The following is a 57,671-nucleotide window of genomic DNA, read 5'->3' on the forward strand; positions in this document are numbered from 1 at the left end:
CGCCGCCTGCTTTCAATTTTTCGATTTCATCAGGCGTGATTCCGCCCTCGGGACCAAAGATGGCCAAAAGCCTGCTCCCAGCTGGCAAACTTTGTAACACTTGGACTAGCTGGGCTTTTTCTCCTTGCTTGGCTGACTCTTCATAAGCTACTACAATGGCATCATACGCATCCAATTTATCCCAAAACTGCCCTTCATTTGCTAAAAGCTCTACATTTGGTGTTAATTGTCGTTGCGATTGTTCAGCAGCTTCTTGCGCAATTTTGACTAACCGCTGTTTTTTCTTGGCTAATTTTTTTTCGTCCCATTTTACTACTGAACTTTGCGCTGGAAACCCAATAAATCCATAGGCGCCAAGTTCAGTTCCTTTTTGGACAATCCATTCCAATTTATCCCCTTTAGGATAACCGCTAGCAATCGTGACTAGAAGTGGTAATTCTTTATTTTGCCTCTCTTTTTCCACTTCCGTTAAAATAACCGCATCTTCTTCAATTGCGACAATTTTGGCGATAATCGCAATTTGATCGGCATACACAAGATAAACTTCATCTTCTGGCTTCATACGCATAACACGAATCATATGGTGAAAAGCTTCACCGGTTAAACGAATTTCATCTTTTTTATAGGGAGTTGAAATAAAGTAGCGTTGCATGTTAGACTTCCTCTTTTTTCAAAATAATCGCAAACCAATCTTTTTGTTGCAATACTTGCGCCACGTGGAATCCATGGGCATCCAGGACTGCTAATACTTCATCTTTTTTATCTTCAATAATCCCTGAAACAATCAATGTTCCCGTATCTTTTAACAAACGATAAGCATCAGGTATCATCTTAATAATAATGTCAGCCAAAATATTGGCTACAATGATGTCGGCATCAACAGTGACACCATTCAATAAATCATTAGCGCTCACATGAACATCTTTAGCCACAGGATTTAAGTCCATATTTTCTTGAGCAGAGCGAACAGCTACTTCATCCAAATCAAAAGCATAAACATCTTTTGCGCCTAAAAATTTGCTGGCAATACTTAATACCCCAGAACCTGTTCCAACATCTAATAACGTCTCACCGCCCCGCAAGGTCATTTCCAATGCTTGTAATGTTAAATTGGTCGTCGGATGGGTACCTGTACCAAAAGCCATTCCCGGATCTAACGTAATAATTTTTTCTTCTGGCATTGTGGTTTGATAGCTTTCCCATTGCGGTACAATTGTTAAATAGCGCGTAACACGGACTGGATGATAATATTTTTTCCAAGCTGTCGCCCAATCTTGTTCTGAAACTTCACTTGTGGTCACAATGTTTTTGCCAATTGCTAAACCGAATTCAGGTAATTTATTAATGCGGTCTTTAATGAAAGGTAAAATTTCTGGTAAAAAGGTCGTTTCCGGAAAATAGGCTTGCACCGTTGCGGCCCCTTTTTCTAAGTTAATAAAATCTGCTTTATCTAAAATCTCACCAAAAGCATCTGATTGAAAATACTCTGCATCCAAACTATCTTCGATGGCAACCCCGCTGGCACCGGCTTCCATTAAAATATTCGCTACAGCTTCCACTGCTTCACTGGCAGTTTCTACTTTAATCTCATTCCATTTCATTGTTGTTACTCCTCAATTAAAATTTTCAGTAGTTTTACGCTACAAGAATCTTTGAATAAACCTTGCGACTGATTTTCATATCTTAGTAAGCCGGATAAGGAATATAATTATCTCCGTCTTTTGTTTTGTAACTATTCATCAAAGCAAATAAAACATCATTATCAAAAGTAAGTTCAAAAACCGCTGCTGACTCATCTGTTAAAAAGTCTAATAAATCACTTTGCCCTTTGTCTAAAACATCTTTTAAATAATCCACTAATCCGTCTAACATAGCTTTTGACATACCTTTTTTGCCTTCATAAGGTAACACTGCTAGATAATCATCCTCAGCAAATTTTGATTTTTGAGGATTAAATAATAAGATGCCGTCTTCAAATTCAATAATTTCTTCTTCTGACTCTACCCCCGCTGCATCGTCAATGGCAAGTTTTTCTTTATTTTCTGCAAAAAGGCGTAAAATAATTTCAATCGTATGATTTTTTGTATCCCAATCGAGTGCCACATCGTAATCTGGTATCTTTTTAGTCAATGCTTCATCTAAATAAGTTAACATATTGGTTTTCATTTCTATCGCCAACCCCAATCTTCTGTAATTTGATTTTTCTTTTGTTGTGAAATATAAGGATTTCCCGCTACTGCATACCGCAACGGCATTTGCGTCCACTGCCCTTTATTGGGGATTCCAATTCGCGGTAGATGTAAAATTTCTTTGGCTGCACGCTTTTTTTCTGGAACAAGACGTAAGGAACTTGAAAAGATAGATTGCCCATATAAATCTTTTGTAATCCCCAAAGCCGCCACTAATTTCCCCGGACCATTACTAAGTTGTGGGCCATTTTTTCCCCCGCGATTTTCTTTCATCAGTTCCACTCCTGCTGCCGGTTCAATCGCTCGAATCATAACCCCTTGCGGCAAACCGCTTTTTTGAGTAATAATATTTAAAATCAAATGGGTATGCATCGTATAAAGATAAATCGTTCCCGCTTTTTCATACATCGCGCGTACACGAGGCGTTTTTCTCATGCCATAGCTGTGTGCCGCCTCATCTTCTGGTCCTAAATATGCCTCGCAATCGACGATATAACCTGCTGTAATGCCCTTTGGTGTTATATTTTCGACATACATGCCAATTAAATATTCCGCAACTTCAGGTGTTGTTTTCGTATTCAAAATTTCTTGTACTTCTTTTATCGTATCCATGACTTTCACCTTCCCTCATTGTACACAAAAGACCTGTCTCTGACTATGAAATCCGTTGGTTTTTAAGGATTTATCACAATTGTAAAAGATTTTATTTCAAAAAAGCTATGTTATACTTTAATCAGCTTATATCATTAATTAGTGGTGAAAAAAAGTGGGAGAAAAACTGGTTTCAGACTTACAAACAGAAGCCGTACAAATCACTTTCCCACTTTTTAAATTTTAACATAATTAGACACAGCCCTTTCACAGGTTGTTTTCTACTACTCAAATAAAAGAAGAAAAATTTTCTTTTTGTGTGTGGGATGGATTACCTACAAAATAAAAAAGGAGGCTTTATTCCTATGCAAAAGCCACTTGCTTACCGCATGCGCCCCCGCAACTTAGACGAAGTGGTGGGCCAGCAACAACTGGTTGGACCCGGCAAAATTATCCGCCGCATGGTGGAGGCTAAAATGCTGTCTTCGATGATTTTATATGGTCCTCCTGGTACCGGCAAAACGAGCATTGCTTCGGCCATTGCAGGTTCAACTAAATATGCTTTTCGTACGCTGAATGCCGCTACTGATACTAAAAAAGATTTACAAGTTGTGGCCGAAGAAGCCAAAATGAGTGGGACCGTGATTTTATTGCTAGATGAAGTTCATCGCCTAGATAAAACCAAACAAGACTTTCTTTTGCCTCATTTAGAAAGTGGACGCATTATTATGATTGGTGCCACGACAGAAAACCCTTATATTACCATTAATCCTGCGATTCGTAGTCGCTGCCAAATTTTTGAAGTAAAACCACTTTCAGAAACCGACATTTTACAAGCAGTCGATCTTGCTTTAACAGATAAAGAACGTGGCCTAGGAAATTATCCTGTCAAAATTGATGAAAACGCTCGTCTCCATTTGTCACGCGCCACCAATGGTGATTTACGTAGTGCGTTAAATGGCTTGGAATTAGCTGTGCGCTCCACTCCTGAAACAGATGGTACTATTCATTTAACCCTTAGTATTATTGAAGAATGTATCCAAAGAAAAGCACTCACTCATGATAAAAACGGCGATGCCCATTATGATGTGATTTCCGCCTTTCAAAAATCTATACGGGGCAGTGATGTCGATGCAGCCCTGCACTATTTAGGACGACTGGTTGAAGCGGGAGATTTGGCGATTATTTGTCGCCGTTTAATGGTAATTGGCTATGAAGATATTGGTTTAGCCAACCCCGCAGCAGCAGCACGAACAGTTAATGCAGTTTTAGCCGCCGAACGCTTAGGCCTACCAGAAGCACGTATCCCTTTAGCAGATTGTGTAGTAGACTTATGTCTTTCACCAAAATCCAATTCTGCATATGCAGCCCTTGATGCAGCAATTCGTGACATTCATACAGGCGCGACAGGAGATGTGCCCGACCACTTAAAAGACAGTCACTATCAAGGCGCAAAAGATCTTGCCCGCGGTATCGGTTATCAATATCCACATAATTTTGAAGACGCTTGGGTAAACCAACAATATTTGCCAGATAAAATCAAAGATGCGCACTATTATCAACCCAAAGCATCAGGCAAATATGAACAGGCTTTGGGTCAGCAGTATTATCGTATCAAAGAGTGGCAACAACAAAATCGGAAAACGAAAAAATTATCCGACTAAATTTTCAATTTATAAAAAAGATGCCATTTTTTCCACAGATTAAGTAGATAACTTCACCTTGGAAACTTCGTGACAAAGTCAAAACCAAATAAGATCCATTAGGATAGCGGTTTCAAAAACTAGAGCAATCTGGTTGCTACTTTTGTCCCCCTATGCTACTATGTAAGTGGGAATTCTGTGATGTACGAGTTATCCTTTTTGTGTGTTGACCGAACATTTTTATTGATATATTGGGATCCGTCCTGTGTGAGAGTTGGTAACATGCCTTTTCCTTTGGTAGTTCGATACTCTAACCGTGGAACCCACCTGCTAGAAATTGCGGGATCAATACTATGGGACGAATAACGGCATCAACGGATATTACCCATTCTTTATGAATGTAGCCGCCTGTCTTTTGACAGACGGCTTTTATTTTTAACTTAGAGGAGTTTGCTTTTATGATTCGTATTTTAATCATTTTATTTGCTTTATTATTATTATTCTTAAGTTATGTTTTATTAAAAAAACCGCAACTTTTAACCCCTTTATTGGAACAAAAAGAAGATTTAAGCTTTTTAAATACTTACGGCCAACTATACCTTGCTTTTGGTATTTTGGGCTTTATTGCTGCAGCAGTAAACTTGAAAATCATCATTTTATTCTACATTTTTCTTGCTCTGGTCCTTGCCGCTCTTTTTAGTCTAAAATTGGCTAAATCACTCAAAAAATAATCTGCTTTTTGATAGCTTCTTTTTTGCAATTACCCTAAAGTAGTTTACAATAAACTTGTAGATAACAAATGCTTTAAGTTAGGGCGTTGTAAAAGTAAAGGAGTGAGTGAAATGTTACAACAATATAAAACAATTATGGTGGCTGTGGATGGTTCCAGTGAAGCAGAATTAGCTTTTAAAAAAGCGGTCAATGTTGCCAAACGAAATGAAGCCAAACTGGTAATTGCTCATGTCATTGATACACGCGCTTTCCAAACTGTTTCTTCTTTTGATGGGATGTTAGCGGAACAGGCAACAGAAATGGCCAAACAAACTTTAGCGGACTACACTGCTTTTGCCAAAGAACAAGAATGTCACGATATCAAAACTGTCATTGAATATGGTGCACCCAAACCAATTATTGCTAAACAACTACCGCAAGAACACGATGTCGACTTAATTATGTTAGGTGCTACCGGCTTAAATGCAGTGGAACGTTTATTCATTGGCTCTGTTTCTGAATATGTCATTCGCAACGCACCATGTGACGTTTTAGTCGTCCGAACAGACCTTGATAATAAAGTCGTAGAACCAGAAAAAGAGTAAAAAAATCGTTTATATTAAAAAAAACCTGAAACAAGTGATTTTCTAACCACATGTTTCAGGTTTTTTTAACGTGCCAAAATACAACGATTGATTTGTTCATTAATACAAGTCTGTAAACTAATTCGCTCCCCAGTTTCATCCAACATTCGTGGCAATACGTCATCTTTTAAATCATTGGCATTATACCCTTCATCTGTTACATCTACGACTTCGTAAACATGGTACGTCTTTTGATTTCCATTATCATCATAAACAGTAATGGGTGCTCCGACATAAAGTTCCATTACACTATGAAAATCACCAGGATTATGGCCAATAAAATGAGTCGGGGCTCCATCATTCACAAGACCTGTTCCATTCCATGTTGCAGCACCTGTTTCAGGTGCAGAACTAGCACCTTGCATTTGTCGATAAGGGACCGTTAAGCCATTAAATTGGAGAGCACTTTTCAATTTACTTGTATTTGGAATCTCTCTTTTTTCAGCTGTGTTAGAAATTTGATCCGCCTTTTGAAACTGCTCTCCTGTCTTAGCAGTTTGTGGTGCGCTCGCTCTGTTTACACTGTCATGCTGGATTTGAGATGGAGTAGTAGTTTTATTTGGGGCTTTCGGTATGACTTCAACTTCAAATTCTTTTTTTGTGACATTGTTGGCCTTATCTTTAACTTTTATTGTTACTTTTTGTTTGCCAACTTTTTTTGTATCGACTCGACTAATTTGGCTTTTCGTCACAGGAATCGTTTTATCTACGTTATCTAAAATATGCACATAACCCATCCAATTAATTTTTGTGCCATACGCAATTTGCAATGGCTTTTTTTGTTCAATCACTGGTGGTGTTTGGTCAACTAAATTCACTGTAATCTTTCGGCTTAATACTTTATCAAAATGAACATAAATTTTCAAAGGCACTTGGTATTGTCCTGGCTTTTTATGTTGCATAAATGCCAACTTAGGCACCTCAACTTTAGTTACTTGCGGCATTTGGTTTACATGTGCAGCTTCAAATAGCACTTCTTTGGTTAAAGCGGAATTTGAGGCGGCCGGTAGCGTAATCGTATCAACAAGGACTTCATCTAATCGTCGTTCCGCACTAGCATACATCTTAAAAAAGCTAATTCCAACAGATAAAAGACAAATCAACGTCATGCTAGCAAATAGTAGTTCTCGTTTTTTCATATCCATCTCCTCTGTTCTTTTAAGTTAATATTTTCAAAAATGATGAAAACAATTAATTTCCTCGCTTAGTAAGCACACAACTCTATTAAGTCTCTTTATACAACAATATTATATAATCTTATCAGCAAATAAAGTACAGTATTTTAACTCGATTTACCATTAAATAACCTTCATTTTCTGAATATAATTACGTAATTTTATTAAAAGCAGCAACATTATTTTAATATAACGTTAAATATTTATATATAATGAATTTATCTGATAGAGAAGAAAATCAGAAAATAGTGCTTATTATTATTCGCACAAATTATTTAATTGTGTTAAAATTAAATTAAATATGATTAACTATTCATATGTTTTTTGCTAAATTTAGCCATTTCCGTAAAAATTAACAATCAATATCACTTGGGGGTAGTCAAATGCATGAACATGAATCGGCACCGACAAATATCAAACGGGCGTTCAAATTAGGTATTTTAATTAATCTAATCTTTGTTGTTATTGAAACAGTTTTTGGCTTTTCCGCTAATGCGTTATCCTTAATAGCTGATGCCGGCCACAACTTAAGTGATGTTTTAGGCCTGGTCGTTTCGTGGGTAGCTGTCTTATTAAGCAGTCGCCCCCGCACTTCTGCTAGAACATATGGATATAAGCGCAGTTCAATTTTAGCTGCATTATTTAATGCCATTTTTTTATTGGTAGCCATTGGCGGTATTCTAGTAGAGGCAATCCAACGCTTACAACACACCCAACCTGTAGCAGAAAATAAAGTCATCGTGGTAGCTTTAATTGGTATTTTAATTAACGGTTTTACTGCTTATCTTTTTATGAAGGACCAGCACCACGATTTAAATGTGAAGGGGGCCTTTTTGCATATGGCTGCGGATACGCTGGTTTCTGTTGGGGTTGTCCTAGCTGCAATTGTCGTAAAATTCACCCATTGGTTCTGGTTGGATCCTGTTATCAGCTTAATCATTGCTGTCATTATTTTTATGGGCACGTGGGGATTATTACGTGATGCTGTTAATTTATCCCTAGATGCTGTACCAAAAGCCGTTGACTACGATGAAGTAAAGCAATTCATTGAAGCCACTCCTGGCGTTTTGGCCATTCATGACTTGCATATTTGGGGATTAAGTACAACCGAAAATGCTCTTACTGTTCACATTTGTCGTCAAACATTAGCAGATAACAATCAGTTTTTAGAACACCTCGATCATGAATTAACAAAAAATTTCGCCCTTTCTCATATCACTATTCAAGTCGAACTTGGTGAAATAAAAAATGAATCTGTAAAACACAGTATTTAGAAAAAAAAGCTGAACAAAAGTCCTTCAGCTCTCCATATTTCAGCTTTTTGCCGCAGAGAGTTAATTCACGTAGCTAGATCAAAGAAAAACATAATGAGCTTGCGCAACTCTCAAGCAATAAGCTGGAATTTTATAAATTGCTCTTCAAATTTCTTGAAATTTCAGCTTATTGCCGTAGAGAGTTAGCTCATGAAGCTAGATCAAAGAAAAGCGTAGCGGACTTCTCCCAATTAATAATCCTATAAGTCTCTTTACTTAAAAAAATGCCTGCTCTCAAAAATTTGAGAACAGGCATTTTTTTAATTTTCTTTTGATACTGGTTGTAACACACCATCTGTCATTTGCAATACCCGATCACTCCATTGTGTCATGCGGGGATCATGGGTCACCATGATAGTGGCTTTTTTATTTTGATGGGCTTCATTTACTAAAAGTTTGACAACTTCAAAAGCATGATCCGTATCCAATGAAGCGGTTGGCTCATCTGCCAAAATGACACTTGGATCATTATATAAAGCTCGTCCGATTGCTACCCGCTGCCGTTCACCACCGGATAAATCACGGGGATATTTATCTTTTAAGTTTAAAATATCCAAAGAACGCAAAATGGTTTCGACGCGTTCTTTATCCAAGTTTGCTTTTTTTACTTTATCTACTAAGAAAAACTGTTCCTCAATTTTTAGAAAAGGAATCAAATTTGATGCTTGTAAAATAAAGCCGATTTCTTTAAAGCGCAGTTGGCTCCGTTTTTTTTCATTTAAATTGGTAAAATCATTGGCATTAATTAAAATACTGCCACTAGAAGGAGTTTGTAGACCACCAGCAATGGTTAAAAAGGTACTTTTACCAGAACCAGAAGGACCAATAACAGAGACAAATTCTCCCGGCTTAACTGCAAAATCAATTCCTTTCAACGCAGTAATTTGAGTATGGCCACTACCAAAAACTTTTTTTACATTATTCATTTCTAAAGCATTTTCCATTTTTTTAACCTCCAATTGCTGTGATTGGATCAACTTTGGTTACTGTTCGAATTGAGAACAGACCGCCAATAACAGCTACAACTATTAAGACCACACCATATAAGAGCCAGTCATTTGTCACAATTTGAAATGGCATGGCACTCGGTAGTATCAGACTGGTTAAAAAGGCCAGTACAGCAGCACCAATAACGCCCATCACACCGACCATGAAAGATTGTGCAATAATCGATTTTGCAATAAAACCAGTTGAAATACCTTCTGCTTTCATAATGCCAAAAGTTGCTGTTTTTTGTAATGTCATGACGTACATAAAAATCCCAATAACTGCTGTTACTACAATAAATAAGAAATAAATCATCCCATTTAATGTCAAGTTTTGAGCTGAGTAACCTGGAATGGCCTCAATAAAATCACCTAATGATAGAGCATCCAAATCTTCTTTTTGAGCGGTTGTTAAATCCGGACTGCCTTTTTTGACTAAAATACCATTAATAGGCATTTGGGCTTCAGCTTGTGGTAATTGTCCGTTGTACTTCACATTGACAAATGTTTCTGTGTCTGCATATATAACTGGTGTAACCGTATAATAAGTAGCTTTAAAGATACCAACGACTGTTAATTTTTCTTCGTATTTCCCAATCGTAATTTTATCCCCTACTTGATAACCTTCATCTGCTAAATTTTGAGAAATAATAATATCATTTTTCTTTAAATCATTACTGCCTTTGGTAACTTTTGGCAACATAAACGCATCTGAACTTGTACCAAACAATGTAATATCTGTTGTCTTTTTATCTAATTTGGCAGCACCATTATAAATACTAATCGGTGCTTTTTTACTTGTAGTGTTTACATCATTAAAATCTTGCAAAGTTAATTGCGAAGCGTTTAACGATTTATTGGCATCTTTGGCTAAAACCACGGTATCTGCTTGCCAATCTGCGGCGGCTTGCATAAATTCTTGTGCCAGTCCTGAAGCTAGTCCTGATAACAAGAAGACTACGTAAGAAACCAACAGCATAATCCCAATGATTAAGCCATAGCGTAACTTCGCATAGCGCATTTCTTTAATTGCTAAAAACATATTCATCATCCTTACTTATTTACAATTTTATCGCTTGAGTACGTTGTTCACTTTAGCCCTACGGTGACACTTTGTCACTTTTTCTGCTTGTAAATTGCATTTAACTTAATAATTTCTTAAAATTTATCAGTAAAGAACTCTCTGCTAAACTTGTCAGTGGGAAACGAAATATCTTCTCATTCACTCGGGTAACCTTTTTCATTGTTAAACATCACAGTCTGTAAGTTTTCTTCACTTTATCTAAGATATAAATTTTGCAAAATAAAAACAAACATTCAGCTTAAGCGAACATCAAATAATTCTGCTTAAACTAAATGTTTTAACGAATGTTTCCAATTTATTATTTTTGAATACCGTTTTTTAACCATTTAATACGCATACGGTAAACTTTTAGCAACTGCTTTTCGTCCCAGTCATTGACGATAAAAGCCGTTAAAATCTCCATGACAAAATCCATAATTAAAAACAAAAGTTCTTGTGTTTCTTCCAGCGTATCCAACTCAATATCATTTTTCAAAAGAAGCTCCTGCCATTGTAACACCATAGCATTTTGCCCATCAATGTGATGATTCCGTTTGGCAAAAACCGCCGGATTTGCTGTCAGCAATTGAATTTGCTGCCATTCTTTGGCAGTTTTACTAAGTACTGCAATTTTTTCTAAATAGTTTGCAATCCCTTCAAATAAATCATCTGACGTGGTATAAACAGAAGTCAAAATATCGCGATGAACCGCAATAGATGCCTTTTGCACAATGTAATTATGTGCATCAGCTAAATCGATAAAGTATTTATAAAAAGTCCCCCGCGACATTCCCATTTTTTCTACAATTTCAGATACTTTCACCTGTGAAATGTGCCGGCTATAAAAAGTTGCCAATAAAATTGTTTCAACTTTTTCTTGTTTGACAGCAGTGAGATTTAAAAAAGTTGATTTCGGCATTTTAAGACCTCCACTAATTTCCAAGCTGTCGGCTTTTTTGGGTAGCAGCACTTACTGCTGCCATTGCGGCTGCTCGAAGACCCTCAGTTTCCAAAACTTTTACACCTGCGATGGTCGTGCCGCCAGGGGAAGTTACCCGATCTTTTAAAACCCCAGGATGTTCGTTTGTTTCAATCACCATTTTAGCAGCACCTAACACTGTTTGTGCTGCAAATTCATAAGCCATCTCTCGTGACATGCCTTCAAAAACGGCGCCATCTGTCAATGCTTCAATAAACAAATAAACAAACGCAGGACCTGAACCACTTAATCCAGTTACACAATCCATCATCTTCTCAGGAACAACCTCGGCTTTACCAAAACTACGGAAAATAGCCAAAACCTGCGCAATTTCTTCTGAAGTAACAACTGCATTAGCCGCAACCGCTGACATTGCTTCTCCAACTAATGCCGGAGTATTAGGCATAACTCGCAAAATTTTCTGAGTTTCTCCCAAACAATCAACCAGCGCATCAATGGTGATTCCGGCAGCTATGGAAACCACGAGTTGTTCTTTTTTTATGACTTTTGCGACTTGTGGTAATACTTCCAGTAAAATATTAGGTTTAACAGCAAAAATGATAATATCACTTTTTTGAATGAGTTCATCACTATCTGTAAGTGTTTTAACACCAAAATTTCCACTGATTTTTTCCAGAGACGGCTTATAAGCATCATAAACAAATATCGCATCTGGTGGATAAATTTCAGCTTGTAATAACCCAGCAAGCATTGCCTGCCCCATATTTCCCGCGCCATAAAATCCTATCGTTGCCATTGACTTCATCCTCTCTTTCTTTTAAGTTTGCTATATTTTTCCTAAAAAAGCTACCATCAGATGAAATTTTACACGAGCAAAATAGAGCTAAACAAAAAGACATCTGAATATGAGCTAACGATTACCTCAAAAATTTATATCTGGTTTTGAGTCCGTACAGTTCAAAAGATGTCTTTTCAAATTATTATTTTTTTGTAATACTAGGTTTTTCATCAGCCTTAATTTCAATGTGATATGTGGTATCCTGAAAGTTAATATTAAAAGCTAATCTTTGCCAATTTTTCGGTAGCCTAGGGTTAACTACCAATTGTCCTTTTTCAACAGATAAGCCACCAAAGCCTTTGATAGCTGACATCCACGCACCGCCATTGGCAGCAGGATGAGTACCACCAATATAAATAGCTCCTGCATATTGTTTTGTATTTCCCGTTAAATCAACAGTTGCTGTTTTCATAAAATAAGGATATGCCCAATCTTGATTATCAAACTGACAAGCTACTAAAGCATAAATACAAGCACTCAATGATGAACCATGTTCAGTTCTTGGTTCATAATACTGCCAATTTTTTTGAATTTCACTTTTCGTATATTCTTCTCCAAATAAATGGAGCATAAAGATAACGTCAGCTTGCTTAATAACTTGTGTGTCTGCAGCAACGCCATAAGCGCCACCCCAGTACTCTTTCTCATTTAATAAGCGCTCTTTTACAGTTGTCACAGATACATCTTCTAAAGAAAAATAACCATCAAATTGTTCAATTATACCGTCCTCATTTGGACTTGGCATATACAGCTCATCATAAAATTGTTGAAATTGCTCTTTTTCTGTCATTGTTAATTCTGATTCAGTCAAAATTTCTTTCAATTGTTCTGGTGCATTTTTTGCTAAAATTTCCCACAGATCAAGGGCAATTTCCATTGTTTTAAGAGCGATTTTATTGGTATAGGCATTGTTGTAGACCCGCTCGTGATATTCGTCTGGTCCAATTACATCAATCAATTCAAACCGACTTTTTTCGACTTTGTAGTATGCATAAGAATAATAAAATTTAGCACATTCAAAAATAACTTGTGCTCCGCCAGCTAAAAGTAAACTTAAATCTTTTGTATATTCATAGTATTGCCAAAAGGCATATGCAATATCACCAGAGATATGAATTTGTTTGTCGCGAAAATAAGTCCGCATGGGACGCTTGGTGAAAATATCAGTCACATTGTAATCCGATGTAGCATCTTGCCCCAGTTCTTGGCTTTCCCAAGCATAAAAGGCTCCCTTAAACCCATATTCCTTGGCTTTTGCTTGCGCTCCAGGAAGTGTATGAATCCGATAAGATAAAATATTTTTGGCAACTTCAGGTAAGACATGCATGAAAAATGGTAGCATAAACATCTCTGTGTCCCAAAAAATTGCACCTTTATAAGTTTGTCCAGACAATCCTCGAGCTGGTATAGAGGCAGATGCTGGTCCCGAGGCAGGTTCTTTATATGCTTATCATCTTATTGAAAATATTTTGCGCGCTATTCCAAACATCGATATCGCGTTTGTACGCCCAGTTGGCTTTTACGATAATTTATACGCACATCTGGAAACAATCAAAAAAGAAAATAAAATTTATTCCAATGTGGCGGGGTCTATTTTAGGGCGTTATGTTGCGCCAGAAGATATTGCCAAAATTATTGTTCCTCTTTTGGAAAGCACACCTGGTGGTCATACTGTTCATTACGCTATTAGCGACACCTTCACATTGAATGATTTTGCTTTGGAACTTAGTCAGCAGTTAGATAAAAAACAAGCACCAATCAAAGTCATTACCATCTCAGATGAAGACTATCGTCAAGCTTTACTTAAAAATCAGATACCTACTGCTATCATTGATAGTTTTATCCAAATGAATGCTTATGAACGACAACCCGAAAAAATTGGCGCTGACTTAGAGCGACATCACCCTGTCTATGATGACGTAAAACTCAAAGATTTTATTAGTCGTTATATCGCAGCTTTAAATGCTCCATCAGCACCAAAGGCAAAGACTATTGTTAGTGAAAAACCATAATTTTATAAATTATCGTTTTTAAATTGACTCTTAAATAATAATCTTATACTTACTAAAAAGCCTACACAAAACTAATCCTTTGCGCAGGCTTTTTCATTTTCTAAAAGTTAAAGTTACAGCAATCTGATTCATTATAATTCTAAAATTTACAGAGTTGTCTGCATTTCACTTAAAATAATGTAGCAATATAAAGTAAAATCGCCGCAGTGACTGCTAGTATACCAAAAGCTTTCAAACCAACTTTAAACCATTTCGAAAAATTAATTTCGGCAATAGCCAGACCAGCTAATAAAACGCCACCTGTTGGCGAAATAATATTCATCAAACCATTCCCAAATTGGTTACTTAAAACAATGACATCTCGATTTATGCCAAGTAAATCTCCTAAAGGTGCCATAACAGGCATCGTTAATGCAGCAGCGCCTGAAGAAGATGGCACAAAAAATGTTACTAAAACTTGGGCAGCTAATAATATGGTCGAAAACATAGCCTTTGGTAACCCACCTAAAAGAGTAGCCAGACTATTCAAAATCGTATCAATAATCATGCCATTTTCTAAAATCACTAAAACACCTCGCGCCAAGCCAATAATTACAGCAGCGTACGCAAAATCTGCACAACCCTCCACAAAGGCTTCCGCAATTCCTTTTTGCCCAAATTTTGCTACAATTCCGGCAAATAACGCGAGTGCTACAAATAGTGCCGAAATTTCTACCATATACCAGCCTTGTGCAATAATGCCCCAAATCATTACCCCTAAACCACCGATAAAACCAGCCACAATCAACTTGTCACCGCCAGAAAAAGGTTTGTCTTGTTCAAAATTTTGAAATTTGCTTTTAACTAATTGATCACTCGCATAAACCACAGACCTTTTCGGATTCGCTTTTACTTTACGGGCGTAATTCATAGTAAAAATAATTGCAATCGCCGTTAAAATTAACCAACAAATAACCCGATACCATAATAATGGATTACCATGAACACCGGCTACTCCTTGAGCAATTAACACATTGAAAGGATTAATGGTGGAACCAACATAGCCTACTTGCGTTCCTAAAAACAAAATTAGAATCGCAGTCATCGAGTCATAACCCAAAGAAAACATCAATGAAATAAATACTGCAAATAGCGGAATCGCCTCTTCGCTCATCCCAAAGGTAGAACCACCTAAACTAAACAAAATCATAGACAATGGAATCACTAAAATTCCTTTATCACCAAGAGACGTGGCTAAAGAAAAGAGAGCACGATCTACTGCCCCCGTTTTTAAAATTACACCAAAGGCCCCGCCTACTACCAATACAAAAGCAACCACTTCCACCGCAGAAATAATACCGGCAGCTGGTGCCTCTAAAATAGCGCCAAATCCTTGGCCATAACCTGATTTAGCAATTTGATGATAGGTACCGGGAATAACTGTCGTTTTTTCAGTACCATTAATTGTTTCGACTACTGTTTCAAACTGACCACTAGGAATAATCCAAGTTAAAATCGCCGCTGCAATAATTAAACCAAAAATTAATGTATAACTGTGGGGAAAGGTAAATTTCTTTTTTGCTTTTTTTGTTACTTCCATTTCTTTTCCTCCTTTGATGCACTTATATACGTTTTATAACGTTATACAAAACTTGAAACTTATACTTGATAGACTAGCTGGCCATTAATATACGTAGCAATCACTTTTGCCTGCTCTAGTCGCGTAATATCTTGTGTCGTTAAATCTTCATTGAAAATCGCCAAATGGGCTTTCTTCCCCTTCATAAGCGTGCCACAATCATTTATTCCATTGGCTCTAAAAGCATTTTTCGTAAAACTTTGGAGTAATGTCAGACAATCACATCTACCTTCTGTTTGCCAGAGTTTTTCCCCTTTTGGAAATTTCCGCCAAACACTACGTATAATTGCTTCGGGCAGGTTCGTCATAAAAAGTGGCAAGTCCGTTCCACTGGTAATCTTCACCCCTGCACTCTCCAATGCGTGATAATTAAAAAAGCGGGCTGCGTACTTGGAAGGCAAAACTTTTTCCATATAACTTTTTTCATAGCTTTCATTTAAACCTAATACTTGGGGATAAATTTCGGCGACAATTTTCCCTTTGGCCATATGTTGCGCAGTTTCTTTAGTGATCATCTCTAAATCGCTAATTGAATTATAAACACCGCTAGGTAAACGCTTACTATTTTGAGCTAAAATTTCAGCAGCTTTTGCTGCCGCTTTGTCCCCTTCTGTTGTTAAACAACAGGGAATATTTTGGGTATTGCATGCTTTGACCAAATGAGTAATTTTATCATAATCAATTTGTGGCTGGCCTGATCCAGAATTATAAGCACCATAAGTCTCTCCCGTTTCATCTGCCACAACACCATCCACCATAATTTTGGCACCACCAAATGTTACATTTTTAGGAAAAGTAGCTTGTTGGTAATTTGTCAGACGCGGGATATCCAACGGTTCAGCTACGGCTTGAATATAAAAATGCGTCTGAATTTTCCCTTCTGGTCGCCAGGTAAAATAATCGGCGTTATCAAAAACAATCTCTTTTGATGCTACCACACCACAAGAAATCAGTTTCCTTTCATACTCCTGATAAACAGTTGTCAACTCTTCTTTATCTGCTAATAATTCATTAATTAATTTTACAGCGGCCTCTGCGCTGGTACCTGTCTCATCCAAATCATAACGTAATTTAGCCTGGCTGTTTAACCAACAATATGAGCGATTTTGATCAATACCACTGATTGCACCCGAGTAATTTAAGTCATCTAAGTCTTGGCTGGTCGGTTTTTCTGACCACCTTTCACAATCAAATCCATGAAAATAGATAGGTCCCCCATGTTTTTTGACTGCTACAGCTTTGATTTTCGTTAAGGCATCTGCTTTGGTGTGACAAAAACTTAAATCAATTCCCGCCTGCATGCGCAAATAACCGCTAAAAAAGACGTGATTGTCCATTAAACCTGGCATAACAAAATCCTCATCATAGCAAAGTAATTTGCGCTGATCCGAAACTGCTCCATATTCCCAGTTAAATTCTTTGGCAATAATCTTGTCATCTTTTATCACAATATGACCTTTTTGCACCGGATGAATGCCATCAAACAGATAATTTGTCCGAATAATTGTTTCCATGATTCCTCCTTTTAGCAAATAGCTTTGTGGCGAATCAAATACTAAAAGTATACGCATCTCCCAAATAAAATTGTTTGCCAAAATGAATTGGGCGCATATTTTGGTCCTTCACTACTGTCTGCATGTAAAAAAACGGTGTCCCAATCGCAACAGCCATTGTTTGGGCCATAAAATCATCTGCTGTTACAATTTCTAAAGTCGTCTCTCCAGGGTTAATGGGCAAAATATCATGTTGTCGTAATATTTCATACAAAGAACCGGTTAAATCTTCCTTTTGTAAAAAAGAAAAACGAGCATAATCAAAGTAGTTATTTTCTAATAGTAGAGGCGTCCCATTGCCCAAACGTTTGCGTTGGGTATAGAGAACTTTTTCTCCCACTGAAATTTCCAGCTTTTCGGCTAATTCTTTATCTGCCGTTAAAATTTCTTTTTTTAATAAAATGCTCGCAGTCTTTAACTGACTACTTTTACCGCTATCACTAAACCCTGAAACATACTCAATTTTCCGCAAGACTTTGTGCCCGCTGATAAAAGTACCTTTGCCTTGTTTTTTTACCAAGTAGCCTTCTGCAACTAATTCTTCAATCGCTTTACGAACCGTAATGCGACTCACACCGTAATTTTTAATAAATTCCGGCTCAGTCGGAATGCGTTTATTTTCGGTATATTCACCGGTATTTATTTTTGTTTTAATCACTTCTTTTAATTGTTTATATAATGGCAATTGTGCATTTGCATCAAGCATATTAGTCCCTCACTTAGTTTTTGATCAAAAGATCTCTCCTAAAGTAGAGTACCAAATGCCCAAGCTGAACACAAGTTACTCGTAGCTAACTCCATAACCAAAAGAGCCTTCTACCATGCAAGAATCTCCTGCAAAAGCATTTCCTTTTTTCATTGCGGTAGAAATATCATCCCCGCTTAAATAATTAATTAAAAAGGCCGTTAAAAAAGAATCACCAGCAGCCATTGTATCGACAGGTTCTTTTAAAACCGGCACAACTTCATAAAAACGTTGTCCATCATAAGCGATAGCAGAATTGGCACCTCTTGTTACAATTAAAACTTCATTGTTGCCAGTAAAATGTTCATGTAAAAATTGTTTTGTATCTTCATCATTTTCATCACTCATGGAAAAAAAGCCAAAGTTTACCGCCGCAATCGCATTTTGAATTTCTGCTTCCGTAAAATCATCAGAAAAATCATAAGAAATTTTGCCAGGCAATTCTTTTAATACGGGTAATAGGTGATTGACATGACTATAAAGTCCCATGTGAATCAGATCAAAGGTTTGAAGATAGTCTTTATCTTCTGTACTTAATGTAATAGGATTTGTTTGGGTCACGCCTCCTTCATTACTACCTAAAAAAATGCGATCCCCGTCTTTAATTTCTACGCGAGCACAGCCATTTTCACCTGCAACTATCCGAGAATGACTATTATCTAAGCCAATTTCTTCTACAACTTTTTTAACATACTGACCTTCTTTATCCGTGCCAAAGACACCCATAAAACTACTGTTTACGCCTAATTTTTTCGCAAAAACGGCAAAATTCAGTGCATTTCCTCCTGGATACATCAGTCTGTAATTGACATACTTATCCACTACATTATCGCCTAATCCAAGAACTTTCATGAAACTGACCCCTTTCCTTTTGTTCGATTTAAAAAAATGAAATAACAACTGCATTTTATTGATTAAGGAGAAGACAGTTAGCACTATCTTCTAACTGCCTCACTCATAATGATTTTAATAAGCAACTTTTCCCATATAACGACGCACATCCAAATCATGATTGCGTACTTTAGACAAAGCCAAACGGTATTCAGCTAAAACACTGTAAAATAAAATTGGATTGAAAAATTCATTCACTTCGGCCGGAATTAAATCCAAACCTAATTCTTTAGCATCAACGTATTCGACATTTTTAGCATATTCTTGTAAGAATGTTTTGGCCCGCTCGTCTAACGGGCGGGTGCGTCCTTCACTCATTAACATAATGTAATTACGATCTTGATCAGTCACTTCAAAAGGCCCATGGAAATATTCACCAGAATGGACGGATGTAGAATCCAGCCACTGCATCTCCATTAATGAACAAATAGAAAAGCCATAGGCATGGCCATAGCTAGGACCACTTCCCATGATGTAGAACATCGTGTCATTTTGATATTTATCAGCAAAAACTTTTACCCGCTCTTGTACTTGGTTAATCGCATTTTTTACGACTGTATCAATAATTCCCATACCTTCTTTAAACTTGTCATAATGGGTATAACCTTCTGTTTTAGCAATTAATGAAACGGTTAAATCTAAAATAATAGCCATTGGGTTGTTTTTCACTTCAGCATCTGCGCCCCAGTCATATAAAAAGCTATAATTTGAAACTTCAAATAAGTCTGCTTCTTTGTTATGGGTTAATCCCACTGTTTGCGCACCGCAACTTTGGGCAACTCGTCCGGCTTCAACTGTTTCTTTGGTATTGCCACCATGGGAACATAAAATTACCACTGCCTGGTTATCTAAAGCTTTTGGCGGCACATGACAAAACTCATTTGCAGTATACCAACCGGTAAAACATTTGCTTGATTCAGCTTTCATAAAATATTCTGCCACATACATATCCACTAAAGAACCACCACAAGCAACAAAGTAAATGCCGGAAAGCCGTCCTTCGTTTTTAGCTAAAATTTTCTCAACTGTTTTTGTTACATTCATTTTTTTTCCTCCTAAATTTTGCAGACTTTTTAAATTACGTACAGGTGTATCCCAGTTTTGAATAAAATCAGTTTAACTTTATTTTACATAACGTTATATGACGTTTTACAAAATAAGTGTAATCGATTTCTATGTAAAGGTCAATAACTTATTAGAATTTTTGACTAAAAAAAGCAAACATAAAAAATATGTTTGCCTACACTTTATTTCATCACTCATGAATATCTAATTGGGCATTTAGCTGATAAATAGTGAATGATAATAAGTCAAATTTGTACTGAAACAACTAAAGAGGCGAAAATAAGTAACTATTTTCTATTGCGCAAGTGACTTATTTCCGTCTCTTTTTCAAAACTAATGGCTGTCCAGCCTAATTTGTATCCTGCGTTTATAAAAGCATTTAAAGATTCGGTATGGGAAAATTCTGTTCTAGCGACAGGGATTCTGTCCATATCTGCCTTCATAATTTCAGCGGTAAGTTTCTGAATTAATTTTGTAGCCAAACCTTGCTTACGACAATTGGACAAAATATTTATTCCAATTTCACAACAGTACTTACCGTTTTCATTACACCCTGCCATGCCAATAATTTTATTATTTATTTGATAGGCTACACCTAGCATATCCGGGTCTTCCTTGCTATATGTAAAACATTGGTCAAAATCTTTTTGATTTCTAAATTGATCGATACCGTCTCCATAAAAAAATTGAAAAGCCTCGTCTTCACTATCAATTATCTTTTGCGGCAACAAAAAAGTTCCCCATTCTTTTAGACGATAGCCATTTTTTATTAAAATTGCTTGAAAATCTTGAATATTTTGTAGTTCGAAAAACCATTAATTATTTTTGCCTTGATACTGTTTTTTTAATTGTGACACTAAGGATACATTATCTGCCCGTATATAGAGCTTTCCCTGATACACAATCGCAACACCGGCAAATCGATGATAGGAAAACATAGCTTTGGTAGGCTGTCCATAACAAAAAGTATCCGTAGTTAAGTCCGTGGGAAAACAGCCGATATCAAGAGCAAATTGTTCTATTATTGTTCGCATATACACTCCAATCGTAAAAATAATGAAAAAACATCCTACGCTATTATAAGCATAGGATGTTTAAAAATGACAATCTATTCTTTAAATTAACGTAAACGTTCAACGTCGCGGGCGATCATTAATTCTTCATCAGTTGGAATTAACAACACTTTGACTTTTGATTCTGGTGTTGAGATTTCTAATTCTTCACCACGTACTTTATTTTTCTCTGAATCAATTTCGCAACCAAACCAAGTCATGCCTTTGATGACTTCATTGCGAACGTGAGCATCGTTTTCGCCAATACCAGCAGTAAAGACAATTGCGTCGACGCCATTCATAGTGGTTACGTAACCACCAATGTATTTACGGATACGGTCAGTGAATACATCATACGCAACTTTTACTTCTTCTTTGTCATAGTTTGCTTCAAGGTCGCGCATGTCGCTTGAAAGGCCGGTTAAACCAAGCAAACCAGATTTTTTATTTAAGATATCAACCATAGTTTCAATGTTAATGTTTAATTTATCCATTAAGTATGGCAAAACAGCCGGATCGATATCACCAGAACGTGTTCCCATTGTCACCCCAGCAAGTGGTGTGAAGCCCATTGAAGTATCCACAGATTTCCCGCCATCAACGGCTGTGATAGAAGCACCATTGCCTAAATGGCAAGTAATGATTTTTAATTCTTCAATTGGTTTGCCTAACATTTCAGCGGCACGTTTGGAAACATAGCGATGACTTGTGCCATGGAAACCATATTTGCGCACTTTCAAGTCAGTGTAGTATTCCATTGGTAAGCTGTATAAATAGTTATGTTTAGGCATTGTTGCGTGGAATGAAGTATCAAAAACTGCAACACTGATAATATCAGGCAAGATTTTTTTGAATGCTTTAATTCCCATTAAATTCGCAGGATTATGCAATGGTGCAAATTCAGCTAAAGCTTCAATATTGGTCATTACCTCGTCATCAATTACCACGGAATCTTTATATGTTTCACCACCATGTACGACACGATGCCCAACGCCTGTGATTTCATCATAATTTGCTAAGATTTCTAAATCGATTAATTTGTCTAATAACATTTTTACTGCGACTTCATGATCGTCAATATCCACAACTTCATTATATTTTTGACCTTCGCCATATTTAATCGTGAAAATGGAATCTTTCAGACCGATTCTTTCTACGATTCCTTTAGCGACGACATTTTCTGCTGGCATTTGATACAATTGCCATTTTAAACTTGAGCTTCCTGCATTGATTGCGATTGTTTTAGACATGTTACTCTCCTTTTAAATAATTAATTGGCTGATTTCCAGTCTTCAAATTGTTTAAAGAATTTAGCGATAACTTTTTCATCGGTTAGTGAAGCAAGTTTCGCTAAAAAGACCTCTTTTTGAATAGCAGATTCGCCATGATTTTGGACAATCAAAATACTTTTACGAGATTGTTCGGATTGAAAAAGTCGATCAGGCAATTGAATTAGTCCTTGTAAAAAGACTTTTTCTGCCATCCACTTTTTAAAATAGACTGATTGTTCGGATTCCAATAAATTACTTGGAACTAAAAACAAACCATAACCTGCTTCTTTTACGTAATTCATTGCTTGTTCCATCAATAAATGATGGGCGTAAGAATGACCTTCTTTTGCGCCGGTAATAAAATCTTGCGCTTTTTGATCATTAGGATAATAGCCAATTGGTAAATCAGCAATTGCTACATCAGTGGGATCTAATAATAAATCTTGTAAACTATCTTGATGGAAAAGTTGCATATCACCTTTAGTCCACTCTACATTAGCTGCGGCAACTGCCAGTAATGTGTCATCAATATCAACACCGACACCTTTGACTTTATAACCTGCGGATTGCAGATTTAATAGCGCTGTCAATAATAAATTGCCCATTCCCACTGCAGGATCAAACATGGTGAGTGCGTGTTTTTTATCGGGATAAAACTGTTCTAGTAAGTAAACAAATAAAAATCCTAAACCATCTGGCGTTAACTGATGATTGGCTTGTAGTTGTTCGGTCTTACTGCCTTTTAGTAAAAGCAGTTGGGATAATTTACGTAAATCTTCTCCAGCTAAAGGAATCTCCCTTAGCTCTGTATACAATGCATCGATTTTTGCCACCGTCTCTGCATTGGGTACACCTTCTAATACCCGCACTGTGAACCCATCCAATTGATTTTCCACATTCTCGATGTATGCATCCAGAAATGAGGACCCCAACCCAGTTTGTAATAGTTGGACGGCTTCAAGATTCAATGAGAAAGCTTTTTCGAATTGATCAGGAAACATATGACACCTTCTTTCTGGAGATTATAACACCTTTTGTACCTGTTTAATGATAGCCGATTCCCTCAAAATTATCAATCAAAAATTAACATTTTTGTTTGTGAAACAACGAACATATAGCTTTTTTGAGAAGGATACCAAAAAGCTGAGAAACACAAATGGTAAGGTTTTCTCAGCAACTGTTATATTCTTAATAAGAAACAGATTTTTTGTTATCTTTAAAACGTTGAGATAGCTTGGTTAGTTCTGTTTTACTAACGGTGAAATGAAAATTTTGTTTCTCGAGTTCAATTGTTAATATCAGTTGTTCACTTACCTTTTCAAATTTACAATTTCCTTGTGAAAAATCTACCTGTCCTTTTTCTTTTGCCGCATCTGGTAATGTGAAATAGTAAACTAAAAATAACTCTCTCATGGTTTTTGCACGATACAAACGTTCCGTTTTTAGCGCAGCTGTTGCAGTAATAAAGTGGCGTGTTAGCGTACTGTAACTAAGTAGACTAATCAGGGCAACTAACAGCAGTGTTGAAAGCAAAATACCGGCTTTCGGTTTAGTTTTCCACCCATTTCCCATAGCAAACATCTCCTGATTGAAAAAAGACTTGTAAGGTAACTGTTTTCGTTGGTGCCTCTTTGGAAAAACGCAGATGATAGACATCCATCAAAAGAGGCTGATGGCCTTTTCCATCGACTCTTTTACGAATCATGTTATCTCCTTTTTCAATGGAAATGGTTTGTCCAACGCTATTTTTACACTTTAAGACTGCAGCGGTACAAGAAAGTAACGTGGTATCTTGTAATTCATTTTCTAACTGGAGCATAAAAGTCGCAAATTCCTGCTCTTCTCTTTTAGTGACAAGTTCTTTTAAACGAATAGTTCGCAAAAAAAGCCCGCTAATCAGGAGCAAACATAAGTTAAAAATAATCAGTGCCACTAAACATTCTAAAAGTGTAAATGCTCTAATTTTCAAGCTGAACCTCCAAAACCTCATTTCCTTTTTTACACCATAAATGATAATTTTGCGGATCATATCGAATATCATAATTCTGATTCTCATAATTGACAGTATGAGAAGTGGCACCATCATGCCGCAATATAACCCGCGCTTCTTCATACATAATCCGACTTTGCGCCAAACGTTCTTTGGCTTGCTCGCTTTGTCTTAACAGTTGTTGTTGTTGCTGAATTAAAATTAAGGCACAGCCTGTTAAAATACTTAACGAAATCAATGCCTCCAGCAAAATAAAGCCATTAGGTAATTGTTTTGACAAAGCGACCACTCCCTAATTGAAATTGATACGTAATTTTTTTCTTTTCCCATTTAAAAGTGACAGATTCCATCCCCGAATAATTGCCACTACTTTTATTTATGACAATAGTTTGCGGCATCGTACAACTTACCGCTATGGGAATAGGTAAATCAGGGTAATTTTTTTGTTCTGAAATTTCAAATTGCAACACATGCTCTGGACGGTTGAGCTTCAATGTTGTCGTGGTTTGCTGTGTAATGGCCGTTTGTTGCAACAATAAAAAATTTTGTTCAAATTGAGCTAAAAATAATTCGACTTTCATTTGTGCTATGAATGGTTGCAAAGTCAACGTAGGAATTAAGAGGAAAATCGTGATAACCACCAATGTTACTAAAGATTCAGCAATAGTGAATGCAGGATTTGTCGCGCTACTGAGATGGGGTTTTATTATATTTTTCATAGATTGCCCACTGTTCCGTTGTAACGTATTCTGGCACCATACTTTCTTCACTGGCCACACCACTTGGATTGTTTAACTTAAAGAGTTCAATTTGTGTTTCGACAGTCTTAACGACTGCAGTTTCACCGCCTTTTTCTGCTTCATCTTTTTGTTTGGATAAATTGGGGACAAAAAGCAGCAATAAGATACTAATAATAAATAAAACAACTAGCATTTCGATAATCGTAAAGGCTGAATGTTGCTTTTTTTCCCATAATTTTTTGAATTTATTTTTTGTAAACAGCATCAGATTTCTCTCCTTTCAATTATTTAATTGCATATTTCCATACAAAGGTAAAAACAAAGCACCATAAACACTAATAATCAAAATTGCAATCACGATAAAAACCAATGGCTGTATGAGACCAATACATCTTTCGACTTTACTATTTAATTTTTGACTGCATAATTTGCTGTACAAAATTAATTCTGTCCCCATTTTTCCTGTAGCTTGTCCTTGAAAAACAATAAGACTGAATTCTGGTGGTAAAAAAGCGTATTTCTGCAACTTTTCACTTAACGGCTCTCCTTGTTGTAAAGCAACATCCAATTCACAGGCCAGCTGACACAGTAAAGAAGTAGATGCTGTCTTTTGCATCACTTGAATAATTTGATTAATTTCCAACCCTTGGCGAAATAGCTTTCCCCATTCCAAAGCAAAATAACTTCCCATAAATAGACGATAAAATTGATTGATGATTGGAATACCACTGAAAAATGCTGCTTTTTTCAAAGCAGAAATTTTTTTAAAATATTGTTTGCATATAAAAGACAGACCTAAAACTATTAGGAGGAATGTCAGGAGAACATACGGACTATAACGAAGAAAGAAAATACCCCAATGTTTCTGTGGCACCATACCAGAAGTTAATAGCTGTGGTAATAAAAATTGATGGAGTGTGACCATTACTCCACTTACAAAAAGTAGTAACAACAAGGGATAACTTAAAACTTGCTGGAGGGCACGTTTTTGCTTTGCAGCTAAATGTAATTGCTCGGCAATCTGACGTAATGTTTCTGCCAGTAAACCTTGTTCAGCTGCCAATTGGACCTGAGCAATCTCGCCGGCATTAAAATCAATTGTAGAAAAAACTTTACTTAATTCTGTACCGGCAGCCAATTTATGACGAAACGTCGTCAACTTAGTTCCATTAAATCCACAGCTTCGCTGCAGAACTTCAATGGCTTGTAACAAGGTAAAGCCACTTAACAATAAATCGGCTAACATTTTTACTAAGCGTTGCTTTTCAACGTTCTTGTTGGAAAATTTCTTCATGAATACGCCCTTCTTCAATTAATTGTGCCAAATTTTGCTGCCAACTGGATAATGGCAATTCTTCTTCAAACTGGTAAGCAAGTAAACCTGCTGTTATCCCACTTTTATCAGTTAGTAAACGTTGGTATACAATGCCCCCTAAACAATAGTCCAATTCGTTTTCAACCGGTAACAAATCTCTGAGCCGACTCTTAGTTTCAGCTAGATTAGCTGCATGAACTGTGGCAAAAACCTTGTGCCCCGTTAGCGCTGCTCGGATTGCAGCCTTTGCTGTTAAAGAATCCCTGATTTCACCAATAATGAGACAATCGGGACGATGGCGTAAAGCAAGCTGAATTAAAGTATCATAGTTTAGCCCGATAGCATCATTGGTCTGCAACTGTAAAAAAGTATCTTCTTCAATCTCGACGGGATCTTCAATCGTGATTACTTGTCCTCCATTTTGTTTTGCCAAGCGGTACATTAAAGTGGTCTTGCCAGATCCAGTCGGACCGCTAAATAAGTATAAGCGGCGTCTATGAACCATCTGGCTTACAAGTTTCAATTGTTCGGGAAAATAAAAACGGGCGACTTGTGCTAAGGGTTGTAAAAAGCGCAAAACTAAACTTTCTTTTCCTTGATAATTGCCGACGACTGAAAGGCGCAAGCGCTGCTTACCAGCAGATGTTTCATAAGTGATTGCACCCAACTGTACTTTGCGTTTTTCTCCGACATCCATTTGACCTAAGTATTTAAAACGAGCGATTAATTTTTCAGCATAATCTTTTTTTAGGGTATCAAAAAGAATACGGTTATTCCCCTGCCTAAATTCCAACTGCCACTGGTCTTTTATTGGCGTAATATATAAGTCTTCCATCTTATGTGTCATACCATATCTAATCAATTCTTCTGACAAACTGGTGACGTTCATTTTCTTTCCTCCTCATAATGAGATACGCTAAAAAACCAATTTCCATTTTAACTTCCTAATTTTTGTGGAGAAATTTTTAACCAAAAAAAGTACCATCTCTTTTGTGAGATGGTACTTGGGTGATTCTATTATGCTTTTTTCGATTTATCAGCAAATTGGGCTTCTACCCTGTAAATTGGTTGACCTTTAGCACTGAATTTCTCTTCATATTCAGTCATAACATTGTTAACAAAATCGCTATGATGTAAATCTAACCAAACTTGTTTTAACGTCATGCCGTATTGCGAAAAACTGGCAAGAGAATATTCAAACAAACCTTGATTATCCGTTTTAAAATGAATTTCTCCTTTGGGTTTTAAAATTGCTTCATCCACTGCTAAAAAATCAGGTGAAGTTAAGCGACGCTTAATGTGCCGCTTTTTGGGCCAAGGATCAGAAAAATTCAAATAAATTTGATCTACTTCGCTTTCTGCAAAGTATTCGGTCAATGCTGAACCATCAACATGTAGCAACCGTAAATTGTCAACTTCAGCTTCTAAAGCCTTATCTAACGCATGGGAAACCACGCTAACTTGCATATCAATCCCAATATAATTAATGGCTGGATTTTGTTTGGCCATGCCACTGATAAAGCGGCCTTTGCCCATACCTATTTCAATTTGAATCGGCTGTTTATTGCCAAAAACTTCCTGCCAATTTCCTTTATGAGCAGTTGGTTCAGCAATTACGATTTCTGGATGTGCCGCTAGCATTTCTTCGGCGCCATTTCTTTTTCTTACCCGCATATTCATTTCCTTTCTGTTTGTCATCGCCAACAAATCCAATCGCAAAAAAAGAGCAAGGTCGAAAGCCTCCGCCTAAGACATCGCCCTACTCGCTAAAGATTCGTTTAATCTGAATAATAACTTCATTCATCGTTGCAAAGTCGCCACGAACATAATATTTTTTAACTTCTTGTAAGAGCGACATCAAGGCATACCAGTAAATTTTTTCTAAGTTGGTCCCATTTGGCATCATGCCATAACTCATTAACCAACGGCTCCAAGAAGATTTAGGCAGATAGTGACCTAAAAAAGTCCCAATATCCACTGCTGGATCGCTAAAACAAATAGAATCCCAATCTACTAAGTACAAATAATTGCGACAAACTAACCAATTACGATGATTGACGTCGCCATGAACAACTGCCGCATCTGCTTTAGTAAATTCCGGTATATTATGTTTCAAATAGTGCAAAACCAACTGCAAAAATCGATTTTCTTCAATTGGGTTAGCCAGTGCACTTTCATATTGTTCCAACATCATTTTTGGCGTTAAAATTTCACCGCCAATTTTTTGTAACATTCGTTTTAACGACTGCGAATGGTGCAATTGATATAAAACATCTACGACATCATTTCTTTTACCAATCTCTTCAGCGGTTAAAATTGTACCTTCCAACCATTCTTGCGCAGAAAAAGTATCCCCATTTCCGGTTCTTTTTGTCCAAATTAACCGCGGGGTAATTCCTTCTTTTGAAAGAGCAGCAAGCATTGGCGTCGTATTGCGCTTCACAAAAACTTTGTCGTTTTCCCGAGAACCAACATACGCTTTTCCGGTATCGCCTTTGATGGGACTTAAATTCCATTCTTGGCCTAACTGAATATCCATTTGCTCGTCCTCCTTCAAAACAAAAGTACCCCCATTCTAGCGGTCTCGCGCTTTATCGTCAAGCGTATATACGTTCCCCTGCTCGTTTTTTTAAGAGCTTTTTTTATTTTAAGGGGCGTTATGACGCCATCTTCTTTAAGCGGCTAGGTACATACCACCACGTAAAGAAAATTACCATGAGAAAATACGCAACAGTTACTAAGAAACGGTCTGACAAAGTAGATAACGCAATGTTTGCGATAATGGCAAAAACAAAAGCTGCTATTCCCAATAAAATCAGTAGTAAAGACTGTAATGCTTTAGCTTTTTGCTGGCTAGAAACGGGATAAAGTTGCGTTAAGATCATGTAGCGAAATTGGTTGTATAAAGGAATTAATTGAAAACCAATCATATAAATAAATAAAATTCCCAGCCCCAAACTAAAGTAGACATCGTGAACAAAATACAACAACAAACTGCCAATAACAACCAAGCGGATAAAAAGACCGCTATATTCCGAGCCTCTCGCAAAACGTCGGGCATATAAATAAAGATACGTATTATTTTGTTTTGGTTTAATGCTTTGTAAAAAGCCATCCAGATAGGCTCTTCGTTTCACAGTAGCCGTAATTTCTGGGACATCTGTAAAAAGATTAATAAACTGATAAATACGATGCAACCGGCTCTTTTCCAAATAAATCATTTTTTCCCAGTCCAAGTTATCTTCTCTTTTGGCTAAGATTTGTTGTACGACCAGTACTGTTATAACAGCTAAAGCGAATCCAATAAAGGCATTGAAAAAAATACCTACCGCCAGACAAATACTTGCTACACCAAAAAAGACAATCTCAGCCTGTTTTAAAAAATTTGCCGATACTTGGTAAATTTTTAACGTAGTCAGTTTTAACTGAGCAAATTTCAAACACCACATACTAGCCAATAAGACAAAAAAAGTCGGGAATAAAATATTAGTAGTCGCAACTAATAGAGGCATTAAAAAACCTAAAACCAGCAATTCTACAAAAAAAGGTAAAAGTAAAGAATAGTAAAAAGCGCCTTTGAAATAGTCTTTTAACGCTCTTTCTTTGGGCAATAAGAAAACAATATCGGCTTCTTGCATGAGTGTGGCAAAATTTCCAATTGGCAAAATCGCCAATAAAATAATGAGCACTCCGGCTGCTGCCGGCCAAAAGTGATTCGGTAATGTTTTGATAAATTCAGAATAGTAAAGACCCACCCCACCTAATAAAAAGACACAAATTAAAACAAAGTGGTCATTAAACACATAGCGCAAATATTTTTGCATATGGCGTTGATGGTTTCCGAGCCGTTTTTTAAACAGATCACGCATTTCTCATCACCTGCGCTTTAGTTAAGTGCAAATAAATCTCATCCAAATCTGCTCCTTGCAAGCCAAAAGCTTCTTGCAGCGTCGCTAAACTACCTTGAGCGATAATTTCGCCTTCATGCAAGACGATAAAACGATCACAATATTTTTCAGCTGTCGCCAAGATATGAGTCGACATTAAAATAGCAGCCCCATTTTTTTTCATTTGCTCCATTAATTCCAATAAAGCATTGATAGCTAGCGGATCTAATCCCAAAAAGGGTTCATCAATAATATAGAGACTCGGCTCAATTAAAAAGGCACATAACACCATTACCTTTTGTTTCATCCCTTTCGAAAATTTAGCAGGGAACCAGTCCAATTTGTTTTCTAAACGAAAGGTTTTCAGCAAAGGTTCTGCCCGTTTAAAAGCTTCAGCAGAAGAAATATCATAGGCCATTGCGGTGACTTCAATATGTTCTTTCAAAGTTAATTCTTCATACAAAGACGGCGTTTCCGGAATATAGCCGATTTGTTTGCGGTAATTTTCCGGATCTTTTTTTAAGGTTAAATCATTTAAGGTAATACTGCCTTTTTGAGGTTGTAATAAGCCAATAATTTCTTTAATTGTGGTACTTTTACCCGCACCATTTAAGCCAATTAATCCAACTAATTCGCCTGGGGCAATCGTGAAATTCAAATTTTTTAAAACAGGAAATTGACCATAGCCTCCCGTTAAATCTTTTACTATTAAACTCATTTTTATAAGCTCCTTTAGCCTGACTGTAACTTTTCAATCGATAACAGTCTCATTATACCAAAAAACAACCTTTCGATGAAAAAAACTGGCTGATTGTGGTAAAGTAAGAATAATAAAACCTGTCCAAAAACTGTAGTAAAAAAGTGTCTGCAGTTAATCAGAAAGGATGAATCTCATGGAAAATTGTATTTTTTGTAAAATCGCAGCAGGAGAAATTCCCAGCTATAAAGTTTACGAAGACGATGTTATCTACGCCTTTTTAGATCTTTCACAAGTTACCCAAGGCCATACTCTAGTTATTCCTAAAAAACACGTGGCCGATATTTTTGAATACGACGAAGAATTGGCGAGTGCTGTTTTTGGTCGCCTGCCTAAAATTGCTCGCGCACTGGAAGCGGCATTTCCAGAAATGGAGGGGCTAAATATTTTAAACAACAACAAAGAGCTGGCCTATCAATCGGTATTTCATTCTCATATTCACTTTATTCCCCGCTATGAGAAAACAGATGATTTTTCTGTTCATTTTGGCAATCACGAAGGGATGCACAATCCTGATGAAATGCAAGCCATCGCGGATGCTATCGCAAAGCAGGTGAAGTAAATGCTTAAAAGTTTCCTGAAAGGATTAGTTGTGGGCTCGATTGCCGGCGGTGTAGGTACTTTACTAACTGTCCCAAGAAGCGGCAATGAAACCCGCGAAAAACTAACCAAAGAATTGGAAATGGCAACTGAGACCACCCAAGATTTAAACGCGAGTTTAAAAAACTTTAGAAAAGCACTACTAACTACCCAACAAACAGCACAAGAAATTATTCCTGCTTTTACCGCTGGTCTTCAGCAAGATATTACAGATTTCAAATTTCAAGCAGAACCCCGCCTTACACAAATTAAAGACCAAGTCGAAACACTTACTGATCATATGAATGAATTGGCTGTTGTTGCCCCTATGAGTGACAATAACGAGTCAAACTCTAAGGAAAAATAAAGAAAAGCGACCATTGTGTGAATTTTGTTTGAAACTTCCAACCAGTGATTTTTTTTAAAAACAGAATGTGCTATAGTAATATTTGTGAAAATTAAATTGAAAATACAGGAGTGCTCGACTAAATGAAGAAAAAAATGTTATTAGCCGCTATCAGTGCAATGGCTGTTTTATCCCTTGCTGCATGCGGTTCGAAAGATCAAGACATCGCCACTATGAAAGGTTCTACCATTACGGTTTCAGATTTCTACGATCAAGCGAAATATGAGTCTACCAATCAACAAACCATTCGTAATATGATTATTTTAAAAGTTTTTGGTGACAAGTACGGTGATAAAGTTGACCAAAAAGAAATCGATAAACAATACAATGAACAAGCCAAAGTTTACGGTGATTCTTTTGAACAACAATTGGAACAATCCGGCTTTACAAAGAAAACTTTCAAAGAATACTTAACCCAACAAGCTGCCTTAGAAAAAGGTATCAAATCTCACGTTAAAGTAACAGATAAAGATTTGAAAACTGCTTGGGATTCATTCCACCCAGAAGTAGATGCCCACATTATTGCTGCTGCCAGTGAAGATGAAGCGAAAAAATTAAAAGAAGAAGTAAGTAAAAAAGATGCTGACTTTGAAAAAATTGCTAAGAAGAGTTCAACTGATTCTGCTACCAAAGAAAAAGGCGGCAAAATTTCTTTTGATTCCCAAACAGCAAGTGTACCAGCCGATGTGAAGACTGCCGCTTTCAAACTAAAAGATGGCGAAGTTTCTGACGTTATCCCTGTTACTGACCAATCTACAATGATGACAAGCTATTACATTGTGCGGATGGATAAAAATAAAGCTAAGGGCAACGACATGGAACCTTACAAAAAAGAATTAAAAGAAATTGCAATTAATACACAAGCCTCTGACTCGACTTTCTCTGCTAAAGTTATCGGTCAAGAATTAAAAGATGCAAATGTGAAAGTGAAAGATAAAGCCTTACAAAATATCTTAAGCGACTTTATTGAAGCTGCTGAAACAAAAGACTCAACAAAAACAACTTCAAGTTCAACAAAAGAATCTGAAAATTCATCAACAACGGCTTCTGAAACAAAGAATTCTGAAACAGCAGAAAGTTCCACTGCTGAATCAAAATAATAGAACTATCCAGGTAATTTAACCTGTTGCAAGGAAGTTCAAGCTAAAAAACCTCGAATCCATTAAGATTCGAGGTTTTTTGCTAACTTTTTTTCTTTTTCATAAACAGAGTCACACTACTATACAAAATACAGTTGACTAGCATAAAAACAGCAAACATCGGTAAAGTAACAGCTGTTAGCCATCCAATTTCTAAAATATTATGAAATAGCATGGCCGCGACATAAATGCCGCCAATTGTCGTGACAATTAAAAAGAGGCGTAATGGATTAAGCGGCAAACACGCTTTAATAACAGCTAAACAGCTAATTCCTATTAGTAAATAATACATTAACGTTGTTGTTTCTAATTGCGATAAGTTCAGGTGACCAGCCAAGAATGTGATAGCTAAGACATTTATCACCACCAACAATGCATTAGGTAATGCTGCTTTTAGTGCGGTCGGTAAAAATTTGCCAGTAACTTTTTCTTTATTGCTTTCAAAGGATAAAAAGAAAGAAGGATAGCCTTCAATTGCCAAATCAATCAAAGTAATTTGAATTGGGATAAAGGGAAATGCGCTGGCACTTAATAAACAAATAATGGATAACAAGAAAGAATAGATTGTTTTAATAAAAAATATTCCGGAAACTTTGGTAACATTGTTAACGACACGACGACCTTCGAACAAAACTTCTGGCAATGTCGTAAAGTCTGAGTCTAATAATACCAAATTGGAAATTTGACGGGTGGCTGCATCGCCGTCCGCCATGGCAATACTGACATCTGCCTCCCGCAAAGCCAAAACATCATTGACGCCATCGCCGGTCATCGCTACGGTGCCACCCGCTTGTTTTAACGCTTGGACCAATAGTTTCTTTTGCTGGGGCGCCACCCGGCCAAAAACGGTGTACTGCAATGCCGCTGCTTTAACTTCTTCATCGGTTTGACAAGTTGTTAAATCAATATATTTTTCATAATGCGGCAATCCCGCCCACTTTGCAATATTGGCAACTGTAATCGGATTATCACCGGAGATAACTTTTAATGTCACCCCTTCTTGATCCAAATAATCTAGCGTTTCTTGGGCATTGTTGCGAATAATATCTTCAATTTCAATGACAGCAATTGGCTGACGTTCTGTTATGCTGGCTGCTGCTGTTTTGGCCACAGCAATCACCAGTACCCGCAAACCATTTTCTTGGGCGCTAAAGACCACATCCGGAATATTATCCGATGCCAACACGCGTTCTGGTGCTCCTAAATATACTGTGCCAATCTTTTGTAAATCCATTTTGCTCCATTTGCGATCAGAAGAAAATGGCGTGATTTCACTAGCAGTATAATCTGTAGTTTCAGGAAAATGATCTCGTAACGCCTGCATTGTCACATTACTATCAGTACTATTTCTTAAATAACTCCCAATAATAGCAGGAAGTTGAACTTTGTATATTTCATCCACACTGTGCACTTTCCATACCCGCATATTTCCTTCAGTAATTGTCCCTGTCTTATCTAGACAAAGTGTATCCACATGAGCAAGGGTTTCAATAGCATACATGTCTTGCACTAAAATTCTTTTTTTGGCTAATTTGGTTACCCCAGTTGTGAGCGCAATGCTGATTAATAAGACGAGTCCTTTCGGCAACATACCCAAGACTGCTGCTGCTGACACCACTACGGATTCTTTCATCCCACCAGAACGCAATAAAAACGCTTCTAAAAAAAGTAAAATGCCAAAGGGAATAATGACAAAACTCGTGAATTTGGACACTTGACGAATCGCCCGAATTAATTCAGAGTTCAACGGTTTATGAGTTTTCGCTTCATTGGTTAATTTCACCGCATAGTTTTCTTTGCCGACATGAACAACTTTGGCCAAAACTTCTCCACTAACTAAAAAGCTACCCGACAACAGCGCTGCTCCAGCTTGTTTGCCAATTAAGTCTGACTCTCCAGTCAGCATGGCTTCGTTGACTTCGGCAAAACCCGAAATCACCTGCATATCAGAAGGAACTTGTTCACCAGCAGCAATTTTAACTAAATCATCCATTACCAGTTCCGTAGAATCCAGCTCTAGTTCAATACCATCGCGAATAACATGAACCTGTTTTTTATTGACAATAGAAAGTTTTTGCACCAAATTACGGGCATGAATTTCTTGATAAATTCCGATTGTAATATTGACTAGAATAATAACCAAATAAAACATATTGCTATAAGCTCCTACTAGGAACAAACAAATGCCAATTAACAGATTCAAGAAATTGAATAAGGTGACCAAATTATCATAAAAAATGGCCCCCGTTGATTTGGTGGCACTTTCTTCAAAGTTATTTTGTAATCCTTGTTCTTTTCGTAACTGCACTTCAGCTAAACTTAGACCTGTTTTATTTTCCACAACAGCAATTCTCCTTCAAAAATCATCTATCAAAAAAGATAACATAGGAAATTTTGATTTACTGAAGTTCCAGGAAAATTTTTGTCTGCCTTATAAAAAGTTTAAGAAAAACTAACGTTGGCTGCGTCTAATCAAAAAAGACCAAAGCCGCTATCAAGTAAAATAAAAAGCTGGTTTTGCACTGGCTACTTTTTTAAAAAATAGCCATACAAAACCAACTTTTAATTTTTTATGCGCAATTAAACATCTTTTGGCAGATAAAAACTGCGATTATCCATGCCGAAAATACGATCGGAATAATTTCCCGGTTGGGTTTGACGCAAAGAAGTCAACATCATCTGCATTGAAGCATCTAAATTATCAATTTGATGTAAGATTTCCGCCTCCATAATTCGTGGTCGGACAGGAGAACCGTACTCCAAAAGACCGTGATGAGCCAACACCATGTGGCGCAAAACCACAATATCTTCTTCATTTTCATCAAATTTCAATGCCATACAAGCTTTGGTGATTTCTTCATCTACTAAAACCAAATGACCGACTAAGTTTCCTACTAGTGTATATTCTGTTGACATTGGCCCTGATAGTTCAATCACTTTCCCTAAATCATGTAAAATAACGCCTGCATATAGCAAAGAAGGGTTTAATTCTGGATATTCTTTAACGATTGCTTTGGCTAAACGCAACATGGAAACCGTGTGATATGCAAGCCCGCCAGCAAAAGCGTGGTGGTTGCGTTTGGCGGCTGGAAAATCAAAGAATTCTTTTTGGTATTTATTTAATAGAAAACGCACAATTCGATTCCAATGGGGGTTAATAATCTCAAACAAGGTTTGATTAATTTCCTCTTCCATTTCCTCTTTTTTCAAAGGCGCTCTTTCCATATACTGGGTTGGCTCACTGGGTTCATCAGAACGCGCGAGACGCATATGGATAATTTTGACTTGCGGATTGCCATTATACAATTCACGCTTGCCTTGTAAAGCAACGACTTTTCCTGCTTCAAATTTATTAATTTCTTCTTCAGAGGCATCCCAAAATTTGCCGTCAATTGTGCCCGTGGTATCTTGGAAAGTAAATGCGATAAACTTTTTGCCATTTTTAGCTAAACGCACATCGGCATTTTTGATTAATAGAAAGGCTTGAAATTCTTCATCCACTGTTAAATCTCTTAATTTTTTCATGGCGATCTCCTTTTACTTCTTTTCTACAGTTGCTAAATTGATGCAAAACCTTAATTTAAGACCACAATTTTTTGTTGCAACTTCTCATAATAGCTTACCATTTCTACGTCAGAAGACAAACAAATCACTTGATACTGTTGTGAAAATTCTTTTAACAGTACCGCCAATTGTTCTTTGCGACTACTATCATAATGCAGCCAGCCGTCGTCGATAATTAGTGGACACAAAATTCTTTCTTGTAAAGCCAAATAACCAAAACGTATCGCCATAATGACCTGATCTTTAGTACCTGTTGAAAGCTCATAAATCTTCCACGCCTTATTTTCTTTTTTGACAGTTAATTCTCCGGCGGTAAAATCTAGCGTCGTATAATTACCAGAAGTTAAAATTTTTAGATACTCACTACTTTTTTGCAATAATTGTGGGAGTTGTTTGTCGGATAATTCTGTAGCTAAATCTCCCAGTAAAGCGGCAGTTAATTTATTTTTACTCCACTGCAAAGCCAAGTCATAGACTTTACTATTTGCTTGAGCTAATCTTTGCCGTAATTCATCTAGTGTGCCATCGCTTTGCATCTGCTCAATTTTCAACTGCGCTTTTTGTAAACTCCGATTAAGTTGGCGATCCATGAGTTGAATTTCCTGTAAATTCTCCCGTGCGCTTGCCAATTCAGCTGCCAATTGATTTGCCGTTATTTTTTTGGGAAATAATTTCGTTAGTCTTTTGGCCAATTCTTGTTTACGAGCTAAATCTCCGGCTTTTTGATGCATTTGAGCAATCCATAACGGAATCTCGGTGGGTTGGGTAATACCAACGCTTTGCAGTAAAGTCTGGTTTGCTGTTAGCAATTCATCTAATTGCTGCTGTAATTGTTGATTTTGACGAATTATTAATGCTGCTGTCGGCTGCTCTTGTTGTAATTTCACTTCTTGCATTTCATCGGCGAAGTTTTGCAAGATACGTAAACGCTGTACGATATCTTGTCCTTCTTGTGAGAGCCATTTTTCTAAAAAGGTGAAGCGTTGTAAAAGAGCGCCATAGGCTTGATCTAATTGGTCCAAACGTTGATCAGCCATCATCAAAGCATTATTTTTCTCCAAATAATCTTCAGCAGCCTTTTCCAATTGGACTAATGCCACTGGCAAGTCTTGGGGATTTGTGAGCGTGAATAATTGTTGTTGCATTTTAGACCAAATTTCTTCTTGTTCTTGACTTTTTTTATCGAACCAGTCTTGGTTACTATTATTTTGCGGTTGTTCTTTGCGATGGCTATCTTTTGGCACTTCTCTTTCATTTTGCTTTATGTGGTAAAAGCCAAAAATTACAGCAATAAAGCCTGCAATCCATAATCCCCAGCGCAAATTTTCCCATAAAAATCCGCCCACTAATAAAATGGCGGCTACTCCAAAACTAAACAGGGGGTTAAGAGCAAAACTTATTTGTTTTTTGCTGCTTGGTTGCGTCTTATCATTCAATGCTTCTTGTTTACTTTGCCAAAGCGCTTCTTGCTTTGCTTGGGTGATATCTGCAGTCAACTGTTGATAGCGTTGCGCCAATTTTTTTGTATACTGTACCTTTTGGAGTACATCTTCTCCCACGTTAAATTGATAGGTATCTTCCAGCAGCGTCACGTCTTCAATTAAACGCTGTTGTTCTTCCAATTGCTTTTGAAAATCATCGGTTAACCGGACGGCTGCCACCTGTTCTTGTAACAAACTTTTTATTTGGCTTTCATGTTCCAAATAAAAACGATAACGATCAGTCAGTCCTTGTGTTTCATTTAAAGCAATGAGTTCTTGTTTGCCTTCTGCTAAGCGCGTATTCAATTGATTATACTGATTGTAAAATGTTTGTAGCTTTTCTGGCTCTGGGCCTAAATCATCATCAGGATATTTTTCTTGTAAAAGTTCCCATTCCTCATATTGCGGAAAGCTACGCTCTTTTTCTTTCATTATCAGATATTCTTGTTGGGCTTTTTGTAACTTTTCCCCCAGCTCTTGTTGGTGCTTTTCATCATTTTGTTTGCCGGCCATTAATTCTGTAATCGCAGCTTCTTTTGTTTCTTGTTGATAAACTTGTTGCGCAATTTGTTCTTGCTCTTTTAGTGCTTTATTTAAAGCTTGCCGCTGTCCTCTAACTTTAAATATTTTTTGTTCATTATCTACATACTCTTGTTGTTTGCTAAGCAGTTGTTTACTGCCGGTAATTCCTAGTGAAATCAAAGCATCATGTAGCGTTTTTTCCTGCAAACGATCTAATTGGGACAGTTGTTCTTGTTGAAAGGTAAAAACATCTTCAAATAACTCCCGGTTTAATGGTGCAATAAGTTGATTTAAAAGATTCTCTCCACCAGTTTGTTGTCCAAAGTAAACTTTGGCTTTGCCGCGATTGACTTGTTTAAACCGTTCAATCGTCACTTCTCCATATTGAGGCAATGTGATCACTAAACGTCCACCATAGCTCGTCCCATCCAAAGGCTCAAAGTCGCGTTTCCGTCCTCTTTTGATGGGAAAGCCAAAAAGCATTGCCAAAATGAAATGATATAATGTCGACTTGCCTGCTTCATTTTTGCCATAAAATAATTGGTTGCCGGCAGTAAAATCAATTTGCTGCTGACGATATTTACCAAAACCAGTAATCTCAGCTCTTAGAATTCGCATTAATTTTGCCCCCATTCAAATTGCTGATTTAATTCGTCTGCTACTTGTTCCAAAACTTCTTGACGAAAGGCAGGATTTTCTAGTAAGCCGGTCGTATTTTTATTGCCAGCCAGTTCTGCCAGCACTTCATTAAAAATTTCCTCATGGCTAAATTCTTGTAATAACTGAGTTTTTAAAGCCGCACTAGCAGGCAATGAAATTTTTTCCTTTACTTCTTCAAGCTTTAAAGTATGCACAAATAGACGATCGGGCCATTGCTGATTTAATAAATCTTGCAGCTGGCCGTTTGTTATCATCGCTGTAAAATTTTGTAAATGTTCCGTGTCAGCTAAAGTAACTTCTAACAATAGCGCTGTATTATGTGTTGGCGGTGTTAGCTGTTCAATTAAATAATTTACTACAGCTGCATTGTTTGCACAGTCAGCTAAAGAAATTGATTTTTTTTGCCAACGTAAAGCTGCCACCGAAATTACTTCGCAGGTCAGTTTGTTTCTAGCTAAATCGACTAAAAGTACATTGCCTAAATCATGCTCTTTTTTATTATGGCCTTGGGGTGTACCCGGATAAATTATTTCTTCACTTAATTTCGTTGGTTGATGAATATGTCCCAAAGCCCAATAATCATAATTTTTACTCTTTAACGCATTCAGGCTAAAAGGAGCAAAGTGGGCATCATTTAGATCCCCATGATAAAGTCCAATATGATAATCCACTTCTAAATTACGAGGAGGAAATTCCGGTACCATTGTTTTTATTAAATATTGATGGCGATAGCTAAAGCCAGAAAGGGCATACTTTTCATCATTTTTAGTGGTCGCAACAATACTCTTGACTGTTTCTGTTTCAAACAAAACGACATTTTCAGGAAAAGAAAACCAGTAGCGATTTTCTTCGTAATAGTCATGATTACCAAAAATCAAGTAAACTGGAATTTCTGCTTGCGCCAGTTGTTGAAATTGTGCCATCAATAGCTGTTGGTTTTTTAAAGATGGGTTCATTTGGTGGAATGTGTCCCCGGCGAAAATGACAAAATCTACCGCCTGATCAATCGCTGTCGTCACAATATTTTTTAAGGTTTTTTCATTGGCTTGATTTAACTTTTTTAAAAAATCTGTCGGAATCTCTTGGGTCAATCCTTCAAATGTTCGATCAAAATGTAAATCGGCGACGTGGATAAAGCGCATAGTCACGCCCTCCTTATTTCTATATTTTCAGAGAATTGTTCAAAACTATCTCATAAGTTTTCAAATGGAATCCAGGTTCAAAACAAGCCTTTTTCATTTGCAACAAACCCGTTAGATTCCTTTATATCATAACATTTCTTGCCTAGCTCGTCACCTTAAATACGAAAATTTGTTCGCCTTTTATTACAAGACAACTCGGAGTAAAAAAATAGCCAAACAATCGCCAACCCCAACATTCTGCGGATGGTGGGAAAGATTGTTTGACTGCTTGTGTTATTTTGTTTTTACTGCATCTTCAGCTAATAATAAACAGCCGGTGATGCCACTTTCATTTGGTAAACCCCAACGAACAATATATTCACTTACCGGTGGTGTTTCCACATAACCTGCGACTTGTTCTACAAAACTTTGGCGGATTTTTAACAATAAATGATCTTGATTCATCACGCCACCGCCTAAAATAATTCGTTCCGGTGCTAAAGTTAACACATAAGCCATTAATGCCTGAGCAATATAATAAGCTTGAATTTCCCAAATCGGATGATCTTCTGGTAAATCTTGTCCTTTAATACCAGTGCGGGCTTCTAAACTAGGGCCTGCTGCTAACCCTTCTAAACAGTCTTTGTGGTAAGGACAGGTACCTTCATAATCGTCATCAGGATGACGTTTCACATGAATATGTCCCATTTCAGGGTGATTAATGCCGGAGAAAATTTTGCCATCTATGACCACACCACCGCCAATTCCAGTTCCTACAGTTAAATAAATACAGCTTTTTTTCCCTTGGGCTGCACCTTTTTTTAACTCGCCGAAAGCTGCCGCATTGACATCTGTCGTCCAAACAAAAGGAATAGCGTATTTTTCTTTCATTTGACCCAAAAAGTCAAATTCTGACCAACCCGGTTTTGGCGTAGCTAAAATATAACCATAATTGTCTTTACTTTCGTCAATTCCAATTGGCCCAAATGACCCAATTCCCATTGCACTAATATCATATTGATCAAAAAATTCAAATGTTTTTTGTAAAGTTTCTTCAGGCGTTGTCGTGGGAACGCTGGTTTTTGCCACAATATTTTGTTTTTCATCACTGACTGCACAAATAAATTTTGTACCCCCAGCTTCAATACCACCGTAATACATATCTTTCCTCCTTATATTTAGCACTGCTCATTTTGCTCATTTCATCAATATTTCTTTTGGCAGCTACTCGTAGGTTATCCTTTGTTTGAAAATTTGATATATCAATTTACAATCTGATTATACTTTGATAACGCCAATATGTCTACGCTTTCATAATATTTTTTTATTATCCAGAAGCAAAAAGAATATGCTATCATGGCAATAGAATATATCAAAAATTAAATCTATCATGAGGTATCTAAAATGACGCAGCCTTTGTATCAAAAAATAAAAAAGGAATTAGAGGCCAAAATTTTAGCCGGTCAACTAATGCCCGGTAGTAAATTACCCACTGAAAAAGAACTCTCCACTAATTATCGCGTCAGCCGTATTACTGCTAAGCGGGCGCTGACTGATTTAGAACAAGAAGGTTTCATTACCCGCGTCCAAGGTAGCGGTAGTTTTGTTAAGGAATTAAAAGCAAAACAAAAGCCGCGACGAATTTTACTAATTTTGCCCTTAGAAGAAAGCACTGAGTTATCTGTTGCTCCTTTAAGTGAAGGCGTGATGTCCGTTTTTCAAGCCGAAAAAATTGATGTGTTTTTAACAAATTATGATTTTTTGACAGATCGGAGTGCCGTTGTAATTATGGCTGAATTTGATGGCCTGCTGTATTATGCTCGTAATGAAGAAGCTCATCTGGATTTATTACTTTCTTTAGCAGTCCAAAACTTTCCTGTGCTTATTTTGGACAAAAAAGTTCACGACTTACCTTTTCCTGCTGTCACAGCCGATAATGAACGAGGCGGCTATTTAGCTACCAATTATTTAATTCAATTGGGGCATCAAAAAATTGCGTATTATTTTGGCAGCAACCATCATCCTCAGTCAACGCGGCAGCGTTACTTTGGCTATTTGCATGCCCTAGCAGAAGCCAATATTGCTTTTCATAGTCACTTGGAAGATACCTATCTAAACGCCGCTGACTTAAGTAATTATCTACATCAAAATGAGGTTACCGCCCTCGTTTGTGAAAATGACCTTTTCGCTTTAGGGGCGATCCAGCAGTTACGGCAACAAAAATGGCAAGTTCCCGCGAATTTGGCTGTAATTGGTTTTGATGATACCCAAGCTGCCCGCTTTTTTGATCCCGCCTTAACCACTATTTTGCAAGATTTTAAAAAAATCGGGATTACAGCTGCCAATTTATTATTGAAATGGTTAAAAACAGGAATAAAACCTGCGGATAATCAAATTTCAGTCAAACTAATTAAACGCGCTTCCACCCAACCACCACCCAAAGGAGAAAGTTATGAAAAGTGATTGGCGTAAAAATGAAAAAGAACTATATTTTTCCCACAAACCAACTTTATTTACCATCCCGTCACAACAATTTATTACATTAACAGGACAAGGCAACCCCAATACTAAAAATATTTGCTGAAAAAATTAGTGCCCTTTTTCCATTGGCCTATGGCATTAAAATGGCGATAAAAAAAGGCGCACTTGAAACGGCAAGAGATTATGGCGTTTATCCACTAGAAGGTGTCTGGAGGAGCACAGATGCATCAAGTGGCGAAAATTTAAATAAAGATGCTTTGAAGTATAAAATTATGTTACGACAACCAGACTTTGTAACCGAAGCATTCTTTAACGAAATCAAAATAAAAACTAGGACTCAAAAAGAAAATCCGTATTTCGATGCCGTTCAATGGGAAACTTATGAAGAAGGACGCGTCTTACAAATGATTCATACAGGCCCTTTTGATACTGAAATAGAAACATTTAAGCAGATGGAGACTTTTTTTGTCACCCATAATTTAACAAAAACTCCAATTATGGCAGATTATTGGCATCGTGAGATTTATTTGAAAGATTTTCGCCGGACCCACCCTGAAAAAATGCAAACGTTATTGCGCTACAAAGTAAAAGAGTTGCGCTAAGAAACTCTAAAAATAAAAACTATTAGGGCTACCAAATCAAACAATCCCTTTCGACAAAAAAAGGATGATGCATATTTGCACCATCCTTTTTGTTAATTTTTAATTATATAATTCGTGAACAGGACCCATGATAATGCGGTTTAAATCATTAACAACGGCACTGAAAGCTTGTTCTTTTTGCATTAATTGGTTAATTAAATCTTCTTTTTGCACACGTTCAGCTAATTCTTGTGCTTTTTTTGCATCTTCTTCTGAAATTTCTTCGCCAGACATCATTTTTTCATGCAGACCTTGTTGTAATTGTTGAAATTCTTGGAATAAAGCATGGGCTTCTTGATTTTCTTTTAAGCGATCAAAGGATGCTTTTAAATCACCAAATTGTTGGGATTCTCTAATTTCACGTTCTAATTGATTTGCTGTGTCATAAATGTTCGCCATGTTCTGTAACCTCGCTTTTATTTGATATCATTTATTGTAACATAAAAACTTTAGTTGCCATTTAGTTTACCCCAAATATCTTGAAAGACACGTTTTGCGCCTTCTTTGACTTTACCACCAATTTCACTTAATCCGTCTTTGGCTTTTTCAGCAAAGTCATCCATCGTTTTACTCCAATCAGTATCGCTGTTTTGATCGCGATTGACTTCATCTGCGGCCACCACTTTACCGTTGGTTTGATAGGCATCCGCTACTGCAAAGCCGGATTCTTTGACATAAGGTAAAATATTGGCAGCTTCGGCTTGGAAAATTTTTCCGACTACATCCCCACTGGTACCAGACAAATAGTGGTCTTTACTACTTTTTTCAAAGCCTAACCACGTAGCAATAACTACGTTTGGTGTATATCCTACAATCCATTGGTCATTGGCTTTACTGGAATCAAAGTTTGTTTCGGTGGTTCCGGTTTTACCAGCCATCGTATAACCTGGATTAGCTTGTGCTGCCGTCCCATTTGAAAATGTGCCTAACAACATACTGGTCATTTGATTGGCTGTTTCTTCTGAAATAATTTGTTTTCCTTTTGGCTTGGTGTTATCGACAATTACCGTTCCTTTTGAGTCGACAATTTTAGTAATTACGTGAGGCGTATACAATTTTCCACCATTGGCAAAGACACCATAAGCTGCCGCCATCGTCATTGGTGATTCCCCTTTTTCTAAACCACCTAGTGCAACACCACCCCAATATTTATCCTTTTCTGTTAAAGAAAGACCAAATTCTTGGGCTTTTTTATAGCCTTTGTCAATGCCAATTTCATGAAGTAACCAGACTGCTGGTGTATTTAAACTCCAAGCGACAGATTGATACATGGGAACTTCACCAGAATATGTGCCATCGTAATTTTTCACATCATAAAAACTCATTTTTTCATCTTTTAAAATACTATCTGGTTTATATCCCGCTTCAAGTGCTGGCGTATAAACACTAATTGGTTTAATCGTTGATCCAGGCGAACGCATCATTTGCGTCGCAAAACTAAAGCCCCGGAACGTATGCTCTCCGCGCCGGCCGACTAACGCACGAATTCCGCCTGTATTGGGATCCATTGAAACCGAACCAGATTGCGGCATCGCGCCATCAGAAGCATTCCCAGGAAAATTATTATTGTTATCATAAACATTTTGCATTTGAATTTGTTGCTGCTGATCTAAAGTTGTATATACTTTGTAGCCTTTGGTTAAAATATCTGAGTCATCAATATCATATTCTTGTTCTGCTTCATCTAAAACCGCATCAATAAAATACGGGTATTTATTACCAGTGTCTTCATTATCATAAGCATCGTAAAGGGAATCGGCGATATTGGTCTGTTCCACTTGTTTTTCTTGCGCTTTGGTAATCTTACCATTGTCTACCATGACACCCAAAACGACGTTGCGGCGTTCGTTAGCTAAATCAGGATGGTCAATCGGATTATAAATACTTGGCCCTTTTAACATCCCAGCCAAAGTAGCTGCTTCACTTAATTCTACTTCACTTGCATTCACGCCAAAATATTTCTTCGAGGCATCTTGCACCCCCCAAACACCATTACCAAAATAGGCGTTGTTTAAATACATCGTCAAAATTTGATCTTTCGTGTATTTTTTTTCAATTTCAATCGCAAGGAACAGTTCTTTGGCCTTACGACTAAAAGTTTGGTCTAAGGTAAGATAGGCGTTTTTGGCTAACTGTTGGGTAATGGTACTCCCACCACCACCAGAAGTATTGCGATTAATCACCGCTCTCAATGCTGCGCGGGCAATCCCTTTGATATCAAAACCATGGTGATTATAAAAATTGCGGTCTTCTGTTGAAACGACAGCATTGACGATATTAGGAGAAATTTTATCCATTTCCACGTATGTGCCTTTGCCTGAATTCAATTTGCCAGCCGTATCACCGTCTTTATCATAAATAACCGTTGTATTCTTCAAATCTGATTGCAAGCGATCCACATCGACTTGTTTGGATAAATAAAATAGATAACTGCTGGTAACCAATACAGTAATTAAGCCTAATAAAATGATAATTTTATTGACATGATATTTTTTCCAAACCCGTTTGCGCCATTGATGAAACTGCTGTAAATAAGGTTTTAGCCACTGCCAAAAAGTTAGCAGAGCCTCTTTTATTTTTGTCCAAATTTCTTTTGCGTCCATAACAATCTCCACTCATTTAATTTGTGTCAGTTTAACAGGAAAGTCTCAAGCTGACCTGCGTCTTTAGACTGAAAATAGCATATTTAACTAAATCTAGCACATTTTAGCAAAGAAAATGCAGTAATTCGTTACATTTTTCTTAAATATCTTTTAAAATAAAGCTGTGCTTAAGAATTAGAATAAAAGTCAACCTGTAAAAAGAATTGAGGGTTATCATGGAATATACAATCACACTACCGACGTCGCAAAAAGAAATGACTATCCGGCAACTCCTAGAAAAAGAATGGTTGGTACCTCGTAAAGTACGTCATTTCCTGCGCATTCGTAAAAATGTACGCAAAAATGGTGAACCGGTCATGTTTCATGAACTTTGCTGTGCCGGCGATCGCATTACATTGGTCATTGAACCAGAAGATTATACTTACCAAGAAGTTGCTTTGGGAAATGCAAAAAAAGTGGTTGTTTTATATGAAGATGACCATCTTCTTGTCGCAAATAAATCAGCAGGCATTAAAACCCATCCTAACCAGCCCACAGAAAAAGATACGTTACTAAATGACGTAGCAGCGTATCTCGCCCCAAAAGGACAACGGCCCTATGTGGTGCACCGTTTGGATAAAGAAACCAGTGGCGTCATTCTATTTGCCAAAAATCCATTAGTTTTGCCGATTTTAGGCCGTCTGTTGGAACAAAAGCATATTTATCGCCAGTATCAAGCAATCGTTAGCGGCAATTTGAATCATGCGACGACAATTAACAAAAAAATCGGGCGGGATCGTCACGATCGCCGTAAACGTATTATCGATGAAAAAAATGGTCAGACAGCTATTACCCACGTCACTGTTTTTCAAGCAGGCAAGCACAGCCAAATTTATTGCCAACTCGAAACCGGCCGCACGCATCAAATTAGAGTCCATCTCAAAAGCATCGGCCATCCGATTGTCGGTGATCCATTGTATGGCAAAGAACAAGCATCACGTTTAATGCTTCATGCGCTAAAAATGCATTTAGAACACCCTTTTACCAAAGAAAAATTAGTCATTACCGCTTCTCCTGGCTTATGGGCATAAGAAAAGCTAAATGAACTCGTTCAGCTCTCAAGCAATAAGACCAAATCTTGTTAAATTGTATCTCAAATTTCGCAGGATTTTACCTTATTGCCGTAGAGAGCTAGTTCATGAAGCTGGATCACTAGAAAAGCTAAATGAACTCGCACAACTCGCTAGCAATAAGATAGAATTTTAATAAATTGTTCTTCCAATTTTTGATTATTTCAACTAAAAAAGCACGAAAGTTATGCGCCGTTTTCCCAATAACTGCTTTTTGGGAAAATGATTGCCATAACTTTCGTGCTTTTCATTTTTTAATACTAATCGTGTAACTTTTTACTTTAAGCTCCAATTAAAGGGGCTGGATCGACAAATCCTTCCCACATTCCTGTCGCTACGCCAAAGTGCAAGTGCACCCCAGTCGAATTTCCAGTTGTCCCCATGCCACCAATACGTTGTCCGACACTGACACTCGCACCATTACTGACTTCAATGGTCGTTAAGTGGAAATAATAAGTATAGTAGCCATTATCATGTTTGACAATTACATGATTGCCACAACTTGCATCAAAGCCTGCTTCTACTACAACACCATCGCGTGCTGCCATTATTGTTTGGCCAGTTGAACCAGTTAAGTCAATTCCATCATGATGTTCTGTTCCGCCACCAAGAGGCATTTGACGCCAACCAAAAGGACTACTCACATTTAAACTACCTTCCAACGGTGATGCAAAACCTGTTTGGGCTACTTTAGCAGCTTTTTCTTCTTCTGCTTTCACTTTTGCTGTTAAAGTACCAATCGTCGCTTTTTTTGCTGCAATATTTTTTTCTGCTGCTGCTTGTGTTTGTTGCAATTTTGCAATTTTAGCAGTTAATTCTTGGTTCTTTTGTTCCAACTGAGTGATTTTCCCTTGTAGTGTAGCCACTTCAATTCGTTGGTTGCTTTGTTTTTCTTTTAATTTTGTCACTTGCGCTTCAATTTGTTCTTTTCCTTGTAAGCCTTGTAATAAATCAAGAGAAGTACCTAAAAATGAAGCTTCTACTTCTTCTTGTTGGCCTTGTTTTTCGGTTAATTCTTCTTTAATCGTAGCCAATGTCGTGATTTCTTCATCCAACTGTTGGGCATAGGTTACTTTCGTCGTTTCGTTGTTTTTCATTTCGGTATTTAGTTGTTGAATTTGTGATTTATAATCGGTAACCTTAGCTTCAGTTTGCGTAACTTCGGTTTTTACTGTCGCTAATTTATCAGTATTTTCTGAAGCAAAAGCTGTAGCTGAAAAGAATAAACTTCCGAGAAGTGAAATTGTTAAAATTGTTTTTTTGAGTTTCAATTAATGACCCCTTTTCGTTTTTTTGACTTGCCTAATTTAGCATGATTTTTCATGAAAAGGATGACAACTAACTTACAGTTTCTTTTCAGCCGCTACTTGGTTTTGTAATAAAAGGCTGTCTGTTTACAACCAGATTGCAACATTTCACTCAGATTACACAAATACTAATTTTTTCATAAAAAGATTAGATTTTACTATAGAATTTCCTTTTTTGACAACAAAAAAAAAGCTGCAGGAATTTGCAGCATCCGAATTTTGTTATTTATTCTTTAACTTTTACTTAAGGCAATGATCTCTTTTTTTGTCAGGGGGCGATAATCGCCAAGCTTTAACTCAGAATCCAAACAAACTGCTCCAATGCGATCGCGTCTTAAATAGGTTACCTTTTTACCCACAGCTTGTACCATCCGCTTTACTTGATGAAATTTCCCTTCTGAAATCACTAAAGAGATTTCAGAAGTTTCTTTTACTTCATCTACTTTTAGTATCTGCAATTTTCCTGGTAAGGCGACTTCTCCTTGATCTAAAGTTAACCCTTTTGCAAAGGCGACCACATCTTCTTTGGTCATCACACCTGAAACTTTAGCAAAATATTCTTTTGCAACATGCTTTTTAGGAGAAAGAAGTTCATGAGCCAACTCGCCATCATTACTTAACAACACAAATCCTTCTGTATCTTTATCTAACCGGCCGACAGGAAATAAATCCGGTCTAAAATCAGTCGGTTGCAGTAAATCAATCACTGTTTTTTGTTGTTTATCTGTTGTGGCAGAAATCACACCTGCAGGCTTATTGAGCATATAGTAAAAATATTTTTGGTAGCGAACTTCTACTCCTTGATAAGAAACAGTGTCGGCTTCTGGCTGCACTTGATACTTATCTTGTTTTACTGTAATACCGTTCACCTGTACCCAACCTTTTTTGATATAGCCTTTCACTTCTTTGCGGCTGCCAATCTGCATATCCGCTAAATATTTATCTAAACGCATAGTCTCCTCCAATTTGTTTTTCTTCTAATTCCTAGCGTTGCATTATTTTTTAATCAAAATCCCCGTCAAAAGACTAGACTTGGTCTTTTAAAGCGCGCTAAATAAAAAAATTAGCATCTTTGTATTTTCTTTATTCACAAGTTGTCAAAACTATTATACAGTAAATGTTGAGGTGAGAAGATGACAAGAAGTTTTCCAGTCCAATTAACGTGTATGTGTCTGATTCGTAATCAGCGCAATGAAGTTTTAATTCAAGATCGCCAGAAAAAAGATTGGCCCGGCTGGACATTTCCCGGCGGCCATGTAGAAGCGACAGAATCTATGACTGAAGCTGTCATAAGAGAAATTAAAGAAGAAACAGGTCTCATCATCGCACCTAAACTGATGGGAATCGCAGAATGGCTGAATAAATCAGATGGTAGTCGTGAATTGTGCGGCATTTTTTTGGCCCAAGTCACAACCGAACCAACAGTGATGACAGAAGGAAGATTGTTTTGGCTACCCGAAAAAGAACTTTCTCAGGTAAAATTAGCGGGTACTTTATCAGATGTATTGCCGGTTTTTTATGGTGAAAAAACGCAATACTTTCAAGATAATCGTCCGTAAAAAAGGCAACAAATAAATTCAACTTATTGGGGAGAATTAAAAAAATCCTGCTGTAATTGCCGTAAAAGAGACTTCCCAAATTGTTGTTTTTTGTTATCCTCCCATTTTTCGGGATAAATCAGACGTATTGGTGCTGCTTCATTATAAACTTTTAACACATGATACTCTTTTTCCTGAAAACAACCATCACTTATCACACCTAAACACATTTGACTTTCCACCCCCGCCAAAACCATAAAATCTCCTTCCACGTGGATCACATGGGCAAATTCATTAGTATCTTTTAAAACATAATCAAAAATCACACTGGCTTTTCGATCAATTAAAATGGGGAGTTGTGTTAATAATGCTGGCTTTTGCACAATTTGTTCATATGTTTTGGGCGAAGCTATCAATACCAAACTTTCCCGTTTTATAGCCAAACTGGTAAAAGATGCTGGAACCATGCGATCTGCCACAATGCCCATATCCAATTTTCCTGCTCTTAGACGCTCTAGCGTTTCATCACTTGTACCATGAATTAAATCAAAACTAATTTGCGGATGAGAAATTTGGTACTCTACCACTTTACTGACCACCATTTCTGCTAAATAACGTTCCAGACCGCCAATTTTTATAGTGGTCCGTCTTTTAGCTGCGGCAGCGACATTTTCTTTAAAATGACCATATTCAATCAACGCATGATGCGCATAATTATAAGTCAATTCCCCAATTTCAGTTAATCCCTTTTGAACTTTTCCTTCTATAAATAATGGAAAACCTACCGTCTGCTCGAGTTCGGCAATATATTTACTAATTGTGGATTGGCTATACATTAATTTTTCTGCGGCGCGTTTAAAAGATGCATAATCCACCACATATTTGTAAGTTCGTAAAATTTTCAAATTCAACATCTCATTGCCTCCTAAAAAAGAAAGTCAACTTTCCAAAATGGAAAATCACATTCCCCTTTTTCTCGGTATCATTATATCAGAAAGTAAGCGCTATAAGAAAAACTGATTGTACAGTTATCAAACGTTTACGAGATAAAGGAGTTGTTTTTATGAAAAGAAAAATGCCATCATCTTATGCCATTTTATTTGGAATTATTTTTCTGATGGTCATCTTAACGTGGTTAGTATCAGCTGGGCAATATGATTTGAATGCAGCCAAACAGCTTATCCCGGGTACTTATCATCACGTTGTACAAAATGAACAGGGATTTTGGGACATATTAAAAGCGCCGGTCGTTGGTATGCTAGGGGATGATAAAACTTCGGCTGCCATGCCAGTTTCATTGTTTATTTTAGTCATTGGCGGTTTTTTAGGTGTGGTGAATGCAACGGGCGCCTTAGATGCGGGTATCAGTTCGATTGTAAAAAAATATCACGGCAAAGAAAAACGTTTGATTATCGTGCTAATGATTCTTTTTTCACTAGGGGGTACGACATTTGGAATGTCAGAAGAAACATTAGCTTTCTATCCTTTACTTTTACCGGTCATGTATAGTATCGGTTTAGATAGTTTAGTCGCAGTAGGAGTGATTTTAATTGGAACGACTGTTGGTGTATTGGCCTCAACGGTCAATCCCTTTGCAACCGGCGTCGCTTCCCAAGCTGCCGGAATTTCACCGGGACAAGGTATTTTATGGCGACTCATTTTATGGGTTATCTTAACTACAATTGCTATTTTATATGTTTATCGCTATGCGCAAAAAATTGAAAAAGATCCGACAAAATCGTTGGTTTACTCCCAACGACAAGCAGATTTAGCTCATTTCCAATTACAAGAAATCGATACTATGAACAATAAACAAAAACATGTCATTATAGCATTTATTTTAACCTTTATCGTGATGATCTTAGGCTTAATCCCATGGCAGACCATTAATCAAAATTTCACCTTCTTTGCGAACTTACGCAATAGTGTTATTGATATTCCAATTTTAGGTAAAATGATTGGCACTGATTTTCCAGCCTTTGGCGATTGGTATTTTACCGAAATTACCATTCTCTTTATTTTCATGGCGGTCGTTATTGGGTATTTATATCGGATGAAGGAAAGTACAATTGTGCAACATTTTGTTATGGGCGCCAAAGATATGATTCAAGTAGCGCTGATTGTTGCTGTAGCACGAGGCATTCAAGTCGTGATGAACGACGGCATGATTACCGCCACCATTTTACATTTTGGTGAAACGACTTTGAGTAACTTACCACCTGTTCTCTTTACCATTTTAACTTATATCTTTTACATTCCCATGAGCTTTTTAATCTATTCAACCTCTGGTTTGGCTTCGGCTACCATGGGTATTATGAGTAATTTAGCAGAATTTGTCCATGTACCAAAAGATCTAATCATTACTGCTTTTCAAGCTGGCTCTGGAACGATGAATTTAGTAAGTCCAGCTTCGGCTATTATGCTCGGAGTCCTGGGTATTGCCCACATTGAGTACGCCACTTGGTTAAAATTTACCGCTAAACTTTTAGGAATTATCTTTGTCGTAGTTTGTCTTGTTTTAGCGGTAGCCACGTTATTTAGTTAAACTACCATTTTACGAGCTTAAAACAAATGGCTTAAAAAGACGGATAAAAGGAAGGGAGTCCTCATTTATGGACCAATTACAAAAGACATTTTTAACAAAAATTGCACTGAATGAAAAAACAGCCTATGCTTTAAACGATGATTTGGCAGCCCATCCAGAGATTTCCGGTGCAGAATTTCGCTCAGTCAAAGAAATTATCGCTATTTTAAAGACAAAAGAAATTGACGTGACTGAAAATGTTGCCGATCTGCCAACTGCTTTTATTGCACATGTAATTAAAGGGCAAAAAACACAACCTAAAATTGGTATTTTAATGGAATACGATGCACTACCAGAAATTGGCCATGCCTGTGGGCATTGTGCCAGTGGTAGTCTAAGCCTTTTAGCTGCTTTAACGTTAAAAGAAATGGCTACAGAGGTCAACGCTTCAATTGATTTAATTGGTACCCCCAATGAGGAGGCAACCGGTGATAAGATTACTATGGCTAAAGCAGGTGTTTTTGATGAGTATGCGTTTGTTATAATGATTCACATGAATAGTGATCAAACCTGGCCCGCTTGCCGTTTTTTAGCTTTAAGTGAAATTAAAGCAACTTTTAGCGGTCAACCTGCGCATGCCGCAGCCGCGCCATGGCAAGGCAAAAATGCTTTAAACGGAGCTATGTTAGCTTGTCATGCCATAGATATGGCCAGACAGCAAATGAAAGATGGCAGTCGCATTGCCTATATTCTGCCCCAAGGAGGCAATGCTTCAAATGTGATTCCTGATAAGGCTGAATTAATTATTAATATGCGGCATCCCAACAAATACGATTTGGCACAAAATTTTGCTAAAGTTATCAAATGCTTGAACGGAGCCGCTCTTGCGACAGAAACCACGATGACCTACGAAAAAACAGGTGCCGATTTTGATGATATGAATCTAAATGCTCCAGGTATTGCCGCTATCGATGAAATTATGACAGCCATTAACCTGCCCCACTGTGATGAACCTTTAGGCAACGCTACTGGAAGTTCAGATATTGGCAACGTGAGCTATGTCTGCCCTGCATTTCACCCGATGATTGCCATATCTGACCACTGGTTTTCATTGCATACAAAAGAAGTCGCTACTATTATGCAGACACCAACAAAGATCCATCCTGTGATTTTAGCTGGTGCCAAAGTAATTGGGTTATTCATCCTTAAAACGTTAAGTGATCAAAATTTAATGGCTGATATTCAAATCGCATTTAAAGACTCGCTAAAAAAATAATTTTCTCAACTAAATAAAAAATACCGCGACTTCTAAAAAGTCGCGGTATTTTTAGTTTCATTACATATGCAGACGCCGGCGAATTTTTTCGGCAGTCGCACCTAAGAGTTTATCAGCTAGCCGGACGCGTAACACCATAAAGATGTAGCTCGCACCACCTACTGCGGCTACGCCTAAAATCATCACAAACGATTGTAGTTTACTGTCAGGGCTTAAGACTAAGCCCATTAGTTGGCGCATAATAAAAGCAATCACCGTCATCACAAGGGACATAATAAAAATTAATACTGTGCGACGGAATGTCAAAATCCGATTAAAACGGGAAATTTTGTGTAATTTATACAGATTTAATCCACATGTCACACCAAAACCAATCATCGTGGCTAATAATGGCCCATAGACTTCAAAAACCATAATCAATGGGATTTGGATAATTATTTTAATTACCAAACCAATGATAAAATACCCAATAGCTGATAAATTCTCATACATCCCTTGTAACATATTAGATGTCATCATATATAATCCAAGAAAAAGTCCTGAGACACTCGCTTCAATTAAGACACTGGCGCCTAAATGACTTGGAGCATAAAACAAAGTGTTTAATGGATAAGCTAAGACAATCATCCCAAATGTGGCCGGAAACATAACAAAAGCAAATAATTGTAAATTGTTACTGATTAGTTTGGCTAGTCCTTTATGATCCCCTCTTGTTTTGGCTTCTGTGATTAACGGTAAACCGGCTAATGCCATCGAAGTTGCTAGACCGATAACAACCATCGTTAATTTATCGGGATTGGCACTAAAAATGGAGAATAAAGAAGTTAGCTGATTTTGAGAATAGGCGGTAAAAGAGCCCATCACCCGTACAAAAGTAACTTGGTCAACTAGTTTGAAAATAGTAATACCAGAACCAATAATAATAAAGGGAATGGCTTCTTTAACTGTTTCAATTAGTAAATCTTTGGCATCTAAATTCACATTATTGGCACTGTGTTCAATTAAGTAATCCATGCGCACTTTATCTTTTCTCAGGTAATAGACAAGGACTAAAATACTGATAACAGCCCCGATAAAAGCAGCAAACGTTGATTGAGTTACAGCGGAGGTATATTCTCCTTTAGCAACTTTCATAATGATAAAGGTTGCTAATAACATGTAAAATACCCGTGCCACTTGTTCCAGCACTTGCGAAATTGCAAAAGGTTTCATTTCATTTTGGCCTTGGAAATAGCCGCGAATAACACTCATACAAGGAATAACTAAAATCGCTACACTTAAAGAACGAATGGTTGGAATTAATTCTTTGCCGCCGCCTGAAATATTGGCCAGCCATGGCGACAGAAAATACATTACTGCTGCTGCAACAACGCCAAAAACAGCCATCACTTGTAAGGCACGATGTAATAATTTACGACTCGTAGCATATTCATTTAAAGAATTATAGTAGGCCGTTTGTTTCCCAATCGCAGCGGGAATACCTGCAGTGGAAAGCATCATAAACAAGGCATAAAAATTATACCCCATGTTAAATAAAGCATTAGCTTGATTGGCATGTTCACCCATCCAATAATACCAAGGCATAATGTAGATGGCGCCTAAAAGCCGTGAACCGATATTGCCAATCGTTAACCACGTGGAACCTTTAGCCATTTTTTCTTCAGTGGATAGTTCCGTTTGTGCCACGAATTTTTCACTCATTTATTTTCTCTACTTTCTATTGGTTTCAAGACATATGTTCTATTTTACTTACAAAAGTAACCATGAGCAATCTTTTTTGCTGATTTTTAATGGATTTACAACACCTGGCTAAATGTCGTCATAAAAGTAGCTTTTTTTCCTGAAGTTTGGTACCCACTTTATTTAATGCTATAATACAACCGAAGAAAAATGTAAAGTGAGGCTTGTGCCATGACATTAACATTAGAAAAAGTCAGTGAAATTTTACTACAAAATGACTTATTAAAAGAAATGATTACGCCAACTGGTTGGCACCTAACAAGTAAAAAATTACCCCAAAAAGAATTTAAGACAGTAACCTATGATTCGCGGAAAGCTGATAGCAATAGCTTATTTTTCTGTAAGGGTCTAAATTTTAAAGTGGAATATTTAATAAGCGCACTTGAAAATGGCTTAGAGGTGTATGTTGCCGAAGAACCTTTTGAGGTCAAAGCTCCGTGTGCCATTATTGTCACTGATATCAAAAAAGCGATGGCCCTTTTAGGGATGGCTTTTTATGGCTACCCGCAAAAAGAATTACAGCTTGTTGCTTTTACCGGCACCAAAGGTAAAACAACAGCCGCTTATTTTACCCACGCATTACTAGCAAAAGCTACTGGAAATAAAACGGCATTGTTGTCGACGATGAATACCTCATTGGATGGTAAAACTTATTTTAAATCCCATTTAACTACGCCGGAATCCTTAGATTTATATCAAATGATGCGACAAGCTGTAACAAACGGCATGAGGCATTTGGTGATGGAAGTTTCTTCCCAAGCTTATAAAACAGAGCGCGTTTTTGGTTTGACTTTTGATGTGGGTGTCTTTTTAAATATTTCACCAGACCACATTAGTCCAATTGAACATCCGACTTTTGATGACTATTTTTATTGCAAACGCCAATTGTTGCGCCATTCTAAAAAAATGATTCTAAATGCCGGCAGTGACTATTTTGAGCTGTTAAAAGAAAACTGTGAACTGTGGCAAACACCGTACCTTTCTTACGGACGTAAAAATGCCGATTACTTAGTGACGAGTGGCAAAAATAAACACTTTACTGTTGTAAGTGCAAAAGATGAATTGCAAATTTCAGATGAATACAGTATTCAATTAGCAGGTGATTTCAACCAAGAAAATGCAACGGCGGCCCTTTTAGCTGCGGCAATTGTAGGTGCTGATGTTAAAGAGGCTAAAGATGCTTTGGCTAGCGCACGCGTCCCTGGGCGCATGGATCATTTGCTAAATACAAATGGCGCCAGTGTTTATGTCGATTACGCCCATAATTATTTAAGTTTAAAAACATTACTCGAATTTGCCCAAGCAGAACACCCAACTGGACGTGTTATCGTGGTTTTAGGTAGTACCGGTGGTAAAGCAATTTCCCGCCGGGCCGACTTTGGTAAAGCATTATCAGAATACGCAAATATTGTCTTTTTAACCGCTGATGATCCCGCTTTTGAAGATCCCCAAACAATTGCTGAAGAAATCAACGCCCATATTACCAATGCGCAATTAGAAGTTCACTTTGAAATGGATCGCGTCAAAGCGATAGCTGCTGCCCTACAAGTAAGCCAACCAGAAGATGCCGTTGTAATCGCAGGCAAAGGAGTAGATGAATACCAAAAAATCAATGGCGAAGATACACCTTATGAAGGGGACTACTTTATCGCCAAACGTTTGATTACAGAAGGTAACGAATAACAAAATCAATTATTTGTAATGAGTTTCTCTCAATCGACAAAAAACTTATTCAAAGAATCGTGACTTGCGACTGCTTTGAATAAGTTTTTTATTTTCTCAAAGATGACGCTTTAAACTTTGTCAGCGCTTTTAATCTGCGGTACCATTTAGTTAGTAACTCACATAAATTAGGAGTGATTTTCTTGCAAAATTTAACTGTGCACCGTCCTACTGCTATTACCGAATTTCGAGGCTTATTAGAAAACGAAAGAGCAGCCTTAAAAGCCCAATACCCTCAACCTTTAGAGCCTGATGAAGATGGCGTCGAC

General features: G+C 37.3%; 58 protein-coding genes and 1 other RNA gene (2 of these 59 running past the window's edge). 18 read left to right on the forward strand and 41 right to left on the reverse strand.

All coding sequences use genetic code 11. From position 1 onward, the window contains the following. From RK01_RS08895 to RK01_RS08910, 4 genes are all read right to left on the reverse strand, one after another. Positions 1–652, reverse strand: partial view of a 16S rRNA (uracil(1498)-N(3))-methyltransferase gene (locus RK01_RS08895; RefSeq protein ID WP_016172967.1) — the 5' portion only. 95 nt of this gene lie to the left of the window's left edge; only the first 652 of its 747 coding nucleotides appear in the window; its start codon is at positions 650–652; its stop codon lies off the left edge, out of view. Between the two features lies 1 nt (position 653). After that, complete coding sequence (gene prmA, locus RK01_RS08900) at positions 654–1,601, reverse strand: 50S ribosomal protein L11 methyltransferase (protein ID WP_016172968.1); 948 nt, start codon at positions 1,599–1,601, stop codon at positions 654–656. Between the two features lie 82 nt (positions 1,602–1,683). Continuing rightward, positions 1,684–2,166 (reverse strand): DUF3013 family protein, encoded by a 483-nt coding sequence (locus RK01_RS08905; protein ID WP_016172969.1) that lies wholly within the window; start codon positions 2,164–2,166, stop codon positions 1,684–1,686. A 2-nt stretch (positions 2,167–2,168) separates the two neighbouring features. Then, positions 2,169–2,801, reverse strand: coding sequence for a DNA-3-methyladenine glycosylase (locus RK01_RS08910; protein WP_016172970.1), 633 nt, complete (start codon positions 2,799–2,801; stop codon positions 2,169–2,171). Between the two features lie 344 nt (positions 2,802–3,145). Here RK01_RS08910 and RK01_RS08915 point away from each other — a divergent pair, with 344 nt between their 5' ends. The 4 genes from RK01_RS08915 (at position 3,146) to RK01_RS08925 (ending at position 5,739) form a co-directional block, all read left to right on the forward strand. After that, the gene (locus tag RK01_RS08915) at positions 3,146–4,444 is read left to right on the forward strand and encodes a replication-associated recombination protein A (RefSeq protein ID WP_016172971.1); all 1,299 of its coding nucleotides are present in this window, start codon (positions 3,146–3,148) and stop codon (positions 4,442–4,444) included. Positions 4,445–4,613: 169 nt separating this feature from the next. Continuing rightward, positions 4,614–4,808, forward strand: a non-coding RNA gene (gene ssrS / locus RK01_RS13545) — 6S RNA. A 73-nt stretch (positions 4,809–4,881) separates the two neighbouring features. Next, positions 4,882–5,154: a hypothetical protein gene (locus RK01_RS08920; RefSeq protein ID WP_016172972.1), complete on the forward strand. Its 273-nt coding sequence runs from the start codon at positions 4,882–4,884 to the stop codon at positions 5,152–5,154. A gap of 111 nt (positions 5,155–5,265) precedes the next feature. Further along, the gene (locus RK01_RS08925; RefSeq protein WP_016172973.1) at positions 5,266–5,739 is read left to right on the forward strand and encodes a universal stress protein; all 474 of its coding nucleotides are present in this window, start codon (positions 5,266–5,268) and stop codon (positions 5,737–5,739) included. Between the two features lie 65 nt (positions 5,740–5,804). On the opposite strand, the gene RK01_RS08930 is transcribed toward RK01_RS08925, so the two are convergent. After that, complete coding sequence (locus RK01_RS08930; RefSeq protein WP_016172974.1) at positions 5,805–6,917, reverse strand: sortase domain-containing protein; 1,113 nt, start codon at positions 6,915–6,917, stop codon at positions 5,805–5,807. 419 nt (positions 6,918–7,336) lie between these two features. Between RK01_RS08930 and RK01_RS08935 the strand changes: the two genes are divergently transcribed. Next, positions 7,337–8,227, forward strand: a complete 891-nt coding sequence (locus RK01_RS08935; protein ID WP_016172975.1) for a cation diffusion facilitator family transporter — start codon at positions 7,337–7,339, stop codon at positions 8,225–8,227. A gap of 299 nt (positions 8,228–8,526) precedes the next feature. Here the strand turns inward: RK01_RS08935 and RK01_RS08940 are convergent, their stop codons facing one another. From RK01_RS08940 to RK01_RS08960, 5 genes are all read right to left on the reverse strand, one after another. Beyond that, on the reverse strand, positions 8,527–9,210 hold the full coding sequence (locus tag RK01_RS08940; protein ID WP_016172976.1) for an ABC transporter ATP-binding protein: 684 nt from the start codon (positions 9,208–9,210) through the stop codon (positions 8,527–8,529). Between the two features lie 4 nt (positions 9,211–9,214). Then, on the reverse strand, positions 9,215–10,294 hold the full coding sequence (locus tag RK01_RS08945) for an ABC transporter permease (RefSeq protein ID WP_016172977.1): 1,080 nt from the start codon (positions 10,292–10,294) through the stop codon (positions 9,215–9,217). A gap of 340 nt (positions 10,295–10,634) precedes the next feature. Continuing rightward, positions 10,635–11,234 (reverse strand): TetR family transcriptional regulator, encoded by a 600-nt coding sequence (locus RK01_RS08950; RefSeq protein ID WP_016172978.1) that lies wholly within the window; start codon positions 11,232–11,234, stop codon positions 10,635–10,637. A 13-nt stretch (positions 11,235–11,247) separates the two neighbouring features. Continuing rightward, positions 11,248–12,051, reverse strand: coding sequence for a pyrroline-5-carboxylate reductase (proC, locus tag RK01_RS08955; protein WP_016172979.1), 804 nt, complete (start codon positions 12,049–12,051; stop codon positions 11,248–11,250). A 184-nt stretch (positions 12,052–12,235) separates the two neighbouring features. Further along, complete coding sequence (locus RK01_RS08960; protein WP_262929794.1) at positions 12,236–13,501, reverse strand: glycosyl hydrolase family 65 domain-containing protein; 1,266 nt, start codon at positions 13,499–13,501, stop codon at positions 12,236–12,238. Between the two features lie 61 nt (positions 13,502–13,562). Here RK01_RS08960 and RK01_RS08965 point away from each other — a divergent pair, with 61 nt between their 5' ends. Next, positions 13,563–14,105 (forward strand): Rossmann-fold NAD(P)-binding domain-containing protein, encoded by a 543-nt coding sequence (locus tag RK01_RS08965; RefSeq protein WP_016172981.1) that lies wholly within the window; start codon positions 13,563–13,565, stop codon positions 14,103–14,105. 169 nt (positions 14,106–14,274) lie between these two features. Here RK01_RS08965 and RK01_RS08970 read toward each other — a convergent pair whose 3' ends face one another. From RK01_RS08970 to RK01_RS09065, 20 genes are all read right to left on the reverse strand, one after another. Beyond that, complete coding sequence (locus tag RK01_RS08970; protein ID WP_016172982.1) at positions 14,275–15,684, reverse strand: YfcC family protein; 1,410 nt, start codon at positions 15,682–15,684, stop codon at positions 14,275–14,277. A gap of 59 nt (positions 15,685–15,743) precedes the next feature. Beyond that, on the reverse strand, positions 15,744–17,237 hold the full coding sequence (locus RK01_RS08975; protein ID WP_016172983.1) for an amidohydrolase family protein: 1,494 nt from the start codon (positions 17,235–17,237) through the stop codon (positions 15,744–15,746). 34 nt (positions 17,238–17,271) lie between these two features. After that, a complete protein-coding gene (locus RK01_RS08980; RefSeq protein ID WP_016172984.1) occupies positions 17,272–17,982 on the reverse strand; it encodes a GntR family transcriptional regulator in 711 nt (236 codons plus the stop codon). 75 nt (positions 17,983–18,057) lie between these two features. After that, positions 18,058–18,873: a fructoselysine 6-kinase gene (locus RK01_RS08985; protein ID WP_016172985.1), complete on the reverse strand. Its 816-nt coding sequence runs from the start codon at positions 18,871–18,873 to the stop codon at positions 18,058–18,060. Between the two features lie 114 nt (positions 18,874–18,987). Then, positions 18,988–19,956 (reverse strand): SIS domain-containing protein, encoded by a 969-nt coding sequence (locus tag RK01_RS08990; protein ID WP_016172986.1) that lies wholly within the window; start codon positions 19,954–19,956, stop codon positions 18,988–18,990. A 308-nt stretch (positions 19,957–20,264) separates the two neighbouring features. Then, on the reverse strand, positions 20,265–20,705 hold the full coding sequence (locus RK01_RS08995) for a GNAT family N-acetyltransferase (protein WP_016172987.1): 441 nt from the start codon (positions 20,703–20,705) through the stop codon (positions 20,265–20,267). Positions 20,706–20,792: 87 nt separating this feature from the next. Beyond that, positions 20,793–21,011 (reverse strand): hypothetical protein, encoded by a 219-nt coding sequence (locus RK01_RS09000; RefSeq protein WP_016172988.1) that lies wholly within the window; start codon positions 21,009–21,011, stop codon positions 20,793–20,795. A gap of 86 nt (positions 21,012–21,097) precedes the next feature. Then, entirely contained in the window at positions 21,098–22,279 is a 1,182-nt protein-coding gene (locus RK01_RS09005; RefSeq protein WP_016172989.1) for an acetate/propionate family kinase, read from the reverse strand. 20 nt (positions 22,280–22,299) lie between these two features. Further along, a complete protein-coding gene (locus RK01_RS09010; protein ID WP_016172990.1) occupies positions 22,300–23,301 on the reverse strand; it encodes a class I SAM-dependent methyltransferase in 1,002 nt (333 codons plus the stop codon). A gap of 187 nt (positions 23,302–23,488) precedes the next feature. Beyond that, the gene (gene comGG / locus RK01_RS09015) at positions 23,489–23,872 is read right to left on the reverse strand and encodes a competence type IV pilus minor pilin ComGG (protein ID WP_016172991.1); all 384 of its coding nucleotides are present in this window, start codon (positions 23,870–23,872) and stop codon (positions 23,489–23,491) included. Continuing rightward, positions 23,850–24,269, reverse strand: a complete 420-nt coding sequence (comGF, locus tag RK01_RS09020) for a competence type IV pilus minor pilin ComGF (protein WP_016172992.1) — start codon at positions 24,267–24,269, stop codon at positions 23,850–23,852. Before comGF ends, comGG begins: the two co-directional genes overlap by 23 nt. Continuing rightward, positions 24,259–24,570 (reverse strand): hypothetical protein, encoded by a 312-nt coding sequence (locus RK01_RS09025; protein ID WP_016172993.1) that lies wholly within the window; start codon positions 24,568–24,570, stop codon positions 24,259–24,261. The genes comGF and RK01_RS09025 overlap by 11 nt, the downstream gene beginning before the upstream one ends. Next, a complete protein-coding gene (comGD, locus tag RK01_RS09030; RefSeq protein ID WP_016172994.1) occupies positions 24,551–25,009 on the reverse strand; it encodes a competence type IV pilus minor pilin ComGD in 459 nt (152 codons plus the stop codon). The genes RK01_RS09025 and comGD overlap by 20 nt, the downstream gene beginning before the upstream one ends. Further along, positions 24,978–25,295, reverse strand: a complete 318-nt coding sequence (comGC, locus tag RK01_RS09035; protein ID WP_016172995.1) for a competence type IV pilus major pilin ComGC — start codon at positions 25,293–25,295, stop codon at positions 24,978–24,980. The genes comGD and comGC overlap by 32 nt, the downstream gene beginning before the upstream one ends. Before the next feature lie 15 nt (positions 25,296–25,310). Next, the gene (gene comGB, locus RK01_RS09040; RefSeq protein WP_016172996.1) at positions 25,311–26,324 is read right to left on the reverse strand and encodes a competence type IV pilus assembly protein ComGB; all 1,014 of its coding nucleotides are present in this window, start codon (positions 26,322–26,324) and stop codon (positions 25,311–25,313) included. Next, entirely contained in the window at positions 26,296–27,234 is a 939-nt protein-coding gene (gene comGA, locus RK01_RS09045) for a competence type IV pilus ATPase ComGA (protein WP_016172997.1), read from the reverse strand. The genes comGB and comGA overlap by 29 nt, the downstream gene beginning before the upstream one ends. 128 nt (positions 27,235–27,362) lie before the next feature. Further along, positions 27,363–28,019 (reverse strand): tRNA (guanosine(46)-N7)-methyltransferase TrmB, encoded by a 657-nt coding sequence (trmB, locus tag RK01_RS09050; RefSeq protein ID WP_016172998.1) that lies wholly within the window; start codon positions 28,017–28,019, stop codon positions 27,363–27,365. 85 nt (positions 28,020–28,104) lie between these two features. Next, on the reverse strand, positions 28,105–28,884 hold the full coding sequence (locus RK01_RS09055; protein ID WP_016172999.1) for a phosphotransferase family protein: 780 nt from the start codon (positions 28,882–28,884) through the stop codon (positions 28,105–28,107). A 118-nt stretch (positions 28,885–29,002) separates the two neighbouring features. Beyond that, positions 29,003–30,214: an ABC transporter permease gene (locus RK01_RS09060; RefSeq protein WP_016173000.1), complete on the reverse strand. Its 1,212-nt coding sequence runs from the start codon at positions 30,212–30,214 to the stop codon at positions 29,003–29,005. After that, positions 30,207–30,950 (reverse strand): ABC transporter ATP-binding protein, encoded by a 744-nt coding sequence (locus RK01_RS09065; protein ID WP_016173001.1) that lies wholly within the window; start codon positions 30,948–30,950, stop codon positions 30,207–30,209. The genes RK01_RS09060 and RK01_RS09065 overlap by 8 nt, the downstream gene beginning before the upstream one ends. 175 nt (positions 30,951–31,125) lie before the next feature. Here RK01_RS09065 and RK01_RS09070 point away from each other — a divergent pair, with 175 nt between their 5' ends. From RK01_RS09070 to RK01_RS09080, 3 genes are all read left to right on the forward strand, one after another. Continuing rightward, positions 31,126–31,551 carry an HIT family protein gene (locus RK01_RS09070; RefSeq protein WP_016173002.1) on the forward strand — a complete coding sequence of 142 codons (426 nt, stop codon included), beginning with the start codon at positions 31,126–31,128 and terminating at the stop codon, positions 31,549–31,551. Next, positions 31,552–31,935 (forward strand): YtxH domain-containing protein, encoded by a 384-nt coding sequence (locus RK01_RS09075; RefSeq protein WP_016173003.1) that lies wholly within the window; start codon positions 31,552–31,554, stop codon positions 31,933–31,935. A 122-nt stretch (positions 31,936–32,057) separates the two neighbouring features. After that, entirely contained in the window at positions 32,058–33,074 is a 1,017-nt protein-coding gene (locus tag RK01_RS09080) for a peptidylprolyl isomerase (protein ID WP_016173004.1), read from the forward strand. An 82-nt stretch (positions 33,075–33,156) separates the two neighbouring features. On the opposite strand, the gene RK01_RS09085 is transcribed toward RK01_RS09080, so the two are convergent. The 5 genes from RK01_RS09085 to RK01_RS09105 form a co-directional block, all read right to left on the reverse strand. After that, positions 33,157–35,454, reverse strand: a complete 2,298-nt coding sequence (locus tag RK01_RS09085) for a cation-translocating P-type ATPase (protein ID WP_016173005.1) — start codon at positions 35,452–35,454, stop codon at positions 33,157–33,159. 239 nt (positions 35,455–35,693) lie between these two features. Next, positions 35,694–36,638 (reverse strand): 3'-5' exoribonuclease YhaM family protein, encoded by a 945-nt coding sequence (locus tag RK01_RS09090; protein WP_016173006.1) that lies wholly within the window; start codon positions 36,636–36,638, stop codon positions 35,694–35,696. 50 nt (positions 36,639–36,688) lie between these two features. Continuing rightward, entirely contained in the window at positions 36,689–39,298 is a 2,610-nt protein-coding gene (locus tag RK01_RS09095) for an ATP-binding protein (RefSeq protein WP_016173007.1), read from the reverse strand. Beyond that, positions 39,298–40,482, reverse strand: a complete 1,185-nt coding sequence (locus RK01_RS09100) for a DNA repair exonuclease (protein ID WP_016173008.1) — start codon at positions 40,480–40,482, stop codon at positions 39,298–39,300. The genes RK01_RS09095 and RK01_RS09100 overlap by 1 nt, the downstream gene beginning before the upstream one ends. A 273-nt stretch (positions 40,483–40,755) precedes the next feature. Then, positions 40,756–41,622 (reverse strand): ROK family protein, encoded by an 867-nt coding sequence (locus RK01_RS09105; protein ID WP_016173009.1) that lies wholly within the window; start codon positions 41,620–41,622, stop codon positions 40,756–40,758. Positions 41,623–41,865: 243 nt separating this feature from the next. Here RK01_RS09105 and RK01_RS09110 point away from each other — a divergent pair, with 243 nt between their 5' ends. The 3 genes from RK01_RS09110 to RK01_RS09115 are packed head-to-tail and all read left to right on the forward strand — an operon-like array spanning position 41,866 to position 43,544. Further along, positions 41,866–42,924, forward strand: a complete 1,059-nt coding sequence (locus tag RK01_RS09110) for a GntR family transcriptional regulator (protein WP_016173010.1) — start codon at positions 41,866–41,868, stop codon at positions 42,922–42,924. Then, positions 42,914–43,045, forward strand: a complete 132-nt coding sequence (locus RK01_RS14015; protein ID WP_267473294.1) for a hypothetical protein — start codon at positions 42,914–42,916, stop codon at positions 43,043–43,045. The genes RK01_RS09110 and RK01_RS14015 overlap by 11 nt, the downstream gene beginning before the upstream one ends. Positions 43,046–43,085: 40 nt before the next feature. After that, on the forward strand, positions 43,086–43,544 hold the full coding sequence (locus RK01_RS09115) for a GyrI-like domain-containing protein (RefSeq protein ID WP_244874960.1): 459 nt from the start codon (positions 43,086–43,088) through the stop codon (positions 43,542–43,544). A gap of 99 nt (positions 43,545–43,643) precedes the next feature. Here RK01_RS09115 and RK01_RS09120 read toward each other — a convergent pair whose 3' ends face one another. Continuing rightward, on the reverse strand, positions 43,644–43,982 hold the full coding sequence (locus RK01_RS09120) for a YlbF family regulator (protein ID WP_016173012.1): 339 nt from the start codon (positions 43,980–43,982) through the stop codon (positions 43,644–43,646). Positions 43,983–44,032: 50 nt separating this feature from the next. Next, positions 44,033–46,186, reverse strand: a complete 2,154-nt coding sequence (locus RK01_RS09125) for a PBP1A family penicillin-binding protein (RefSeq protein ID WP_016173013.1) — start codon at positions 46,184–46,186, stop codon at positions 44,033–44,035. A gap of 215 nt (positions 46,187–46,401) precedes the next feature. Here RK01_RS09125 and RK01_RS09130 point away from each other — a divergent pair, with 215 nt between their 5' ends. Beyond that, complete coding sequence (locus tag RK01_RS09130) at positions 46,402–47,256, forward strand: RluA family pseudouridine synthase (RefSeq protein WP_016173014.1); 855 nt, start codon at positions 46,402–46,404, stop codon at positions 47,254–47,256. A 320-nt stretch (positions 47,257–47,576) separates the two neighbouring features. Here RK01_RS09130 and RK01_RS09135 read toward each other — a convergent pair whose 3' ends face one another. Both RK01_RS09135 and RK01_RS09140 read right to left on the reverse strand, forming a co-directional pair. Next, positions 47,577–48,566: a M23 family metallopeptidase gene (locus tag RK01_RS09135; RefSeq protein ID WP_016173015.1), complete on the reverse strand. Its 990-nt coding sequence runs from the start codon at positions 48,564–48,566 to the stop codon at positions 47,577–47,579. 269 nt (positions 48,567–48,835) lie between these two features. Further along, entirely contained in the window at positions 48,836–49,555 is a 720-nt protein-coding gene (locus RK01_RS09140; RefSeq protein ID WP_016173016.1) for a pseudouridine synthase, read from the reverse strand. Positions 49,556–49,735: 180 nt separating this feature from the next. Between RK01_RS09140 and RK01_RS09145 the strand changes: the two genes are divergently transcribed. Then, positions 49,736–50,161: an 8-oxo-dGTP diphosphatase gene (locus RK01_RS09145; RefSeq protein WP_016173017.1), complete on the forward strand. Its 426-nt coding sequence runs from the start codon at positions 49,736–49,738 to the stop codon at positions 50,159–50,161. A 23-nt stretch (positions 50,162–50,184) separates the two neighbouring features. On the opposite strand, the gene RK01_RS09150 is transcribed toward RK01_RS09145, so the two are convergent. Then, positions 50,185–51,054: a LysR family transcriptional regulator gene (locus RK01_RS09150; protein ID WP_016173018.1), complete on the reverse strand. Its 870-nt coding sequence runs from the start codon at positions 51,052–51,054 to the stop codon at positions 50,185–50,187. A 149-nt stretch (positions 51,055–51,203) separates the two neighbouring features. Between RK01_RS09150 and RK01_RS09155 the strand changes: the two genes are divergently transcribed. Further along, positions 51,204–52,685, forward strand: coding sequence for a YfcC family protein (locus RK01_RS09155; RefSeq protein ID WP_016173019.1), 1,482 nt, complete (start codon positions 51,204–51,206; stop codon positions 52,683–52,685). 67 nt (positions 52,686–52,752) lie between these two features. Beyond that, positions 52,753–53,940 (forward strand): amidohydrolase, encoded by a 1,188-nt coding sequence (locus RK01_RS09160; protein WP_016173020.1) that lies wholly within the window; start codon positions 52,753–52,755, stop codon positions 53,938–53,940. A gap of 60 nt (positions 53,941–54,000) precedes the next feature. On the opposite strand, the gene RK01_RS09165 is transcribed toward RK01_RS09160, so the two are convergent. Further along, the gene (locus RK01_RS09165) at positions 54,001–55,641 is read right to left on the reverse strand and encodes a putative polysaccharide biosynthesis protein (RefSeq protein ID WP_016173021.1); all 1,641 of its coding nucleotides are present in this window, start codon (positions 55,639–55,641) and stop codon (positions 54,001–54,003) included. Positions 55,642–55,851: 210 nt separating this feature from the next. Between RK01_RS09165 and RK01_RS09170 the strand changes: the two genes are divergently transcribed. Beyond that, complete coding sequence (locus RK01_RS09170) at positions 55,852–57,363, forward strand: UDP-N-acetylmuramoyl-L-alanyl-D-glutamate--L-lysine ligase (RefSeq protein WP_016173022.1); 1,512 nt, start codon at positions 55,852–55,854, stop codon at positions 57,361–57,363. 173 nt (positions 57,364–57,536) lie between these two features. Continuing rightward, positions 57,537–57,671, forward strand: the start of a protein-coding gene (locus RK01_RS09175; RefSeq protein WP_244874961.1) for a sialate O-acetylesterase. It continues 735 nt past the right edge of the window; 135 of the gene's 870 nt are visible here — the first part of the coding sequence; it begins with the start codon at positions 57,537–57,539; its stop codon lies beyond the right edge, outside the window.

The organism is Enterococcus dispar ATCC 51266 (genome assembly GCF_000406945.1).
Taxonomy (GTDB): Bacteria; Bacillota; Bacilli; order Lactobacillales; family Enterococcaceae; genus Enterococcus_C; species Enterococcus_C dispar.

Excerpts from the sequence above, each read along its gene's own strand:
- trmB (WP_016172998.1), bottom strand. The coding sequence starts at position 28,019 with ATGCGGGTAAGAAAAAGAAATGGCGCCGAAGAAATGCTAGCGGCACAT.
- RK01_RS09130 (WP_016173014.1), top strand. The coding sequence starts at position 46,402 with ATGGAATATACAATCACACTACCGACGTCGCAAAAAGAAATGACTATC.
- RK01_RS09115 (WP_244874960.1), top strand. The coding sequence starts at position 43,086 with ATGGCGATAAAAAAAGGCGCACTTGAAACGGCAAGAGATTATGGCGTT.
- RK01_RS09160 (WP_016173020.1), top strand. The coding sequence starts at position 52,753 with ATGGACCAATTACAAAAGACATTTTTAACAAAAATTGCACTGAATGAA.
- RK01_RS09060 (WP_016173000.1), bottom strand. The coding sequence starts at position 30,214 with ATGCGTGATCTGTTTAAAAAACGGCTCGGAAACCATCAACGCCATATG.
- proC (WP_016172979.1), bottom strand. The coding sequence starts at position 12,051 with ATGGCAACGATAGGATTTTATGGCGCGGGAAATATGGGGCAGGCAATG.
- RK01_RS08985 (WP_016172985.1), bottom strand. The coding sequence starts at position 18,873 with ATGAAAGTTCTTGGATTAGGCGATAATGTAGTGGATAAGTATGTCAAT.
- RK01_RS09080 (WP_016173004.1), top strand. The coding sequence starts at position 32,058 with ATGAAGAAAAAAATGTTATTAGCCGCTATCAGTGCAATGGCTGTTTTA.
- RK01_RS08945 (WP_016172977.1), bottom strand. The coding sequence starts at position 10,294 with ATGTTTTTAGCAATTAAAGAAATGCGCTATGCGAAGTTACGCTATGGC.
- RK01_RS09165 (WP_016173021.1), bottom strand. The coding sequence starts at position 55,641 with ATGAGTGAAAAATTCGTGGCACAAACGGAACTATCCACTGAAGAAAAA.
- RK01_RS09065 (WP_016173001.1), bottom strand. The coding sequence starts at position 30,950 with ATGAGTTTAATAGTAAAAGATTTAACGGGAGGCTATGGTCAATTTCCT.
- RK01_RS09110 (WP_016173010.1), top strand. The coding sequence starts at position 41,866 with ATGACGCAGCCTTTGTATCAAAAAATAAAAAAGGAATTAGAGGCCAAA.
- RK01_RS08920 (WP_016172972.1), top strand. The coding sequence starts at position 4,882 with ATGATTCGTATTTTAATCATTTTATTTGCTTTATTATTATTATTCTTA.
- RK01_RS09095 (WP_016173007.1), bottom strand. The coding sequence starts at position 39,298 with ATGCGAATTCTAAGAGCTGAGATTACTGGTTTTGGTAAATATCGTCAG.
- RK01_RS09075 (WP_016173003.1), top strand. The coding sequence starts at position 31,552 with ATGCTTAAAAGTTTCCTGAAAGGATTAGTTGTGGGCTCGATTGCCGGC.
- RK01_RS08975 (WP_016172983.1), bottom strand. The coding sequence starts at position 17,237 with ATGGAAACAATTATTCGGACAAATTATCTGTTTGATGGCATTCATCCG.
- RK01_RS09010 (WP_016172990.1), bottom strand. The coding sequence starts at position 23,301 with ATGTTTCCTGATCAATTCGAAAAAGCTTTCTCATTGAATCTTGAAGCC.
- RK01_RS09155 (WP_016173019.1), top strand. The coding sequence starts at position 51,204 with ATGAAAAGAAAAATGCCATCATCTTATGCCATTTTATTTGGAATTATT.
- RK01_RS08925 (WP_016172973.1), top strand. The coding sequence starts at position 5,266 with ATGTTACAACAATATAAAACAATTATGGTGGCTGTGGATGGTTCCAGT.
- prmA (WP_016172968.1), bottom strand. The coding sequence starts at position 1,601 with ATGAAATGGAATGAGATTAAAGTAGAAACTGCCAGTGAAGCAGTGGAA.
- RK01_RS08980 (WP_016172984.1), bottom strand. The coding sequence starts at position 17,982 with ATGCTTGATGCAAATGCACAATTGCCATTATATAAACAATTAAAAGAA.
- RK01_RS14015 (WP_267473294.1), top strand. The coding sequence starts at position 42,914 with ATGAAAAGTGATTGGCGTAAAAATGAAAAAGAACTATATTTTTCCCAC.
- comGC (WP_016172995.1), bottom strand. The coding sequence starts at position 25,295 with ATGCTGTTTACAAAAAATAAATTCAAAAAATTATGGGAAAAAAAGCAA.
- RK01_RS09070 (WP_016173002.1), top strand. The coding sequence starts at position 31,126 with ATGGAAAATTGTATTTTTTGTAAAATCGCAGCAGGAGAAATTCCCAGC.
- RK01_RS09150 (WP_016173018.1), bottom strand. The coding sequence starts at position 51,054 with ATGTTGAATTTGAAAATTTTACGAACTTACAAATATGTGGTGGATTAT.
- comGG (WP_016172991.1), bottom strand. The coding sequence starts at position 23,872 with ATGGGAAATGGGTGGAAAACTAAACCGAAAGCCGGTATTTTGCTTTCA.
- RK01_RS09140 (WP_016173016.1), bottom strand. The coding sequence starts at position 49,555 with ATGCGTTTAGATAAATATTTAGCGGATATGCAGATTGGCAGCCGCAAA.
- RK01_RS08940 (WP_016172976.1), bottom strand. The coding sequence starts at position 9,210 with ATGGAAAATGCTTTAGAAATGAATAATGTAAAAAAAGTTTTTGGTAGT.
- RK01_RS09170 (WP_016173022.1), top strand. The coding sequence starts at position 55,852 with ATGACATTAACATTAGAAAAAGTCAGTGAAATTTTACTACAAAATGAC.
- RK01_RS09000 (WP_016172988.1), bottom strand. The coding sequence starts at position 21,011 with ATGCGAACAATAATAGAACAATTTGCTCTTGATATCGGCTGTTTTCCC.
- RK01_RS09125 (WP_016173013.1), bottom strand. The coding sequence starts at position 46,186 with ATGGACGCAAAAGAAATTTGGACAAAAATAAAAGAGGCTCTGCTAACT.
- RK01_RS09055 (WP_016172999.1), bottom strand. The coding sequence starts at position 28,884 with ATGGATATTCAGTTAGGCCAAGAATGGAATTTAAGTCCCATCAAAGGC.
- RK01_RS09005 (WP_016172989.1), bottom strand. The coding sequence starts at position 22,279 with ATGTCTAAAACAATCGCAATCAATGCAGGAAGCTCAAGTTTAAAATGG.
- RK01_RS09145 (WP_016173017.1), top strand. The coding sequence starts at position 49,736 with ATGACAAGAAGTTTTCCAGTCCAATTAACGTGTATGTGTCTGATTCGT.
- comGA (WP_016172997.1), bottom strand. The coding sequence starts at position 27,234 with ATGAACGTCACCAGTTTGTCAGAAGAATTGATTAGATATGGTATGACA.
- RK01_RS09100 (WP_016173008.1), bottom strand. The coding sequence starts at position 40,482 with ATGCGCTTTATCCACGTCGCCGATTTACATTTTGATCGAACATTTGAA.
- comGD (WP_016172994.1), bottom strand. The coding sequence starts at position 25,009 with ATGAAAAATATAATAAAACCCCATCTCAGTAGCGCGACAAATCCTGCA.
- RK01_RS08905 (WP_016172969.1), bottom strand. The coding sequence starts at position 2,166 with ATGAAAACCAATATGTTAACTTATTTAGATGAAGCATTGACTAAAAAG.
- RK01_RS08910 (WP_016172970.1), bottom strand. The coding sequence starts at position 2,801 with ATGGATACGATAAAAGAAGTACAAGAAATTTTGAATACGAAAACAACA.
- RK01_RS09120 (WP_016173012.1), bottom strand. The coding sequence starts at position 43,982 with ATGGCGAACATTTATGACACAGCAAATCAATTAGAACGTGAAATTAGA.
- RK01_RS09090 (WP_016173006.1), bottom strand. The coding sequence starts at position 36,638 with ATGAAAAAATTAAGAGATTTAACAGTGGATGAAGAATTTCAAGCCTTT.
- RK01_RS08935 (WP_016172975.1), top strand. The coding sequence starts at position 7,337 with ATGCATGAACATGAATCGGCACCGACAAATATCAAACGGGCGTTCAAA.
- RK01_RS08950 (WP_016172978.1), bottom strand. The coding sequence starts at position 11,234 with ATGCCGAAATCAACTTTTTTAAATCTCACTGCTGTCAAACAAGAAAAA.
- RK01_RS08970 (WP_016172982.1), bottom strand. The coding sequence starts at position 15,684 with ATGGAAGTAACAAAAAAAGCAAAAAAGAAATTTACCTTTCCCCACAGT.
- RK01_RS08990 (WP_016172986.1), bottom strand. The coding sequence starts at position 19,956 with ATGAATGTAACAAAAACAGTTGAGAAAATTTTAGCTAAAAACGAAGGA.
- RK01_RS08930 (WP_016172974.1), bottom strand. The coding sequence starts at position 6,917 with ATGAAAAAACGAGAACTACTATTTGCTAGCATGACGTTGATTTGTCTT.
- comGB (WP_016172996.1), bottom strand. The coding sequence starts at position 26,324 with ATGAAGAAATTTTCCAACAAGAACGTTGAAAAGCAACGCTTAGTAAAA.
- RK01_RS09105 (WP_016173009.1), bottom strand. The coding sequence starts at position 41,622 with ATGTATTACGGTGGTATTGAAGCTGGGGGTACAAAATTTATTTGTGCA.
- RK01_RS08915 (WP_016172971.1), top strand. The coding sequence starts at position 3,146 with ATGCAAAAGCCACTTGCTTACCGCATGCGCCCCCGCAACTTAGACGAA.